The organism is Bradyrhizobium sp. BR2003 (assembly GCF_009720285.1).
Lineage (GTDB): Bacteria > Pseudomonadota > Alphaproteobacteria > Rhizobiales > Xanthobacteraceae > Bradyrhizobium > Bradyrhizobium elkanii.
In genome coordinates, this window is sequence record NZ_SMYJ01000043.1 from 1 (window position 1) to 57,671 (window position 57,671).

Sequence of the window (57,671 nt, forward strand, 5' to 3'; positions counted from 1 at the left end):
CGCGAGCATCCCGAACTGGTGCAGAAATATCTCGGCACCGTGGTGCCGACCTCGGACAATTACTTTGCGACATTGAATTCGGCTGTCTTCTCCGACGGCTCGTTCGTCTACGTGCCGCCGGGCGTGCGCTGCCCGATGGAGCTGTCGACCTATTTCCGCATCAATGAGCGCAACACCGGCCAGTTCGAGCGCACGCTGATCATCGCCGACAAGGGCTCCTACGTCTCCTATCTCGAAGGCTGCACCGCGCCGCAGCGCGACGAGAACCAGCTGCACGCCGCCGTGGTCGAACTCGTCACGCTCGACGACGCCGAGATCAAGTATTCGACGGTGCAGAACTGGTACCCGGGCAATTCGGAAGGCAAGGGCGGCATCTACAATTTCGTCACCAAGCGTGGCGACTGCCGCGGCAAGAACTCCAAGATCTCCTGGACCCAGGTCGAGACTGGTTCGGCGATCACCTGGAAATATCCGAGCTGCATCCTGCGCGGCGACAATTCGAGCGGCGAGTTCTACTCGATCGCAATCTCGAACGGTTTCCAGCAGGTCGATAGCGGCACCAAGATGATCCATCTCGGCAAGAACACGTCGAGCCGGATCATCTCCAAGGGCATCGCCGCCGGCAAGTCGCAGAACACCTATCGCGGTCTGGTCAGCGCCCATCGCAAGGCCACCGGCGCGCGCAACTACACCGCCTGCGACTCGCTTCTGATCGGCGACAAATGCGGCGCGCACACCGTGCCCTATGTCGAGGCCAAGAATTCCTCGGCGACGTTCGAGCATGAAGCGACGACGTCGAAGATTTCCGAGGACGTGCTGTTCTATTGCGTGCAGAGAGGCTTGAGCGAGCAACAGGCCATTGGCCTCGTCGTCAACGGTTTTGCGAAAGACGTGCTGCAAAAGTTGCCGATGGAATTTGCGGTGGAGGCGCAGAAGTTGATCTCTATCTCGCTCGAAGGATCCGTCGGGTAACTAAACGTTTCCGCGAGCCCTTGCTATTGCGGCTTGCGTTCTGGATGACTCATTTCAGGGACAGGTTAAAATGGCGCTACTCGAAGTCCGAGATTTGCATGTTGGCATCGATGGCTGCGAAATTCTTCGCGGCCTCGATCTTACAGTCAATGCGGGTGAGGTGCATGCGATCATGGGGCCGAACGGCTCCGGAAAGTCCACACTCAGTCACGTGATCTCCGGCAAGCCCGGCTATCAAGTGAGCGCTGGCGAAATCCTATTCAACGGTGAGGACCTGCTCGCGATGGAAGCAAACGAGCGCGCCACCAGGGGCGTATTTCTTGCCTTCCAATACCCGGTGGAAATTCCCGGGGCGACCACCATGAACTTCCTGCGCGCGGCGCTGAACGCCCAGCGCAAGGCGCGAGCGCAAACGGAATTCTCCACCCCCGATTTTATAAAACGCGTTCGCGAGGTTGCTAAGTCGCTCGACATACCGCAAGGCATGCTCAAGCGCGGCCTCAATGTCGGATTTTCCGGCGGCGAGAAGAAACGCAACGAGATATTGCAGATGGCGCTGCTCGAACCGAGCCTGTGCATCCTGGATGAGATAGATTCCGGCCTCGACATTGACGCGCTGCGGATTGTCGCGGGTGGCATCAACGCTCTGCGTTCGCCGGAACGCGCGATGGTTGTAATCACCCATTATCGGCGACTTCTCGACTACATCGTGCCGGACGTTGTCCACGTGATGTCGAAAGGGCAGGTAAGAAAGAGCGGCGGAAAAGAACTCGCGCTGGAGCTTGAGGCTTGCGGCTACGCCCAATTCGAAGACGCGGCGTGACCGCGCACGAGATTTCCCGATGAAGCAGGTTGTGACCAAAGCCGCCGCCGGGCGCGCAACGGACAATGTCTTTGCCGCAGCGCACGGACGGTTGCCTGGCTCCGGGCTCGTCGCTCATATCCGTGCGAGGGCGTTCGAAGCCTACGAGCGTGCCGGCCTCCCGCATCGGCGCATCGAGGCTTGGAAATACACCGATCTGCGCACCCTGATTGGCGCGATCCTGCCACTCGCTCCGCGACCCGATGCGGCTGCGCTGGTGCGCGCAGCGGCGTCGGTTAAGCAAGCAGCAGTCGATCGGGCGGTCAAGCTCGTCTTGGTGGATGGCATATTCGCACCGGATCTTTCCGATGTGGACAGTCTGCAAGACGGGGTCGTTGTGCGGTCGCTCCGGGAGGTCCTGGAAGATACGACCGACAGCGCGATGGCCGGCTTGGTGCTGTCGACGACGACTGATGCGGTGATCTCGCTCAATGCGGCAATGGCGACCGATGGCTTGGTGATTACGATCGCTGAGGGCGAAGCGGTGAGGCGTCCGATTCAGATCGTTCACGTCGCGACCGGATCGTTGGTGTCCAACTTCACGCGCTCCTATCTGCAGCTCGGTCAAGGTGCGGATGCGGCCGTAGTGGAGAGCTTCGTCTCGGCTGAAGGCGCGAACGGCTATCAGACCATCGATGCGACAATCGCCTTGGTTGGTGACGAGGCGAGCCTTTCGCATATCCGACTGGCGGCCGACGCCGCTGACGCGATGAATATCTCATCGGGCATCATCGCGGTCGGCGCAAAAGCGAAGCTCGATCTCTTCAGCATGACCTGCAGCGGCTCCGTCAGTCGTTACCAGGGATTCGTGACGCTGGCTGGCGAGGGATCCAAGCTCTCGGCGAACGCCGTCAATCTCATCAGGCACAAGCAGCATGTCGACACGACAATGGTCGTCGATCACGCTATGCCACATTGCACCAGTCGGAAGAAGTTCCGTGCGGTCATCGACGAATGCGGCCGTTCAGTGTTCCAAGGCCAGATTGTCGTTCGTCCTGGCGCGCAGAAGACGGATGCCACGCTGACGACGCGAGCGCTGCTTCTGTCCGACGAGGCCCGGGCCGACACCAAGCCCGAACTCGAAATCTCGGCCGACGACGTGAGTTGCGGCCATGGATCGACGTCAGGTGCGCTGGACAGTGCTCTCGTATTTTATCTGCGTGCTCGCGGTCTATCCGAGAAGGACGCGCAGGCGTTGCTAATTGGAGCATTCCTGGGCGAGGCCATTGAGGATATCGCCCCCGAGAGCCTGCGCGATTTTGTGACCGCGCAAACTGAACACTGGATGCAGGCGCGGAGATGAGCGTGCATCCCGCGATGAGCAATGGCAGGTACGAGGTCAACTGTCTGCGTGCGGACTTTCCTGCGCTGAGCATGACGGTCTATGGCAAGCCGCTGGTCTATCTCGACAATGCCGCCTCGGCTCAGAAGCCGAGGGCGGTACTTGACCGCATGATGCAGGTCTACTCAAGCGAATATGCCAACGTGCATCGCGGTTTGCACTACCTCGCTAACGCTGCGACCGAGGCGTATGAAGGCGCGCGTGCCAAGCTGGCGCGATTTGTGAACGCCCGTCTAAACGAAGAGATCATCTTCACCCGCAGCGCTACCGAGGCAATCAATCTGGTCGCCCAGACCTTCGGCCGTGAACGCGTCACCCCGGGGGATGAGATCGTTCTCTCGATGATGGAACATCATTCCAACATCGTGCCATGGCATTTTCTCAGGGAGCGCCACGGTGCGGTGATCAAATGGGCACCAGTGGATGATGACGGCAACTTCCTGCTGGATGCCTTTGAGCAGCTCCTGACCCGGCGCACCAAGATAGTTGCGATCACACAAATGTCGAATGCTCTCGGGACCGTCTTGCCGGTAAAGGAGGTGGTGAAGATCGCTCACGCTCGCGGTATCCCGGTGTTGATCGATGGTTCGCAAGGATGCGTCCATCTGAACGCCGACGTCTGCGACATCGATTGCGATTTCTACGTGATGACGGGCCACAAACTCTATGGTCCGACCGGCATCGGCGTGCTTTATGGCAAATCTGAGCATCTGGCATTGATGCCACCCTTCAATGGAGGGGGCGAAATGATCCGTGAGGTCTCCCGTACCGGCGTCATCTATGGTGATCCGCCGCACCGCTTCGAGGCTGGTACGCCGCCGATCGTTGAGGCGGTCGGTCTGGGGGCGGCTGTGGACTACATCAATTCAATAGGCAAGAAGCAGATCTGCGAGCACGAAAGCGCACTGCTTGCTTACGCTCAGCAGCAGCTGGCGGACATCAACTCCGTGCGCTTGATCGGGACACCAGCCGAGAAGGGGCCGATCATCTCCTTTGATATGAAGGGTGCGCATGCGCATGATATTGCCACCGTCATCGACCGCGCAGGTGTGGCGGTGCGGGCAGGGGCCCATTGCGCGATGCCGCTGCTCAAGCGGTTCGGTGTTCTGGCGACATGTCGTGCGTCCTTCGGGCTCTACAACACACGTGAAGAGATCGATACGCTCGTCGGTGCGCTCATCAAGGCGCGGCAGCTGCTCTCGTAAGACGGCGAGCGTGCCGCGTCTAAGTGGCTAGGGCGCTTGCATCGACCCCGGCGGGCGATGACGTCATGCATAAGACCATCATCGTCTTGGCTGAAGGCAAGCATCCGTCGTGCCCGGCAGCATAGTGGTATCGGCAAGCCGGAGCCGCCAGACAGCCGCTTGTCCATGCTAGCGGCCATCCCGCCGAGCGCGATCGCAAAATCTTGCAATCGGCGGCAGCTTCGCGTCTTCGATAACTGCGCGGCGCAATTTCTCGCATAGCCGGCACTTGTTCCATTTCGAACAGGGGCAACGAAGAAGTCTCCGCGCAAGGCGCGATGTCGCGTTCGCAACAACAACCAGCCTCATCGGACGAGCCGCGCTAACTTTATCTATTTGTTCTGGTTTTTGCGCTCCCGATGGACTGGCATGCTCGTTGCAAAAGTCTTGGTCAGCAAGAAGCTCTTCCAACCGCTAACCCTTGAAGGACATCAGCATGAGTCTCGCCACGACCCAGAGCATTGCAGAAATCAGGGCTCGTAACAAACAGCTGATCGACGAGGTGCTGAAGGTCTATCCAGAGAAGACCGCGAAGCGGCGTGCCAAGCATCTCAACGTCCACCAGGCCGGTAAGTCCGATTGCGGAGTCAAGTCCAACATCAAATCCATACCTGGCGTGATGACAATCAGAGGCTGCGCCTATGCAGGATCCAAGGGGGTGGTCTGGGGGCCGATCAAGGACATGGTCCATATCAGCCACGGCCCGGTTGGCTGTGGCCAGTATTCGTGGGGCTCGCGTCGCAACTATTACGTTGGCACGACGGGCGTCGACAGTTTTGTGACCCTGCAATTCACCTCCGATTTCCAGGAGAAGGACATCGTATTCGGTGGCGACAAGAAGCTGGTCAAGGTCCTTGACGAAATCCAGGAGCTTTTCCCGCTCAACCACGGCATGACCATCCAATCGGAATGCCCGATCGGATTGATCGGGGACGACATCGAGGCCGTGTCAAGGTCGAAATCCAAGGAATATGGCGGCAAGACCATCGTGCCTGTCCGCTGTGAGGGCTTTCGCGGCGTGTCGCAGTCGCTTGGCCACCACATCGCCAACGACGCGGTGCGCGATTGGATTTTCGACAAGCTCGACCCCGACGGCAAACCAAAGTTCGAGCCGACGCCCTACGATGTTGCGATCATTGGTGACTACAATATCGGCGGCGACGCTTGGTCATCGCGAATTCTGCTGGAGGAAATGGGCCTGCGGGTGATTGCACAGTGGTCCGGCGACGGTTCACTCGCCGAGCTCGAAGCGACACCGAAGGCAAAGCTCAACATTCTGCATTGCTACCGTTCCATGAACTACATCTCGCGTCATATGGAGGAGAAGTTCGGTATCCCCTGGTGCGAGTACAACTTCTTCGGATCTTCGAAGATCGCAGAATCGCTGCGCAAGATTGCCGGCTATTTCGACGACAAGATCAAGGAGGGCGCCGAGAGGGTGATCGAAAAGTACCAGCCGCTGGTGAACGCCGTGATCGCAAAATATCGCCCGCGTCTGCAGGGCAAGACGGTGATGCTGTACGTCGGCGGGCTTCGTCCGCGTCATGTGATTGGCGCCTACGAGGACCTCGGCATGGAAGTCGTGGGAACCGGATACGAGTTCGGTCATAACGACGACTATCAGCGCACCGCCCAGCATTATGTAAAGGACAGCACGCTCATCTACGACGACGTCAACGGTTATGAGTTCGAGCGCTTCGTCGAAAAGCTCCAGCCTGATCTGGTCGGCTCGGGCATCAAGGAGAAGTACGTTTTCCAAAAGATGGGTGTGCCGTTCCGGCAGATGCATTCCTGGGACTATTCGGGCCCATATCACGGCTATGACGGCTTTGCGATCTTTGCTCGCGACATGGACATGGCTGTCAACTCGCCGATCTGGAAGAAGATGAAGGCACCTTGGAAGGAAGCCTCGAAAGCCAAGCTCTTGGCTGCAGAATAACAAGCACTTGGTTCCACAATAGAGCAACCGATCCCGCTCTCTGCGGAGAGTTGGGCGATATCAATTTCGATAGTGAAGGATCCTAACATGACGCAGAGTGCAGAACATGTGCTCGATCATCTCGAACTGTTCCGCGGTCCAGAATACCAACAAATGCTGGCCGACAAGAAGTTGTTCGAAAATCCCCGCGATCCTGCCGAGGTCGAACGTATCAAGGAATGGACGAAAACGCCCGAATATCGCGAGAAGAATTTCGCGCGGGAGGCGCTTGCGGTAAATCCGGCCAAAGCCTGCCAGCCGCTTGGCGCCGTTTTCGTCTCAGTCGGTTTTGAGGGCACGCTGCCCTTCGTCCATGGCTCGCAAGGCTGCGTGGCCTATTACCGCAGCCATCTGTCGCGACACTTTAAGGAGCCGAGTTCCTGCGTGTCTTCGTCGATGACGGAAGACGCCGCTGTGTTCGGTGGGCTGAACAATATGATCGACGGCCTCGCCAACAGCTACAACATGTACAAACCCAAGATGATTGCGGTCTCGACGACCTGCATGGCTGAGGTAATCGGCGATGACCTCAACGCCTTCATCAAGACGTCGAAGGAAAAGGGCTCGGTTCCGGCAGAGTTCGATGTGCCGTTCGCACATACGCCGGCGTTCGTCGGCAGTCACGTCACGGGCTACGACAATGCACTCAAGGGCATTCTCGAGCATTTTTGGGACGGCAAGGCCGGGACGGCGCCGAAGCTGGAACGTAAGCCAAATGAGGCAATCAACATCATCGGCGGCTTTGATGGCAATACCGTTGGAAACCTTCGCGAGATCAAGCGAATCCTGGCATTGATGGGCATCGAGCATACGGTTCTCGCCGATAACTCTGAAGTCTTCGATACCCCGACCGATGGCGAGTTCCGGATGTATGACGGCGGCACCACGCTGGAAGAAGCCGCGAACGCGATTCACGCCAGGGCGACAATCTCCATGCAGCAATGGTGTACGGAAAAAACGCTGCCGTTCGTGTCCGAGCATGGCCAGGACGTCGTGTCTTTCAATTACCCGGTAGGTGTGTCCGCAACGGATGATTTTCTCGTGGCGTTATCACGCATCAGCGGCAAGGAGATTCCGGAGGAGCTCGCGCGAGAGCGTGGCCGCTTGGTTGATGCCATCGCGGACTCCAGCGCGCATATCCATGGCAAGAAGTTCGCGATCTATGGCGATCCGGATCTCTGCTATGGGTTGGCTGCCTTTCTGCTCGAACTCGGCGCCGAACCGACCCATGTGCTGTCCACCAATGGCAACAAGGCGTGGCAGGAAAAAATGCAGGCGCTGTTTGCAAGCTCGCCATTTGGTCAGGCCTGCCAAGCCTATCCGGGGCGGGACCTCTGGCACATGCGCTCGCTCCTGTTCACGGAGCCGGTTGACTTTCTGATTGGCAATACACACGGCAAGTATCTGGAACGGGACACTGGAACGCCACTGATCCGAATCGGGTTTCCAATTTTTGATCGGCATCACCATCACCGCTCCCCCGTGTGGGGCTATCAGGGCGGCCTGAATGTACTGGTGAAGATCCTCGATAAGATCTTCGATGAAATCGACAAGAAGACCAATGTTCTTGGCAAGACCGACTATAGCTTCGACATCATTCGTTGATGGCGGAGAGTGCGCGTGCCATCGCCGGAACACTCGCCGATGGCACGCGCGCAAGATGGTCGGCAGAGAGTTGCTTTCGTTGAGAGGAAAAAGCTGATGAGTTCGCTAGTGGCCACGGTCCAGGATATCTTCAGCGAGCCGGGCTGCGCCAAGAATGGCAGTAAGTCGGAGGCTGAGCGCAAGAAGGGTTGCACCAAGCAACTGCAGCCGGGCAGCGCTGCGGGCGGGTGTGCCTTCGACGGCGCCAAGATTGCGCTGCAGCCCTTTACCGACGTTGCTCACCTCGTGCATGGTCCGATCGCATGCGAAGGCAATTCTTGGGACAATCGCGGCGCGGCGTCCTCCGGCTCTAGTCTGTGGCGCACGGCATTCACAACCGATATGAGCGAAACCGATATCGTATTTGGGGGCGAGAAGCGGCTCTGCAAAGCGATCAAGGAGATCATCGACAAGCACGACCCGCCCGCAATCTTCGTCTATCAGACCTGCATCCCGGCCATGATCGGCGACGATATCAGCGCGGTCTGCAAGGCGGCGTCTCAAAGGTTCGGCAAGCCGGTGATTCCGATCAATTCCCCGGGGTTCGTTGGTTCCAAGAACCTCGGTAACAAGCTCGCCGGCGAAGCCTTGCTCGACTATGTAATCGGAACGCAGGAACCGGACTACGCCACACCGTACGATGTCAACCTGATCGGAGAATTTAATCTCTCGGGAGAGCTCTGGCAGGTAAAGCCGTTGTTCGAAGAGCTTGGCATCCGGATTCTGTCTTGCATCTCGGGCGATGGCAAATATCGCGAGGTTGCTTCATCCCATCGCGCACGGGCGGCGATGCTGGTGTGCTCGAAGGCCATGGTCAACGTCGCACGCAAGATGGAGGAACGCTATGGGATCCCGTTCTTCGAAGGGTCGTTCTACGGTATTCAGGATTCGAGCGATTCGCTGCGCCAGATTGCCCGCCTATTGGTTGAACGTGGCGCGCCGCAAGAGCTGCTCGGGCGCACCGAAGCGGTGATCGCACGCGAGGAGGCGAGAGCGTGGGCTGCGATCGAGCCGTACAAGCCACGATTCAAAGGCAAGAAGGCTTTATTGATTACCGGCGGTGTCAAGTCATGGTCGGTCGTTGCGGCGCTACAGGAAGCCGGCCTCGAAATGGTCGGAACCAGTGTGAAGAAGTCGACGAGGGAGGACAAGGAACGCATCAAGCTGCTCATGGGGCAAGATGCCCACATGATCGAGGATATGACGCCGCGCGAAATGTACAGAATGCTGAAGGACGCCAAGGCGGACATCATGCTCTCGGGCGGCAAATCGCAGTTCGTTGCACTGAAGGCGGCGATGCCCTGGCTCGATGTCAACCAGGAGCGTTGCCACGCCTTTATGGGCTATGTCGGAATGGTCAAGCTGGTGGAGGAGATCGATAAGTCGCTCTCTAACCCGATGTGGGACCAGCTACGTCGACCGGCGCCATGGGAGGCTTTGGCCAAGGCGATGGTGCATATGCAATCGCCGGTGGCGGCGATCGCGCGCGATCCGGCGCTAGCCGAAGCGGCGCGGCGCGCGAGAAAGATCTGCTCCTGCAACACGGTCGATCTCGGCACGATCGAAGATGCGATCTACGCGCATGGCCTGAAGAGCGTCGAGGCAGTCAGAAATCACACCAATGCCGTCGGTGGCTGCTGCAAGCGACGCATCGAGGACGTCCTGGCGTCCGCGCCGCCCGCCGGGCTGCAGGCCGCAGAATAGGAAGGTGTCATGGCCATCGCGACGTTGCCGACAAAAGCATGCGCGGTTAACCCGTTGAAGATGAGCCAGCCGATCGGCGGCGCATTTGCGTTCATGGGGCTAAGCGGGGCGATGCCGCTTTTGCACGGCTCACAAGGTTGCACCTCCTTTGGGCTCACCCTCTTCGTGCGGCATTTCAAGGAGGCTGTACCGCTGCAGACCACTGCGATGAGCGAGGTCGCGACCGTGCTCGGCGGCTATGACAATCTCGAGCAGGCGATAATCAATATCTACAATCGTACCAAGCCAAAGATCATCGGAATCTGCTCGACCGGTGTCACCGAGACCAATGGAGACGATGTCGATGCCTACCTCAAGCTGATCCGGGGCAAGCATCCGCAGCTTGCGAAATTACCGCTGGTCTATGTTTCGACGCCTGATTTCAAGGGGGCGTTCCAGGACGGCTGGGAGAAAGCCGTGGCGAGCATTGTGGAGTTGCTGGTGGAAGGGCCAAACGTCAATGGCCTGCGCGATCCATCGAGGGTGAATGTTCTTCCAGGATGCCACCTCACGCCGGGTGATCTTGATGAACTCCGTGCCATCCTGGAGGATTTTGGGTTGCGGCCGTCCTTCCTGCCTGATCTGGCGGGGTCGCTCGATGGACATATCCCTGATGACTTTACCCCAACGACCATCGGCGGCATCAGCGTGGACGAAATCGCAAGCATGGGCCGCGCAGGGTGGACTATCGCAATAGGTGGGCAGATGCGGCGAGCAGCAGAGGTCATGCAGGCCAGGACAGGCGTGCCATTTCGACTGTTCGAACGGCTATGCGGTCTCGGCCCGAACGACGAATTCATGACTTTTCTGAGCGAGATCAGCGGTCGCCCCGTGCCATCGAAATATCGGCGCCAGCGCGGCCAGCTCACCGACGCAATGCTAGACGCGCACTTCCATATTGGCGGTCGCAAACTTGCAATCGCAGCCGAGCCAGATCTGCTGTTCGACCTGTCCAGTACGCTGCACGAGATGGGTGCGCAGGTGAGCGCGGCCGTGACGACCACGCAGTCGGCGGTGATCGAGCGGGTAAAGACCGAGGAGGTGCTGATCGGCGATCTTGAGGATCTGGAAGAGCTAGCCAGAACAAAGCATTGCGACCTGCTGATTACGCATTCGCATGGCAGGCAGGCGGCGGCTCGGCTGAAAATCCCGTTCTATCGAGCCGGTTTTCCGATGTTCGATCGGCTTGGTGCAGGGCACCAACTATCCGTCGGTTATCGGGGTACGCGCGATCTGATCTTTGATATCGCCAATCTTGTGATCGCGGACCGCGAGGAGAATCATCAGCCGACGCCCGATAGATGGAGGCCTTCGGCGGCACTGCCGCTAATGTCGGGCCACCGTAGTGCAGCTGAGAGGTCGACTGCATGAAGGTCGCATTCGCCACGCAAGACCTAAGACGCGTCGACGCCCATTTTGGTTGGGCAAAGAATATCGCTATCTACGATGTCGCGCCAAGCGGGCACGTGTTTCTCAAAGCGGTTGAGTTCGAGGGAGATCTCAAGGAAGACGGCAACGACGACAAGCTGGCGCCGAAGATCGAGGCGATCAAGGATTGCGCAATCCTGTACGTTGCCGCCATCGGCGGTGCCGGCGCTGCGCGCGTGGTGGCCAACAACATCCATCCTATCAAGGTGAACAAGCCAGAAAACATCCTAGAGCTGCTCGAAAAGCTCGAGCGCGTATTGAAGGGCACGCCGCCGCCGTGGCTACGCAAGGCCTTGGCGAAGGACCAAAGGCGCACATTCGAGTTCGACGAATGAGGTGAGATGACCGAGGCCGTAGAAATGGCGCAGCAGGGCGAGGCCCCCGATTCCCCGTTCCTCAAGGAGCTGGTCAAGATATGGCGCGCTCAGGATACCAACGGAGCCTGGGAGGCCAAGAGCGATGTCGCGCTGCTTGAATCCTATATCTTGGGCAAGGAGAAGCGACGGGCACTGCCGATTGTCGGAGATCCTGATCCCGACACGCTGTGGCGGCTGGAGCTGTTCTTCAATGCAGTCGCACTCTCGATCGAGAGGGCCACCGGCGTGATGATCCAGCCGATGCTGAAGATGCATCATGAGGGCTTTGGCCGCATCGTGCTGATCGGGGGTCGGCTGATCGCCGTGAACAAGCAGCTGCGCGATGTGCATCGCTTCGGCTTCGATAACCTCGCAAAGCTCGCGCAGGAGGGTGACAAATATGTCAGGGGCGGAATCGACTTGATTCGGAAATTTCCGGATGTGGCAAACTATTGAGGTCATTCATGAGCGATCGTGAACTACTGAAAGCGGAGCTAAAGAAACTTTCGGCCAAAGCGCTCCAAGCCAAAATGGATCTGCACGACCTTTCGGAAGAACTTCCCATCAACTGGACATCGATCATGGTGGTGGCGCAGAAGGCGTATGATGCCTATGCCGCACTCGAACGCAAGAGCCATGACTTGAAAGCGCTGGAAGTTAACTAGAGGAGGCCGATTCATGTCATTTGCAACGCGTGATGGCCGCGACTGGACGCCGGACTACTTGATCTCGATAGATGCCAACAAGTGCATCGGCTGTGGCCGGTGTTTCAAGGTGTGCGGTCGAGATGTCATGACGTTGAGGGGGATCAACGAAAGTGGCGAACTTGTCGACCTCGACAATGACGATGACGATGAAATAGAAAAGAAGATCATGGTTTTGAATGATCAGGGTGCCTGCATCGGCTGCGGCGCCTGCACCAGGGTTTGTCCCGCCAATTGCCAGACCCACGGATCAGCCGCAGCCGAAGCTGCGTGAGCCGAAGGACCGGCCTCTGCCAGCGGAGGCGTGATGCATGTAGCGGGCGAGAGCCATCGCTGATCGCGTACAATCCGGACCGGGCGATTAGGCCGGCCTGCGCTGATAGTCTCGATGGCTTAGACGACCTGACGCGGCCCGATGATGCCGCTGGACCGGACGGCGGGGAGCGCAACAGCGCGTCACGAAATGGTCGACATCGGCAGCACGCGACTAAAAGCACAGAACCGGAAAATGAAAGCGTAAGGCCGGGCCGGCCCTCGATAGACGTGTGCGAGTGTCTGGTCAAACCCACGGTCTGCAAGTGCTCTGATGATCGGCGATGGTGCGTGTGGCGATGGGCGGCCAGTCCTTGAGGGATGGACCATCGTCAATAGACGGAACGCACGCTCACCGAATGCAGTGAGTAGCGCGTGCGGCGAATGCGCGCAGAGCGCCTGGTCGTAGCGTGCGAGGCGGACAGAGGCTTTGCGCAATCGGGGTCAGCTTGCGGTAAGCTAGGCTGTGTATTCTAATCGGCAGAGCTTGCGCGGCACGAGCTCGACAGCGTGCAAATTTGCCGATAGGAGAGCGATCTGATGTATAGCAGAATCGTTGGCTCATCGAGCCCGTCCACAGGCGCCAGCCAAGCTGATGAGGCCGGAGAGGCGGGGGAGAGCTCGCATTTTGCGGAAACGGTTGCAGGCGTCGGTTCAAGTGGGGCGTCGCCGGCGCGATACTCTCTGGAATCCGATCCGCCCATTTCCGAGATCAATCGCTCTGCCTTCAATGCCGGACTGAGGAGATTTCTGGGTTCGGATATCCAGAGCATCGCAAGTGGCCGGGAAGAGTACTCGGATTTCGTATCTAAGAAAGCTGAGCGCGCAGCAACGGTCGCTGGAAGCTATCTCCATACCTACGATGATCCGTCCAAACCAGCGAAATTTTTCAGCTATAAATTGGGTGAGGAAACGGTCGGCCTCTTAAGAATGGGAGGTCCGGTTCGGATCAAAGGAGATGCCTTCCGGAACCAGTTTGGCCGCAACGATCTGACGTCTGTGGTAGACCTTCGGGTGACACATCCCCTGGTCGAGAATGCGGGCGATATTCTGCTGGAACATCAACTGAGAATCGATGCGCGCAACGGCGCTGACCCGTTGATCTTGTCGAAGCCGGCCTTAGGCGGAATGGAACCCCGCCTGGCGGAAATGGGCTTTGTTCACGTGGGGCGAGACCATTGGGTGCTTGATCCTCACCAGCATCCGGAAGTGTGGACCAAGAATGAGAACGACGAGTGGCAGCGAGTAGGCAAGCCTACGAAGTACCTCACCAAGGCAGGGGATGGTGATAGCGCTACCCGAGCGGCTCACCAGTTCGACTCTTCTGACGAAGATGACTGCGCAGAATACTACTTGGAGCGCGCCCTTGCGGGGCTGCACACAGAGTAGAGTAGCCGCAAGTCGCGGTAGCCGGCAGGAAATGGTTGGCGTTTCGTGGATTGCGTGCGCCAGCGAAGGCCCTGGCTTGAGGAGGCGCACGATCCCGGTGTGCGCCTAAGGATGAATTTTGCGGTGACCCGGGTTACCGCCAACAGCGAGCACGCCGACTTTTGGGCGTGTCTCGCTGCCATCTATTAGATCGGACCGCAGCAACGAGGCACGCTGCGTTGTTACATCGATTTTGGTGTATGCCGCCGAGGGGCAACGCCGCCTTATCAAGGCGATCCTGCGACCAGGTAGGCGGTGGACCCACCTAGAGGTGAACATTTGCATCGTCGCCCTCGATTTAGCTGGCGGTCAGTGAGGCGTCCTGCGCAGCATTCAGCAGTTCCTGCATTTTCTCCGGTCTTGGTTGGAATGCATCATTCTCATCAGTCAAGCTGCGCGGGCCCCGCAAACGCGAGCACATCTATGCGCATGCGAAGATCGAGAATGCAAAGAGACGGTGTGCTTCGTCACATACCGTAGACAGCCGCACCATTCCGCAGTGCGATGCGACTCATCTGGCTTTGGCGAAAGTGCAACCGTCGAAAGGCGGAGAGACTCAATGCTTGCGCGGGATTCGTCTCATCATACATCAACGCGAGCGAGTTGTTGTACAGGCAAGCTTGTGCGTGTTGATTGCTACAATGCGGAGCCGATCTGGCGCGCTCCTACGGTTCTTGCATGATTGACGCACGGCGATACGAAGCGTGTCGCGTAATCGACGAGCAATGAATGCAGTCAGCCGCCATTTACGCGATTTGCAGTCTTAGCGACATTCCAAGCCGCCGGGCCATGGGATTTCGTCCTAGATCGTCGATCACGATGGCAATCACCGGCCGTGGTCTATCGTTGTGGTGCGCTGGGGCAAGACGGTGCTCGGTTATCTCAATAGATGCCCGCACAACGGCGTTAATTTGGACTGGGAGCCGAACGAGTTCGTCGATCCGTACGGCGCCCGGATGATGTGCGGTAAACACGGATCGACCTTCGAACTTGGCACTGGCCGGTGCGTCGAAGGTCCGTGCAAGGCAGAGCGCTCACGCCGATCGCCTTGACAGTTCGGGATGGTGATATCTGTGTCGCCGGCGTGCGTCTTGTTGAAGACGATGCGCTCTTTGATGAACGACGCCTGCGCTCAGACCGGCCGATTTTCGTTGCGATTCTTCACGGGTTCCATCCTCTTTAGCCCATCTTCATACGAGATCTCGTCATAGGACAGCTCCAGATTCTTTGCCGCATCGAGCAGGTAATCCAGCTTGCCACCTGGATCGAGCTTCTTGATGTCGTCCTTGTTGATCCCGACCAGGTCCATCATCTCCTTCCAAACTGTGGACTCGTCGCACGGCAGGACGTGGAAAGTGGCGTCGCCAAGCCTGACTCGGTATTTCGCAAGTAAATCTATGTTGTTGCAGAACATGAAGTAGCTGCCGTCGGGACTTAACGCGCCGTCCAGCACGCCTGCAACGTCGGCAAGATACGCGAACGAATGCAGATAGCCGGCCAGCACCGGAATGGTTCGATCGCCGTCCTGCGCGATCGTTAAGACTTGTTCGATCGAATAGTCCGGTGGCCGCTTTTCGTCCGCGACCTGGGTTTGGAATTTCAATGCGACGTCGCCGCGAAAGCCGAACCGGCCAGGTTTAATGGTCCCGCCTTTGAATACGGCATTGAGCAGCCGTCCCTCCTTCTCAAGTCTGCCGAGTGCGGTGTTCTCGATTGCGGTCATTAAAGTTGTCCTCGATCTAAGCGTTTCACCGACGCTCTGGCCGGTGCGAGATGCAATGCAAATTGCTTGCCGCCCCTGCGCAGCGGTCTGCGGCGTAGCTCGGAAGGAAACCGTAAATCGGCTCCGACTGGCTCAAGCAGCTTTGTCGGGAATTCGACACGAGTTCCAAAGCAAACAGGCACGATCCGAAAAGGCTAGCATCATCAACCCCCTGAACGCTGGCACATGACTTGCCATAAGCGGACAGTCCTAAGCAGATGAAGGATTAGCCATGATCAACCTGACGGACAGCGCGGTGAACGCGGTCAAGAGTGCGATTTCATCATCGACCCAGCCAGCAAGCGGCCTGCGTATTATGGTCGAAGCAGGCGGCTGCAACGGGTTCAAATACACGATGGGACTGGCCGAGGAACCGAAGCCCGACGACAAAGTGATCGAGTGCGGTGACCTGAAGGTGTTTGTCGACAACAGGAGCCATCAACATCTGGTCGGAACAACCATCGACTTCGTGATGGCGCTGGAGAGCCCAGGCTTTACCTTTCACAACCCGAACGCCACCTCGAGCTGCTCCTGCGGAAAATCGTTCACCTGATATGGAAGAGACATCAAGCATGCTGGCCGAATCAGAGCAACTCAGGCGATTGCAGGCCGTCGCGCAAGGCCGAGAGCTGCGCATTCGCGCCGTGCTCGAGGAGATCCGACCCATTCTGCAACGCGGCGGCAGCAGTCGACTGATCGGGATCGGTGGCAGCAGGATCATGGTCAGCCTTGGTGCCCGCGCATTGTGCGAGCTTTCGAGCGGGGTGCTGGAAGGCATTCAGGCGTGGCTTGTCGAGAGGCTCGGCGGATTCGTCCGCTTCGTCCCGGCTGCTGCCGCAGCCAAGGCATGAGATTGAGGGGGGCAGGTGCCGATTTATCTCGATAACAACGCCACGACGCGGACCGATCCGTCCGTCGTGCAAGCAATGTTGCCTTACTTCACCGAGCGATTCGGCAATGCCTCATCCGGCCACGCCTTTGGCGGCGAGGCCGCAATCGCGCTGAAGCAGGCGCGCCGTAGCTTGCAGGATCTGTTGGGGAATGCGCACGATCATGAGATCGTTTTTACCTCCGGTGGGACCGAAGCAAATAATGCCGCCATCCTCTCGGCGCTTGCGAGCCAGGAAGGCCGTGACGAGATCGTCACCACCTCGGTTGAGCACTCCGCCATCCTTTCGCTGATCGAGCAATTGGCGCCGAAAGGCGTCAAGATACATATTGTGCCGGTAGATTCCCGCGGCCGGCTCGACATCCAGGCGTTTCGCTGCGCGCTCGGGCCCCGCACGGCGATCGTCTCGACGATGTGGGCCAATAACGAGACCGGTACGATTTTTCCTGTGGAGTTTCTGGCCGGCCTGACCCGTGAGGCAGGCGCGCTGTTTCACACAGATGCGGTCCAGGCCGTCGGTAAGGTACGCGTCGACCTGAAGGACAGTGCGATCGATATGCTGTCGCTTTCAGCGCACAAGCTGCATGGCCCAAAAGGGATTGGCGCGCTCTATCTGCGCAAAGGGACAAAATTCCGGCCGCTGATCTGGGGTGGATCACAGGAACGTCGGCGCCGCGGCGGTACTGAGAATATCCCCGGCATCGTTGGTCTTGGAAAAGCTGCGGAGCTGGCGGTGGAGCGGCTCGAGCCGGAGCGTGTTCGCATTGCAGCGTTGCGCGACCGCCTGGAGCAGGGGATTTTGCACAATGGCGAGTGCGCGGTGCTCGGCGATGCTGGCAACCGGCTATCGAACACGGCCAATATCGTGTTCGATGATCTTGAAGGCGAAGCAATCGTCCATCATCTCAATCGTGCGGGTATTGCCGTGTCGCTGGGGGCAGCCTGCAGGTCCGGCTCAATGGAGCCATCGCATGTTCTACGCGCCATGCAGGTGCCGGCGCGGAGCATACGCGGCGCGGTGCGCTTTTCTCTGTCGCGTGAAACCTCTGTTGAGGAGGTCGATGAGGTCGTGTGCGTACTATCGGACATCGTGGCTCGCCTGCGCGCCAATTTGCGGGGATCGGCCAGTCTGGCCAGCTATGCGCGGCAGTCGACGGAGTCGAGCTCGTGAAGATCATGATCCGCCGCGCTCCGGACGCGGGCCTATCGATCTATGTGCCGAAAAAGGATCTTGAAGAGCCGATCGTGGAATCCGAGCACGAGACGCTATGGGGCGGCTGGATAAAAATAGCCAATGGCTGGGTGCTCGATTTGCCGCAGATGGCGAGCGATACGCGCTTGCCGGTAACAATCAATGCCAAGAAACGAGGCGAAAACGGTGACGACCCGTGAATGCGCCCGTGCAGATCGATTTTGTCAACGCGACCGATGCTAAGGCCATTCTCGCGGACGTCGCTGCCGGGCTGAGGGCCGCTAGCATTGTTCCCTATATCGGTCCTGGCCTTGCCGAACTGTCCAGACCCGATGTGCCGACGACACCCGAGGCGTTATCTGCTTTCTTCGCCAGCAAGGTTGCACTGCCGCGGCGGGCCAAGGGCAATGCATGGGCCGCGGCGCAGCACATCGAAATCAGCAAACATCGCTCCACCGTGACGGCATTGATGGCGCAGGCCTTCGCTCGGCCGGTTGAGCCGACGGCCTTGCACGATCATCTTGCGTCTCTGTCGCTGCCCATCATAGTCGACACATGGTATGATAGCGCGATGCGCGGGGCGTTGGAAAAGTGCGAGGGATGGGGCGAAGTTCAGGGTATCACCCGCGCCAGCATTGGCGAGAATCGTTGGTATCGTTTTTACGACCCGGTTGGCCGCCAGGTCGACGGTGTCGTGGCGGACGGCTGGGCGACGGTGCTGTACAAGCCGCATGGCGGTGTGCAGCCGGCAAAGAACTTCCTGATCTCCGACGCTGACTATGTCGAGGTGCTGACCGAAATCGATATCCAGACACCGATTCCGGACATCATCAAGGAAAGGCGGATCGGACAGAGCTTTCTCTTCATCGGCTGTCGGTTCAACGACCAGCTGTTGCGTAGCTACGCCCGGCAAATCATCAAGCGTTCAGCCGGAAACCACTATGCGATCGTTGATCTAGATGCCCTCTCACGCAATGAGTTTCGCTTTCTGCGCGAGCAGGGCCTGACGCCGCTTGCGATTGGATTGCCTCGCGCAGTCGAGATACTACTCACCCATTAGCACGTTGCAAAGCCGCATCGCCAGCTTGCATCGGCCTATTGTGAGATGCCGCATCGCATCAGGGCCGACGCGCATGCTTGGAGTTTGAATGAATGCACCGCCGTGGAGCTCGGCGGCAGAAATACGACGTAATTGTTGCCTTTCAAACACGCGCATCGTTGCTGTTCTTGCATCCGTTAGCGTTGATGTTCTAGCTAACCGTTTGGCGCATGCTGCAATTGCGTCGACCTACCATGGCATGTGAGTTGCTACTGCTCTTGCTGAGGCTCTCTCGGGGCTGGTCCTGGGAAGTCGATGATTGCCTGCAGGGAGACATGGGAGATGAACGCGGTCGTCGGGCGCGGAAAATGTGCCAAAGCTGCGGTAGGTGCCAGCAAGATTGTGCAGCCGGCCGCTGAGCATAAGGGCTGCCGCACCTCGTCCAACTCCGGGCAGGCGAGTTGCGGCTCGCGGGCGGGGCGAGACGATCTGCCGACCGAGATCTGGGAAAAAGTGAAGAACCATCCCTGCTACAGCGAAGAGGCGCATCATCATTACGCCCGCATGCACGTCGCAGTAGCGCCAGCCTGCAACATCCAGTGCAACTACTGCAACCGCAAATACGACTGCGCCAACGAATCACGTCCGGGCGTGGTGAGCGAGAAGCTCACGCCGGAGCAGGCGGTGAAGAGAGCGCTTGCGGTCGCGGCCACTATCCCCCAGATGACCGTGCTTGGCATCGCCGGTCCCGGCGATCCGCTGGCCAATCCTGAAAAGACGTTCAAGACGTTCGAACTTGTCGCCAAAGCGGTTCCGGACATCAAGCTGTGTCTATCAACCAATGGGCTGAGCCTGCCAGATTATGTTGACGTCATCGCCAAGTCCAAGATTGCCCATGTCACGATCACCATCAACATGATCGATCCCGAAATCGGCGCCAAGATCTATCCCTGGGTCTTCTTCAACCACAGGCGCTATACCGGCCTCGACGCGGCAAGGGTACTTGCCGATCGTCAGCTGCTAGGCCTGGAGATGCTTAGCGAACGGGGGATACTGTGTAAGGTCAACTCTGTGATGATCCCGCATATCAACGACGATCACTTGGTCGAAGTAAACAAGGCGGTGAAGTCGCGCGGCGCCTTCCTCCACAATATCATGCCGCTGATCTCTGCACCCGAATACGGCACAGTGTTCGGCCTCAATGGTCAGCGCGGGCCGACAGCGCAGGAATTGAAGGCGCTGCAAGATGCTTGCGAAGGGGAGATAAACATGATGCGTCACTGCCGTCAGTGCCGTGCCGATGCCGTGGGTCTACTCGGAGAAGATCGCAGCGCAGAGTTTACGACCGACCAAGTCATGAAGATGGACGTCAAATACGACCTCAAGATGCGCAAGGCTTACCAGGACCGGGTAGAGGATGAGCGTGCAGCCAAGGCTGCGGCCAGCAAAGAGGAGCTCGGTGAATTGGCCGGAGAGGTGAGCGAGATCACGCTTCTGGTGGCAGTCGCAACCAAAGGCGCCGGGCTGATCAACGAGCACTTTGGACATGCGAGGGAATTCCAAGTCTACGAACTTTCCACATCCGGCGCAAAATTCGTCGGCCACCGCCGCGTGGACGTCTACTGCCAAGGTGGTGATGGGGATGAGGATAGGCTTTCGACCATCGTTCGCGGCATCAATGACTGCCATGCGGTGTTCGTGGCCAAAATCGGCGGCAGTCCGAAAAGCAATCTGATCAAGGCCGGAATCGAGCCGGTTGATCAATACGCGCATGAGTTGTTCGAGAAGTCGGCGATCTCCTGGTTCCGGTCCTATCTCGGCCGGGTGAAAAGCGGTGAGATCCAGCACGCGAAGCGCGGCGACGCGTCGATTCGGCAGGGAGCCGTGATCTCTGCGGCGTAGGAGGGGATGTGCCATTCAAGATCATTGCTTCGCGGTGTACGAGCTGCTCAGCCTGTGAACCCTTGTGCCCGAACGTTGCAATTTCTGAGAAGGCGGGGAGCTTCATCATTGAGCCGGCAAAATGTACCGAATGCATTGGCTATTTCGACGAGCCACAATGTGTCGCCGCCTGTCCGGTCGACAATACCTGCGTCGTTGACACATCCTTGGCGCGCTACCAGGCGCCAGCCTAAAGGGTGAGCCCCGTGAACGGATTGCCGCCGCTTGATGATGCGAACCGTGCTCAGGAATGCGCCCACGCGCCTGCGACTGCGAAGCGAGCCCCATCGCAGCCTCGCCGTCTGGGCCCGGATCTTCGCTTGTGGCGAGGGAACGACGCCGATGCTGGCCGGCCAGGACAATGAAGTTGATCGCGCCGTTGCGCGCCGCAGTTTATCGACCGATTGTTGAGCGATGCGGAGGTCGAGTGCCGCCACATTTTGGCAAGAGTGTCCACAATGAGTGGCCGTTAGCCATGGTGAACAACCCGAACGCCTCCGCGCGGTTCGAGAATATGCAGGGACTGTTGCCGAGGGTACTAACTGCTCCGCAGCGCGGTCTTGACCGGCATGTCCGCCTTGAAATGGCGTGCGGAATTGCCGCTGGTGAATCGATCAGATGTCTTTGAGAACGAGGACAAATCGATGCAGGACCTCGCTTGCGCTGGTACAGCAGCGGCCCTGCGTGTCCATGAGGGAGCGCTGCATGAATAAAATCGTTCGCGATAGCGACGTCGTCGAGCTCAGCGGGCCGCCTGTCTTCAGCTTTAGCGAAAAGGTGCGTGCCAATCGCACAATCCGTAATGATGGAACCTTTCCCGGCAAAGAGATTGGTGAGGTTTTGGTCAGGAAGGGAGAGGTGGGTTACGTCGTTTCGATCGGAACGTTCCTGCAGCAATTCTACATCTACGGCGTCGAGTTTATCGAACGTGGCTACCGCGTTGGCATGAAGCGAAAGGAGCTTGAGTCGGTGGACGCGTACGAGGAGATCGATGAGTTGCCATTGCCGGAAGAGGCTGTGTCATGACTGAGGGCCGCTTTCCGAAATATCGGCGGGGCCAACGCGTTAAAGCGGCGGTCGACCTCATCAACGATGGCTCTTTTCCCAATACGGAACCCGACGGGATCGTGCTCGGCGCCGGAGCAGCCGGCGAGATCGTCAGGGTCGCTATCCATACCGAAGCCGACGTGCCGATCTATACGGTCGATTTTGGTGTGCAACGGCTCATTGGCTGTTTTGAAGAAGAAATCACGGTGCTCTGAAGGGGGGCTTTCGCGATGACTGCCGCGCTGATGAGGAAGGTAAAGACCGGGTTGGTTCCTCACCCAAACGAGCTCGATCGCAAGCGAATCGAGCGCGGATTGAGCTCGCGCAAGCGATATCTGTATGTCTCGCCGAACGTGACGCCAGTGAGGGGTGGCTATCTGGTCGAGAGTCCCTGTTGCTCGCGCAATATCGACCAGGATGGTGGTCTCATTGATGTCGCGCTGATTCTTTACGACGCCGTGAGTGGCGTCTGGAAGCTGTTTTGCAAGAACCACGTGCAAGGGATCTGGGAATTTTACAGCCTTTACCACCGCTTGACTTCAGCAATCGATGAGTTGAACTCGGACCCGGAGCGCCTGTTCTGGCAATGACGACCACCTTGGGGAGTCCTAGAGGAGCCATGATGGCGCTTACTGCGGAGGAATTGATTGAAATCGAACGGCTGCTTGCTGTCGATGGCGCGGACACGGGCCCCCTTGTCGAGCTGCGGCGCCGCTTTCCGCAGCTTGCATGCGTTCGCTGCGATGCGTCGGATGTGACGGATCAGCCGTTCAGGCGGTTTCCTCGTTTCGACCTGCATTTGCTCGACGGGTCGGATCACTGCGTGCAGATTACGGCCGATCCGAAGCGGGCGATCGGCATCGTGTTGGCAAGAAGGAATGTTGCGCGGTGAGCAAGATTGAACTGGCAGCGCATCGGCTTGATGGTGCGGACAGGATGGAGGCAAATACGTCCTTCATTCCATTGTCCGATCCCGATATCACCTTCGCCGAGCTCTCCGCCGTGGAAACGGTTCTGTGCTCGCCGCAGATCTCCAATGGGTGGGCCACTGAGGCGTTCGAGCACGCTTTTGCAGCCTATCTTGGCCGCAAATATGCCGTTGCGGTCTCGAGCGGCACCATGGGGCTGCTGCTTGCGCTCAAGGCGCTCGGCATCGGGCCAGGGCAGGAAGTCATCGCTTCGCCCTATTCCCTCCGCGAGACGATCCATGCGATCGGTCTTGCGGGCGCACGGGCGGTATTTGCCGACATCGACTATTGGTCGGGAACTTTGGTCCCAGATAAAGCCGAAGAGCGCATCACGGCCCACACGCGGGCGATTGTCGCCGGCAATCCCAACGGCCATCCCGCGCCGTGGTCGGAACTGCGGGCGATCGCGCAGCGCCATCATCTGGCGCTTCTAGAGGATTCCACCGAAGCAATCGGATCGCGCTACAAGGGCGAGCTCGTCGGCCGGTTTGGCGACCTGGCGGTCTTCGACTTTGCCCAGCCCTTGGCCCTAAGTTGTGGCGAAGGCGCAATGGTGGTAACGGACGATATCGACGTCGCGGTTGGCTTGCGTCGCTATCGCGCCCACCGCCTGGACGAACGCTCCTCCGTTATCGTCGGTGCCGCAGCACCATACCAAGCCGGCATGAGCGATCTCACGGCAGCCTTGGGGCTGGTGCAGCTCAAGCGTCTCGATGAAATCCTGGAGCGTCGTCGGCTGGTGGAGCAGCTCTACAACGCGCATATGCAATCATTTGAGGGCATCAAGCCGCCTTATGTTGGTCCCCATGTGACCGAGGTGAATTGGTTGCTCTATCTCGTCCATCTCGGAACACGCTTCACGCGGTCCGGCCGCGATGCCATCGTCGATGATCTGCGCGTTGCCCAAATTGAAGCCGTCGCCTATAGCCATCCGCTGCACTTGCAACGCCACTACTTCGAGCTCGGCTATCGACGCGGCGATTTCCTGGTTTCCGAAAAGATCGCCGATCGCGCCCTGGCGCTGCCGTTTCACACCCATCTCACGAACGACAAGATCGAGTTCATTGTCGAGGCCGTGAAAGATGCATCGATCAACGTGGGCGCAGGGGCAGCGATCTACTGAGATGCGCGTCATCCACCACATCGAAAGACGACGATTGAATGGCGATGATTCTACTTTGCGACGTCGCGCGAGATGAGCGGGGCGACCGAGGGGGGCCGTGAGCACGAAGAAGACCTGCTCGAAAGTAGCGAGCCGCGGTTCGAGGCCACGCCAAACTGCCGGAAACAGAGCATGTCACAACAGAGATCCTCAGTTTCGGCTCGGGTCATTAAAGTCGGCCAAATAGGGGTTACCATGACTTCCCAACAGGTCATCATTCACGTCCGCTTCGCTCCGAACGGGAGAGTGATCCAAATCAGCGAGCGCCCGGCGAAGCTCACGCCGAACCAATGGTTTGATGTCCTCAATACCCATGCCGGCTCGACCTATCGGCCGCTCGCTCGTGGTCGCGGCGTTTTTCGGCTGGCCCGGGCTTCTGTCGAAGCTTTCAAGCAGAAAGCTGCGAGGCCTGGATAAGCAAAGGGATAGTCGGCCCGATGTGTGATCAGATCGAGGTGTTCGCCGTCTGTCCGGCCGATGCCATCGAGCGCTGTGGCGCCAGGGCCTTTAGCTTGTCGCAGGTAGACGACAGCGGCGAGAGCCGGCCGTTTCCAATTGTTGTGGTTCGCACTTTTGACGACGACTATCTAGGGTACGTCAATCGTTGTCCGCATGACAGCTTATGGCTCAACATCGGCTCCGGTGAGTTCTTCTCCTCCGATCGCTCCTTTCTCAGATGCGCACGGCACGGTGCGAGATTTGAGATCGACACTGGGCTGTGCATCGATGGTCCCTGCACTGGACAAACACTTGAGCCGGTCGCACTCGCCGTCCTCGAAGGTGACGTCTGCCTGTGTGGCATCAAGCTACTTGAGGATGACCGGTTTTCCGACCCGTTCGAGGACAGCGACGAAACCATGGACATAACGATCCATCCCGATTAACGGGCGTCTCACTTTGGCTGTTGCTCAAGTTGTCTCCGGCGCGTTATCGCCGAATAATTCCATCGCGCCAGTGAGTGCTGATGCGGACGCGCGTCAATGCTTATGAAGTTGAGAGGCGAACAGACGAGCCTCGTGCGACCGCGACCTTCGCGGCACCTAAGAGCTGCTTTGGCGCTAGCGCACCAAATCGAGCCAGCAGGCCATTGCCGCTGCTGGATACGATGTCTTTAAGAAGGAAAATGCCCTCGGCGGTTACGCCGAGGGCATCGTCTGGGCTGGTTGAAATGGGGGGACCCAGACTGACAGGACCGTTTGGTCTGGAGGAATGACGATCCTGTGTCACAATTCTTGGACGACCGCCGAGGCGGGCGTAGCAATTGCAATGCCAAGCTTCCGTTCATGCGATGCCCTTAGCGAGTGCCGCACCATAGTCAGCCGGTGGCGGCGGCCAAGGTCGAATGCGCGAACTGGCGCGTTGGCGTGGTCCGGCTATTGTGCGTACGAACTGCGCAACGCGAAATGCTGAAGCGGGAGAGTGTCAAACGCGATGCGCCATATGTCACGAAGGGAACAGGGGAGGGCGACATTGTTGCGACCTCGGCATAATTGTCAGTCGCGCCGGAGCGAAGAATGAGATCGCTGACGAAATGAGCGCTACGCATCTGGTGCGGAACTTGCTTGGAGAAGTTGGATGGTTGCGCAAGTAATGCGGAAGGAGACACCCGCGAGGTTGAAACTGATCAAGGAGGCTATTCTAGATGCCGAGTATCGCTGATCGTCAGCGATCATCGTCGGTATGTTGCCCCGCTTTCGCAAGCTGGAGTAAGAATTAACAGGATCAATTGGTCGATGCGGCGTTCGACTGAAGAGCAGGTTGTTCGGGACGGATGCGCTCGGATCTTGTCTCTTTTCAGACGATGGAGGCCGTTGATATCAGGATAGGCGCATGCACGCAGAAACCGAATTCGAGCTTCCTCAACTCTATAGGCATCATGTCTTTGCCTGCAACACGCAGCGTCCGCAAAATCATCCACACGGCAGTTGCGGCGCCTCTGGGGCGCAGGCCCTCTGGGATCGGATGGGCAAGGCGATCGAAGCGCAAGGCCTCACTGATGTCGGCTTCACGGTGACGGGCTGCCTTGGCTTTTGTAACTCCGGTCCTTTGATGGTCGTCTATCCAGACGGAATCTGGTATCGCGCCACCACGCCCGAGGACGTTGATGAAATCGTAGACTCTCATCTCAAGCAGGGCAAACGTGTCGATCGCCTGGTGATGGTGCTGAGGCGAAGCTAAAGGTGTCGCTTGAGCGCCGCTCGCCCTTTGTATCAAACATCGATGGCCTATCCGCCAAATAGCTGGCATCCCGGAACGTTCGACAATGACCGGGTGCCCTAATGCTTCCAGTACGCACCCAACACAGGGCTGCTTACTTGTCGCTATGGCTTCGGTTTCAAGAACATGCGCTGAGAGGTAAGCCTTGATCGGATTCTACTCATGATGGGGGCCGATGAGCCCCGAGCTCAAGTCTCTTGCAAGCGCGGTCGTTCTCACACAGGCGGCGACCGCCTTGAATTCTAAGCTCCGATAAGCAGGCGGCCGCTTCTGCTACTTCTGCCGAGAAACACGAGCAGGAGACCTGTTGATCGCTAGTGGCTCGGTTTTCTTGTTTTCCACCACTTACCGACACATCCGTGACGGACAGCGAACGCAATGCTGGGAATGGCTCCTGGTCACCGGCGAGACGATGTGTCTTTACACATCATCTCGCTCGCGTTTGCACTGTACTATAACGGAGAGACGCGTCCGACGACCCGGCGCGTCCGGGAAGTTCATTGAAGCGTGTGTCCAGCCTCAGAACTTGTAGGTGATGCCACCGCTGACGAGCCATGGGTCGATATTGGCGCGGCCGGTGACGGCAATCGCATTGTTCACGGTCGCCGAATAATCCGGCCGCAACCACAACTTCTTCACGTCGAAGTTGAGGCCCCAATGGCGGTCAAGCATATAATCGAAGCCGAATTGGACTGCGGCGCCGAACTGGTTGGCGATGTGCAAATCCGTCACGGCAAGGCCGGCGAGCGACTTATTGGCAGCCGATTGGTTGAAGAATACGGTGTAGTTGATGCCCGCGCCGATGTAAGGCTTGAGTGGGCCAAAATCGGTGAAGTGATATTGCAGAGTCAGCGTTGGCGGCAACAGCCAAGCCTTGCCGATATCTAGTCCATTTAGCGTACCTGTGCCGCTGATGTGATGGCGGCTCGCACCGAGAATGAGTTCGGCGGCAACGTTTCTTGTGAAGAAGTAGGTGATATCGAGCTCCGGTACCGCTTGGTCGCTGATCGATAGCCCAGAAGCGGGCGAGGATAGCGGCGGCGCCCCGGCGACGTTGACGGAGCTGCCAGCGGTATCCGGCAAAACGCCAAGAACGCGCAGGCGGATCATCCAGGGATTGAAGGGTTCGATTGGGGGGGCTTTGTAGTAGATAGGGGCCTGCGCCAGGTCAGCGGCCTGAACCGACATGCTGGCCAACGAGCTCGCGAGTGCGAGCAGCGATGTCGTCGTCAGAATTGTTTTGATCCTCATCGAATTCTCCATTCCAAAGTCCGCGCGAAGAGTCGCGCGAGATCTCTGTCACACATGGGAGACGGCGAATGATTTGATGCTGATCAAATTGGCAGCGCACGTAGCGCAATTATGCAGCCACGTTGCATAAGGATCACGACCGCGAAGCTCCGTGGTTCTGTTTGGACCGTTTATTCAGTTCAATGTTCTGTCTGAGCCGAATCTATTCGATAACCGTGTCTCGGCTCAAAGCTCTGATCAAATCCAGGCTGCAGGAATCTTGTGCGACAAACGCGATCGAACTGCGGTGGTTTCCTACACCGCAGGCGACGAACATGTCTTAAACCGAGCAATCTGAGCGCCGCTGGTTACGAAGAGCCACGCACGTTGGTGTTCTCGCCGAACATGCCGTCGCCCATCCTGACAAAGCCGGCAAGGGAGGATCATTGTCCGCATTGGTTGGCAGCCGCAGTCGTATGATCGATCGTATCCTCACATCTGGGGGCAGTGCGTGCCCTGTTGTTCATGCGAGCATCCCTCAAGGTCATCTTGCGTGTCCAGGCCAAGCAACGACAGCACGGCTTCATGATCGAATCCGGCGCATCTTGCACCATCGACGGCGATCAGCGGACGTCTGATCAGGAGCGGATCTGCCAGCATCAACGCAAGTGCACTCGCCGCGTCGATTGCGTCAGGATTAACTTCGCCTGACTTGATACGAGGCGCGGCTCGGTTGAACCAGGATGCGATCGGCGTCTTGCCGAAGAAGTGTCGCAATTCCTCCGCAGCCCACGGCTCCTTCAATATATCCTTGGCTATCACGTCATGGCCAGCGGCTTTCAGCGCCAGCATCTGACGTGCATTGGTGACGCAGCCGGGCTTTTGATAAAAGAGGATTGTCGCCATGGTATGCCTATGTGGGTACGCTGAGCTGAACGATCGGCGGCGGTTCCGCTATGTCGAAGAGCGCATTTGACGCTCGTGCAAACGATCACACATCAGCGCTTGAGCACCGTACCGTGCTTGCGCCCCGCCTTGACGCTTCGTTGGACAACTAACTCATCGACGAGAATTGGCCTTCATGTCTCGCAAACGAAGCGCGGAGCAGGACCGCAGCTAGTTTCGATCCGAGGCACCCCTTGTATGGCGCTTCTTGCTGCCTTTAGGCTCAGGCGCGGCGTTCTGATCAGTTGGATCAATTGGTAGGTCAGCCGCAAAATTGACCGCGCATCATCGACCACGAACCCCATCGCCGGCCACGTGCCTTAGAGATGCCGACCTCGACCTCTCATCTCGCTCTGCCCAAATTGCCGACCACCGGCTTGCAAGAAGAGGAGCAAGTCCCGTTCCAGTTGAGAGCATTGGATCTGGTCATGCCAAGCTGCCGTTTTCCAGCATGATGGGTTAGGGCCGGTGTTCGTTTTCTGACAGCCGAGCGGATCCTGTCCGGTGCAAAACACTTCGAGGTTATTCAACGGCTTGTTGGCTTTATAGAATGCAATCAGAAGCTTAATGAGCGCGGACAGTGTTGGCATGACGGTTGCTATTAAGCGGCAGCAACACTGAGTGAGGGCTGAGTGCACGCCGACGCGTAAGACGAGCGATGCGCTCCTTCCCTTGAACCCGTGTGCCCCGTTTCTGAGAGAGAAACAAGCTCGCGTGCAGGAAGCGCGGCAAACTTTTGGCAAATCGGTTGATGGAGAACAACATGTCTTCACTGAGACAAATCGCGTTCTACGGAAAGGGCGGCATCGGCAAGTCGACCACTTCCCAGAATACGTTGGCGGCACTGGCCGAGATGGGTCAGAAAATCCTGATCGTGGGATGCGATCCTAAAGCGGACTCGACCCGCCTGATCCTGCACGCCAAGGCGCAGGACACGATTTTGAGCCTTGCTGCGAGCGCCGGCAGCGTCGAGGACCTCGAACTCGAGGACGTGATGAAGGTTGGCTACAAGGACATCCGCTGCGTTGAGTCCGGCGGTCCTGAGCCGGGTGTCGGCTGCGCCGGCCGCGGCGTCATCACCTCGATCAATTTCCTGGAGGAGAACGGCGCCTATGAGGACATTGACTATGTCTCCTACGACGTGCTCGGCGACGTCGTTTGCGGTGGCTTTGCGATGCCAATCCGGGAAAACAAGGCGCAGGAGATCTATATCGTCATGTCTGGAGAAATGATGGCAATGTATGCCGCAAATAATATCTCCAAAGGCATCCTGAAATACGCCAATTCTGGTGGCGTGCGGCTGGGCGGCCTGATCTGCAACGAGCGGCAGACCGACAAAGAGCTGGAATTGGCGGAGGCGCTGGCCAAGAAGCTGGGCACTCAGCTGATCTACTTTGTGCCGCGCGACAATGTGGTGCAGCATGCCGAGTTGCGCCGCATGACGGTGCTGGAGTACGCGCCCGAGTCGAAGCAGGCCGATCACTATCGCAATCTTGCGACCAAGGTTCACAACAATGGCGGCAAAGGCATCATTCCGACCCCGATCTCCATGGACGAGCTCGAGGACATGCTGATGGAGCATGGCATAATGAAGCCCGTCGACGAATCCATCATCGGCAAGACCGCCGCCGAGCTCGCGGCCTCTTAAGGTCGCGGGTCGCGGCCTTGTGAAGGCGCGCGACGGATGCCGGTCTCCCTCACCCCCCATCCGGGGAGACCGGCATTCTGACAATCACCCGGTCAGCTGGAATGGGACGGTGCCAACGTGATCGCTGAAAAGGGATTCATGCTCGAAGCGAACTTCCATCCGTTTAGGGCTGCTTGCGCCGACGCGGGCAGCGAGGTGCAAAGAGGAATTGCGACCTACCGAGCGCTCACTGGTGTGCCTCCTGAAGAGGCCGACATTACGACCGACAGCAATTTCGATTGCCATGTCCTTGCGTCAATTCTGGCGGCCGCCTCGATGGATGGTGGCCCGCTTCCCGAGAAGGCTGGCCTGTCCGGCCACGAGCTGTCGGCCCTGCTAGAGAACTATTTTCCATCTGTCGGGGTCAAGATTTCGGAGCAGCTCCTGGCTTTCAAGTGCGATGAGAACGACGAAATCGCAATGGTGCGCGATCTCTTGCTCAAGCACCGCTCAACGGAAGGACGTATCGGGGGTTGGCTGGCCGCGATGATTGCACGCCGCGCCATAGAGCCAGACCACTTGTGGGAAGATCTCGGATTACGCAATCGTGACGAACTCTCTCGGCTGCTAAGCCGCCACTTCGCGCTGCTCGCCGCGCGCAACAACAACAATATGCGCTGGAAGCGCTTCTTCTACCGCTCGCTCTGCGAGGATGAAGGCCTCGTCATGTGCACAACGCCCGTTTGCACGCAATGTAACGACTTCAATCTCTGCTTCGGCGAAGAAAGCGGCGAGAGCCGGATGGCAGAACGGCGGCGCGACGTTCTGTTGCAGGCGGCTCGCCCGGTCAGCGGCGTCGACTGGCCCATTTAAGCTGTTGCAAGGCTCGATCGCTCAAGTCAGCTAGGACCCCGCGTGGGCTTTGGCGAGTTCGCCAGGAGCTGGAGGGCGCGGCTAACGCCGTCTCGATGCGCGCGCGACCATGGGTCTAAGGCGGTGCCGGGCCACAGGTGCACGGCGACAATCCTGCCCCCGGCGTTCGGCGATCAAGCTAACATTTGAGCTCGGCGTTGCAAGAGGCAAGCTGAGGCGTCCGCTTCATAAGCCTGTCGCGTTTGCGACAATCCATTTGCGAAGGGAAGCTGGCCGAGGAAGAGAGCGTATCTTTTTCAACGGGTTGCCAAAGATGGCGGGCTGGCATGGGGGTTGCTGAAGCGTATCGGGTCGAAAGCAATAGGGAGCCCTTTCATGATGGCCGCCACCAAGACCGCCAAACCGGCTTGGTCCGAGCAAGCGAGCGCCAAGCCGACCGTGCTCAACGACACGACGTTACGCGACGGCGAGCAGGCGCCTGGCGTTGCGTTCACCACAGGGGAAAAGCTGGCGATCGCGCAGGCGCTGGCGCGGGCCGGCGTGACGGAGATCGAGGCGGGAACGCCCGCGATGGGCAACGAGGAGATCATCGCCATCCGCGCAATCGTCGAAGCAGAACTTCCGCTGACCACCATAGGCTGGTGCCGGATGCGCGAAGCCGACATCGACGCGGCGATCGAAGCGAAGGTGTCCATGGTCAATGTGTCGATCCCGAGTTCTGATATCCAGGTCGCGGCCAAGCTTGGCGGTCGCCGCGATCTGGCGCTGGAACAAGTCAAGCGAGTGGTAGGTTATGCACGTGAGCGGGGACTTGAGGTTGCCGTCGGCGGCGAGGACTCCTCCCGCGCCGACATCGACTTCCTCATAAGACTGATAGCCGCGGCAAAAACGGCGGGAGCGCGTCGCTTCCGTATTGCGGATACGCTCAGTGTGCTCGACCCGGACACAACCTCCGCGCTGGTCGGAAATTTGCGGGCGACCACAGATCTCGAACTCGAGTTTCATGGTCACGACGATCTCGGCCTCGCAACCGCCAACACGCTCTCCGCAATCAAGGCCGGCGCGAGCCACGCCTCGGTAACCGTTATCGGCCTCGGCGAGCGGGCTGGAAATGCACCGCTCGAGGAAGTCGCGGTCGCGCTCAAGCAGCTCTACAGGCACGAGACCGGCATCATACTGCCGGAGCTCAAGAACGTCGCCGCAGTGGTTGCAGCGGCAGCCGCACGTGCAATTCCTCTGAACAAAGCCATCGTCGGAAAGCATGTTTTTACGCATGAATCGGGCATTCATGTGGATGGCCTTTTAAAGGATCAACGTACCTACCAGTCGCTTGATCCGGTTCTGCTTGGACGCCGCAACAGTTTTGTGATCGGCAAGCATTCCGGCCTCTCGGCGATCACCGCGTTGCTTAACGAATTGCAGCTCGACGCCAGCGCCGACCAAGCCAGACAGATCCTGAAGCAAGTCCGCAAGCATGCCATAGAGCACAAGGAGCCGGTCGAGCGCGAAACAGTAGCGGCGATCTGGCGCGATGTGTGCGGATACTTGTCGTCCCAGCCCGCGTGAAGAGGCGTGCCCAGCAAGGTCTGGACAGGCCATTCGAAAACCAAGCGCCGCGAGGACGGTATCGGGCATCGTTCATCGGCGGCCACGACGGCCTGCCTCAGCATGGTCGCGCGAGGTTGGCTGCAGCAGGATCACCAGGCGATGCCGCGTTCTCGCCGACCGTCCACGTGCCAATTCAAAGGGAGTTTTCGATGAGTAACTCGCACCCAGCAGCCGGTATCCTGGATCGGCTCAACAAAGCCTCGTCCGCGGAAGAGTTTTTTTCACTGCTAGGCGTCGAGTACGACCCCGGAATCGTCAATATCGCGCGCCTTCACATCCTAAAGCGCATGGGACAATATCTTGCCAAAGAGCAATTCGCCGGTGCCGCAGAGCCGGACATCAGAGATCGTTGCAAAGCGATACTGGAGCAGGCCTATGCCGACTTCGCGGCATCGTCGCCAATCGACCAGCGGGTATTCAAGGTTTTGAAGGATGCCGTCGCAAACCATGACAGGCCGACGGCCTTTGTCCCGTTGAGCGAGCTGAAGTGATCTCGCGCTCCTGAGGTTTGTCACCGAGTGTGGCGTGGTGATGACCCCTCGTGCAGCCTTCGTCTTCTTCCAGATCAACTCTCCGCAGCCATGGCTCGCGCAGCGCTGTCGTATTCCCGACCCATGTCCGGAGTGGTCGTGTCCTGGGGATTAGCAGCCCTTCCAAGCGTCCCCTAAGTCATTGCGTTCGCCTGATCTTCCTTGTTTTTTGCAACTGGTACGACACTTGCTGTTGTTGGGTCGATCCGGTCATCGATGCAGACAAATGGTAGCCGTTCGAGATGAGATTTGAAGGAAAGCCTTTCATGTTACGTCTACTGCCGGCCGAGTTGTGCGGCATCATCTCCTGGCTCACGCTCGTGCAGTGCCACCCCAAATGGCTTTTGACGCGATTGAAACTGCCATCGAGCCCGCGATGGGGGGCAATGGGTAACTCGCCAGTCAGCGCCACAACCGCGAAACGTATGCACATCATCGTCCGAATCAGGCGGGTGCCCACTTACGCACAGATCAACCGCCACCGCAGAGCCGATAGCAACATGCGCCAGGAAGAGAGGCAAACGCCCCCTGCGGGTCGGCGGCGCTGGCGGCCAAGCACTCATCGCATGAAAGTGCGGTGGCAAGATCGACCGAGTCGTCGTGGCCGATGCGGAGCGCTGGGCCGAAAGCAAGGTGCAGCTATTGCGCAGCAAGCGGACCGGCGTACTCAGCCATGGAGAGAGTCAATTAGAGTGACCGCAGCGGCCAGGCGGCTCCGCTGGCGCTTGTCGAATAGCGCGCGCAAGAAACCCGTCTCGGGGCCATCTCGGAACTTGGCCCGCCCGGTACGTTCACCCTGTGCGACGCCTCTCGCCGCGCGGTCGCGCTGCGCCGAGCAAGCGAAACCACCGAGCAGCCAGCCATCTGCTGATCAAAAGTGATCTCCAGCCAACCGAAGTAGTAACCAATCCTGTGGCGCGGGCGCGCGCATCTTGAGGGGATTTAAAGCATGAGCAATGTCACCAAAACAGCCGCGCCGGCGGCCGGCCGCGCGGCGGCCAAAAAGGAACTGCCGGAGCACTTTAAGGCCTACAAGCATGTCTGGGTTTTCGTCGAGCAGGAACGTGGCCAGGTGCATCCGGTCTCCTGGGAACTCATGGGAGCAGGGCGCAGGCTTGCCGACAGGCTGAAGGTGAATCTCGCCGCGGTCGTTATCGGTCCGGAGGGGCAGCCAACGCGTAACGCCGCGCTGGAGTCATTTTGCTATGGCGCCGATCTGGCTTACCTCGTGAGCGATAATGTATTGTCGGATTACCGCAACGAATCATATACCAAAGCGCTAACCGAACTCGTCAACACCTACAAGCCTGAGATCCTGTTGTTAGGCGCGACCACACTCGGTCGCGATCTTGCAGGTTCGGTGGCGACCACCTTGTCGACGGGACTCACAGCCGACTGCACTGCGCTCGACGTCGACGCCGACGGTTCGCTTGCGGCGACGCGTCCGACCTTTGGCGGCTCGCTGCTGTGCACGATCTATACCTTGAACTATCGTCCACAGATGGCAACCGTCCGCCCGCGCGTCATGCCGATGCCGGAGCGCGTCGTGCGCGATGCCGCTCGTATCATCATCCATCCGCTTGGCCTTGTTGAAGACGAGATCGTCACGAAGGTGCTGACGTTCATTCCCGACCGCGATTCCGAAACGTCAAATCTAGCCTATGCCGATGTCGTAGTCGCCGGCGGCTTAGGACTGGGATCGCCCGAGAATTTTCGGCTCGTGCGCGAGCTGGCAATTCTGCTTGGCGCCGAGTATGGCTGCTCGCGTCCCCTGGTGCAGAAGGGATGGGTGACGTCTGACCGGCAGATCGGCCAGACCGGCAAGACCATTCGGCCAAAGCTCTATATTGCGGCCGGCATTTCCGGCGCGATCCAGCACAGGGTCGGCGTGGAGGGGGCGGACCTGATCGTCGCCATCAATACCGACAAAAACGCGCCGATCTTCGACTTCGCCCATGTCGCGATCGTCAGCGATGCCATGCAGTTGCTCCCGTCGCTGACGGCCGCATTTCGCGCCCGGCTTTTGCCGGATTCGCGCGCCCGGCTCGCGGTCTAGAGGAGATGCTGTGATGATCGAAGAGAGGTTCGATGCGATCGTGGTCGGAGCCGGTATGGCCGGAAACGCAGCGGCGTTGACCATGGCCAAGCGCGGTATGAAGGTGCTGCAGCTCGAGCGAGGCGAATATCCGGGATCGAAGAATGTGCAGGGCGCAATTCTCTATGCCGACATGATGGAAAAGCTGATCCCCGAGTTTCGCGAGGAGGCGCCGCTCGAGCGCCATCTGGTCGAACAGCGGTTCTGGATTATGGACGATCGCTCCCATGTCGGCATGCACTACCGCTCGGATGAGTTCAACGAGGAGCGGCCGAACAGATACACGATCATACGCGCGCAGTTTGACAAATGGTTCTCCTCGAAGGTGCGGGAGGCCGGCGCGACCGTGCTGTGCGAGACGACGGTCACCGAGCTCGTGCGGGACGACCGTGAGAGGATCCTCGGGGTTCGTACAGATCGCCGCGACGGCGAAATACACGCCGACGTCGTCGTGCTGGCCGAGGGTGTCAATGGCCTGCTCGGGACGCGCGCGGGCCTGCGGTCGCGGCCCAAACCCGACAATGTGGCACTCGCGGTGAAGGAAATGCACTTTTTGCCTCGCGAGACTATCGAGGCGCGTTTCAACCTCAAGGACGACGAAGGCGTTGTGATCGAGGCGGCCGGTACGATTTCCCGCGGCATGACCGGAATGGGTTTCATCTACGCCAACAAGGAGTGCATTTCGCTCGGCATAGGCTGTCTCGTCGCTGATTTCCAGCGCACCGCCCAGACGCCCTACGGTATGCTCGATCACTTCAAGCAGCATCCGTCCGTGGCGCCGCTCATCGCAGGTTCCGAAGTCAAGGAATATGCGGCGCATCTCATTCCTGAAGGCGGCTACAAGGCAATCCCGCAGCTCTACGGCGAGGGCTGGGTGGTGGTGGGGGACGCGGCACAGCTCAACAATGCCATTCATCGCGAAGGTTCCAATCTTGCGATGACCTCAGGCCGCATCGCGGCCGAAGCAATCGCCCAGGTCAAATCGCGCCGCGAGCCGATGACCGCGACAAATCTGTCGCTCTACAAGAAGATGCTGGACGAGTCCTTTGTCATCAAAGATCTCAAGAAGTACAAGGACATGCCGATGCTAATGCACACCCATTCGCAAAACTTCTTCCTTACCTATCCGCAGCTTATTTCCAAGGCGCTGCAGAACTTCGTACGTGTCGACGGAACGCCGAAGGTTGAGAAGGAGAAGGCGACCTTGAAATCCTTCGTCAAGGCGCGGTCATGGACAGGTCTGTTCGGCGATGCGTGTCGTTTTACCCGGGCCTGGCGCTGACCGGCAACAGTGTGAAGTCCAGCAACGGAAGACCAAATCATGAATGTCGAGCCTACAGTACGCGTCGAAGACAAGCTGTACTACAACCGCTATCTTGTCGACGTCGGTCGCCCTCACGTCACGGTGCGCGCGCACACGACGCCGTCGCCACAGCTACTTGCGCTTTTGAACGCCTGCCCCGCGCGATGCTACGAACTCAACGACAACGGCCAAGTTGAGATAACCGTCGATGGCTGCATTGAGTGCGGCACCTGCCGTGTGATCGCCGAACCCACCGGTGACATCAAGTGGAGTTATCCGCGCGGCGGTTACGGCGTGCTGTTCAAGTTTGGGTGAAGTGCAACAAAGGGCCGCGGTGTGATCGCCATGAAGACGGGGGATTTCACCGCCTTTGTTGGCATTCTGGCTCATCTGCACTGCAGGTGGATTCGAACGAGGCGCGCAGCCATGGGGGACGCCCGGCAAGGCACAGCTTGAGGATCTTACACCCGCTCTGGACCGGCGAAGGATTGGTTGTGGCACGATTGAGTGGTGCCACAAACGGCGTCGATTCGACGGCGCAAAGGATATTCAGCCCATCGCCGTGGAAGGAGCCGGGCCGGCGGCCTCGATCGCAACCGCCACTGATTGCACAATCGCAGCAAAGCGCACGGCAGTCTGGATCACCCCGGAACTGACGCCCTCAGCCCGCAGCGTCTTCTCGTGAGCGTCGACACAGGCACCGCAGCCGTTTATGGCCGAGACCGCCAGCGACCACAGCTCGAAATCGGACTTATCCACGCCGGGATTGCCGATCACGTTCATGCGCAGCCGTGGCGGCATGGTCTTGTATTCCGGGTTGGATACCAGATGAACGAATCGGTAGTAGACATTGTTCATCGCCATCACAGAGGCTGCAGATTTCGCTGCGGCGATCGCCGCAGGCGTCATCACGGCGGCGGCTGCCGCTTCGATCGCGGCGATCAGGGCTGCATTGCGAGTGGCAATCGCGCTCGCCAGCAGCAGGCCGTATTGTCGCTGCGGCGACAGCGTATCATCGGCCAGCAAGGACGCCAGGTTAAGCTTGACGTCCTTGGCGAAATTGGGAATCGTCTCATTCAACTGCTCAATCGACGACATGCCGCCTCACGCAACCTTCAGTGTTTCGCCGCCGACTTCGCGGTTACAGGGACAAAGTTCGTCGGTTTGTAGCGCGTCCAGAACGCGGAGCGTGTCCTTGGGGCTACGCCCGACATTGAGATTGGTCGCATAGATGTGTTGGATTGTGTTCTCGGGATCGACGATAAAGGTGTAGCGATAGGCGACGCCCTCGGGCGAACGCACGCCAAGGCCATCGACTAAGGTCCCTTTTGTGTCGGCAAACTGCCAAATCGGTAAATTGTGCAGGTCTGCATGCGAGCGCCGCCAGGCAAGCTTGCAGAACTCATTGTCAGTCGAACCACCCATTACGACAGCATCGCGATCGGCGAATTCCTTGGATAGCCGGCCGAACTCGGCGATCTCGGTCGGACAGACGAACGTGAAATCTTTGGGATAGAAAAAGATGATCTTCCATTTTTCGGGGAAACTCGTTTCGGTCAGCGTCTCGAACGCGCTGTGTCCTTCTTCTTCCTGCGCCTGAAAGCCGGGCTTCACGCCAGTGATTTCGAACGGCGGCAACTGACTTCCAATTCCGAGCATGCTGACCTCACAAGTTTGCTTTGCGTTTGTGCCGTCACTGGTGAAGCAAGCTATATGCCATCCGTTCTCAAGATCGGATTGTCGCAACGAGGCTAACCAGTGGCCCGAGCGCAGGCATCTGATCGTGAGGTCCGATGGCTCTCACATCCGCCTCCATTGCGCCGCGTGGAAACGCGATGCTCGATCGCTTGGAACCGTCGGTGAGCGCGTGCGTATATCACGAGTGAGGTACCGCAGTTAAAAGTCGCAGCCAGGTTCCTCGACCAGCGATTGAACCTCTGGTCGAAACGGCTACTTGCCTACCGAGAATGGACCCTGGGGGCTGGCGGCACAGCATCCGGATGTCTCACGGTGTGAAACGGCTGCGAAGCTAGGGTTGTTTTCGTAGGCCGCGAAGGAGCGCAACCGGCGAGTCCGGATCCGACCTTGGCATTATTCTCGCAGCGGTCATCAAGCTGTCCGGTATCATGGTCCCCAAATAGCTCCAGCTGGGATTGAAAGCGCGGCATCGCGCCGGGCGTGTGGCGACGTCGCGCCACCATTCCTCTACGGCTTGACGATCGCAAGGTAGCAGCATGCCAACATCACCCGTAAAAGCGCTCCAGTCGGCAAGACATCTTCTTGGAACAGCTGTCAGGAGCGGCACACCCCGAGTGATCGCGTCAACAAATTCAGCGCGCAGGCCGCGGCCAATCGCTTCTTGTTTGGCGAATTTGCTGATCACGAGGAGATCGACTTGGTCGCGAAGCGCTCGGGAAATGACAACTGCAGCCTCTGCTAGTCCGTTTGTATCGAGCTGACAGGACGCTGCCCCGCTGCCGAGTAGCTGGGAAATCGAGATCTCTCGCCCTGTCGCAACGTCGACGGCGAGCATAACGTGCGTGCCGTTTGCATTTCTAAAGTTTCGCTGGACGATGCCGCCGACGCGTACGTCATGCCGCGCGAGATCCTGGACGAAACCGGCAAGCAGCTTATCGGCGTCGTCGTCCGGCTGGTAGAGGATCGCCGCCACGGCTGTCGAATCGATGTTGTCAAAATCGTCGATCATGCCCGTGATCCGATTTGTGTTCGTTTCGGGTGTGAGCGCGCCGCTTTAGAGCATCTTCGAGTGGTATCGCGGGCATTATGAGCAACCGCTCGAGGGTTGAGACCGGCAAGGCTCGCGCGACCTCGGCGAATACGTCCATTCCGTCGCTGAGCCCTAGCGCATCATAGGAGCGGCGTGTGATGCGGGCCAAAAGCGGCACGCCCGAACGGCCAGTTTCGAGCGCTAGAACCAACGTGATCTCCGATTCGTCGAACGGAAGGGAGGCTTTGATGCGTGCCGGAAAGACGTTCAGGAAGGAGCTTGCGCGTGGAGCCTCGCGCACGATGCTGACATCGGCGGCTGCGATGCGTAGCCGTAGCTTCGCGCCAGGTCTGAGCGGCGGCCCAGGTATTAGCAGACGCGCGCCTCTGAGGCGGACGATGATGAGTCCATAGCGCCCGTCGTAGCCGCCGACCACGGTATCAACGCAAACCGCTGCTTCGCCACGCGCGGCAAGCGCTGGATCACTCTGAACGACTTGAAGCGGTCCGGCCGCAGTCACCATACCATCTTTCATCATGACAAGATGATCGGCAAAGCGCTCGATGTCAGTCATGTCATGGCAGATATAGATCATCGGCAACCTGAGCTCTTCACGAATGCGCTCGATAAATGGCAGAATCTCGCGCTTGGCGGGACGGTCGAGCACAATGAGCGGGTCGTCCAGCAAAAGTAGCCGCGGTTGGGCTAGTAGCGCGCTGCCTAGGGCAAGTCGCTGTCGCTCGGCGCCAGAAAGATGTGACGGAGAACAGTCAAGCAGTGACGCCAAGTCGAGCAACTTAACCGCACCATCAAAGTCGACCAGTGTCGCCCTCGATTTCGATGCGTTGTACAGAAGGGTGCGCTTGACAGACAAATGAGAAAAAAGAATGGGTCGCTGAAATACATATGCGACAGGACGTAGATGAGGCGGCCGAAACGTCGTCTCGTTCTGCCAAATTTCGCCGTCGACGCCACAGAATCCACTCGGTAGATGCTGGATGCCGGCGATGCAACGCGCGAGCGTGGTCTTTCCGCACCCCGGAGGACCGAAAATTGCCGTGACACCTTTCGCCGGTACGATGAATTGCGCATCCAGCGGGATGCTCGCGGGAGCACCGTTGAAGGCAACTTCGATATAGCCCGGTCTTGCTTCTCTCACCTGTCCGCGCCTATGCTGTATCTTGCAATCAAATCACGAGGAGAATGGCCGCAAAGGCGATGATCACCATGCCGCCGACGATCCAACCTGCTTAGCTCCAGCGCGGCGTCTCCGCCCCGAGGAAGCCAAAAGGCGCGGGGGCGGCACTGCAGATCGACGGTGTTACGACGCCCGGCATCTTGAGCGTCTCCGCGCCGTCGAGGATCGTGGCAATCGAACGCTGCCCGGCGCGCCTACCATCACACACGCAAGGCGGGAATTTAGTACCGCTGAATCCTCAGCCAGTTTGGCTGGACGCCGGTTGTCCGCTGGCTGAACTGGCAAGGCTTGCGTCGTTTGGTTGTAGAGGTGTCGGCTATCGCGAGAGCTTGATGCCACCCCGGGGCCGGCAATCGGCTTGAAAGGCGCCACAGCCTTGGTGACTAATGTGAAGTGTGCGCCGGTGCCCACATTTATGGCTTCCGCAACGTCAGGCGCAAGCAGCATCAAAGCCAGATCGAATAGGATCAACCGGATAAACCTCATTGGGACCCCGAAGATGGACCGCCACGACTGCTTTCGTCGCGGCAGCTCCTTGCTCCTCACCCAGCAATCTGCGTGCCGGTTCAAAAAATGGCGCACGGCCCGCTTGGCTCATGGTGAAACTCTGATATGTCCCACCCAGCGTGTGGAATGGCCGCATCGTGTCGTTGGGTTTCAGACGTTCGCGTCGCCAACCGGCCACGCAGGACCGACAAGATAGATACTGAAGATGATGCCGTTGGCTCTGGCGTCGAGAACGATGTTGCAGGCGTCGCCACAATTTGTCGTCCGTCTGATCTGCGCCGACAAAAGGGGTGCTCATCGGCTGCATTTGGACCATTTAGCAAGAAGTCTAGTGATATCTTGGAAGACATTTCGAAAATCCGCCTTACCCTGAGCTTATCAGCATCACGATCTAGCTCTCGTCCACCCCCTAGCGCGATCTCCCTTGCAACCCTCAGGACGACGCCTCACGCGCGAACTCACGAATGATCTCCTGATCTCATCACCAGCACGCAGGTGGTTTCGCCTGCGCACAATCGCTTGCGCCCGCTGCCTGGACCGCTCTCGCGTCCTGCTGCGGGCGCATAGGAGAACGCAAGAAGCCATGACTATCGCCCGACTTCGCATTAGCGCTCCGCAGTCACCGTATCGAGTGTGCGACATCGCAGTCCTGGAGACGGACCCGACGACGCCCACTAGGGTCATCTGTACCGATGCCGACACTGAGTTGATCGTGGAAGCCCCTCAATTGCGGCGGGCCGCCGCGCTAGTCAACGAAGTGTCAACTGAGGTGAAATGATCCGTCTGGTCAGAGACACCTACCGCCTGGTCTCGATAGCCGTTGAGATGGGAGCACGCGATCCGGCGAGGCAGAGCCGCTCGGATATCTAATGAATTACGGCCACACCGGCGCTTGTGGAAGAAGCGGCGAACGTCGCGTTGTTAGGTCGTACGGCACATTCATTTTGACATGCGGTACTCGCTGGCGGACTGGCCGCGCGAGCAGCGGCGCGGTTAGAGGCGTTCAGAAAAGTCCTCACACTTGACGCCGATAAGTGCCCGATTTGCTTCGGGCTGTGCCAAGTGCGCGCGTTAGTTCGTCAGAATTGGCCTCGAAAGCCTGCAATATATACTACGATATCGCCACATGCCAGAAGCTCTCAGCGCGTTCATTTCGTCGGCGGCCGGCGGCCAAGGTGTCGAGGATGATCTGCGATGGATTGCCGCGAATGTCTCCACGGCTCATCGCGTGAGTTTTCGTCGGATTGACCCCGCGTCGATCTATAGCCCGGCGCGGTCCACGTTGCCCGAAGTCCCAGGGGCTACTTATTCGAGTGGTTTGCCAAGGCGGGACAAATAGCTCCCCACGCAATGGCGTTCCTTGGAGTCATTCGCCACAGGTGACCACGCGCAGCATGCGTGTTTTGTTTGGTCTCAAACTCCCACCTCGTTTCGCAAAAATCGGCAAACTTGTGCGCAGAGGAAGCCGCAGCGATATACATCAGTTGGCATAGATTCTGCTCAGCATAAGGAGCACGGAAATAATGCGACAATGTTGGCGCTGCAGCGCTCGTTGCAAATGGCGCGCGGCGTTTGATCATGTTGCTGTGTGAGGATTGTTGGCGGCACTTGCGGCTGCTGGCGAGCCGTCGCTTAAAATAGCAAGAAGGCCAGCCGCACCGAAGAGCCGCGCATCAATCGCGAAGTGACCTCGCTCTGGGTCCGCGCACTAAGAGGGGACGCGAATCATAATGTACAGATTGGTTGCCTTAATGCTTGCGCTGTTGGCTCAGCAGGAGTGCAAAGCAGCGCAGGCGCACGCGGCGGAGGACGTCGTGAGTGCGCCCCTCGCGCGGTCGGATTACGAGCGTGCACTGACGACCGCAGACCGATATGGCCGGCTTACCGTCAATGTCCCCGACGTGCCGTTTTGGCTCGGCGAGCGCGAGGCGTTCATCTATCGGCGGACGACCAAGGGCAAGCACCGGTTTATCCTGGTTGATGCCGAGAAAGGCGTAAAGGAGCCCGCTTTTGATCAAGCCGGACTTGCGGCTGCTCTGAACAGAGCGAGCCACAAGAACTATCAGCCCGAGAATCTTCCCTTCGACCATTTCGAGTTGACCGACAAGGGTGGCAGGATGAGCTTCGACCTCGAGCATACGCGTTGGAGCTGCGAGCTTGCAAGCTATGCCTGCACCGGCAATGCAATGCACTCGGGCGCCAATCAGCAGAGCCCCTATGACGACACGCCGCCGGCAGACAACGATCCAAACAAGACAAGCGCATCACCTGATGGCACATGGCTGGCCTACATTCGAAACGACAATCTCTTCCTGCGCAGCCAAGACGGTTTCCAGGACATCCAGTTGACCTGGGACGGAGCTGAGAGTGACTATTATGCTCTCTCGACACTAAGATGGTCTCCAGCCTCAACTCACCTGGCCGTCTACCGGATCCGTCCAGCCCACCAACGGGAAGTCCATTACCTCGAATCGTCGCCGGCGCACCAGCGTCAACCCAGACATCTGACCATGGTGTATCCAAAACCCGGTGATGCCTTGGCATTGCTCCAACCCGTGCTGTTTGAAGTCAGCAGCCGACGCGCGGTCACAATCGATAATGCCGCGTTCCAGAATCCTTACGGCCTTTCGGCGATCCGATGGTGGAAGGACGGACGGGGCTTTACCTTCGAATACAATCAGCGTGGCCATCAGCTCTATCGCCTGGTGGAGGTCGACGCCGCCACGGGCAAAGCGCGCGCGTTGATTGATGAGGCAAGCAAGACCTTCGTCGACTACCAGCCATTGGTGATGAAGCAGCTGAATAGTGGAAAAACGTTTCGCTATGACGTCGATGATGGAAAGGAGATCATCTGGGCCTCGGAGCGCGATGGTTACGAGCATCTCTATTTGTTCGACGGCCGAACAGGCGAGCTCAAGAACCAGATCACCAAAGGAGATTGGGTGGTCCGTGCGGTGTATTGTGTCGATCCGGTGAAGCGTGAGATTTGGTTTGGCGCCAGCGGAACGAACCCTGATGAGGATCCCTATTTCGTCCATGCCTATCGCATTGGCTTTGGTGGAAAAGGACTCACGCCGCTGACGCCCGAGCCAGCCAATCATCACATCGAGTTCTCGCCTAGCGGTCGCTACTATGTCGACCTGTGGTCACGCATCGGCGTCCCGCCCCGCATGGTGCTGTATCGTGCCAGTGATAATGCCGAACTGATGCAGGTTGAGAGCGCGGAGATCTCCGAGCTCATAGCCGCTGGCTGGCAGCCGCCGCTCAGCTTCAACGCCAAGGGACGCGACGGCAAGACGGACATATGGGGTGTCATTCACTTGCCGGCTAATTTCGATCAGCGCAAGAGATATCCAGTGGTGGAACACATCTATGCAGGCCCCACCGGTTCCTTCGTTCCCAAGTCCTTCTCAGCTTCAATCGAGCCGCTCACACAACTCGGCTTTATCGTTGTTCAGATTGATGGAATGGGTACCAACCATCGCTCGCGCGCGTTCCACGACATTGCCTGGAAAAATCTGAGGGACGCCGGCTTTCCGGACCGGATCCTATGGCACAAGGCGGCGAGTGCGAAGTACTCCTGGTATGATATATCCAACGTCGGTATCTTTGGCACTTCCGCCGGTGGGCAAAACGTGGTGAGCGCGTTACTTTTCCATCCCGATTTCTATAAGGTCGCGGTCGCGAACAGTGGCTGCTACGACAACCGGCTGGACAAGATCTGGTGGAACGAACAGTGGATGGGGTGGCCGGTCGGCGTCGAATATTCGCAATCGTCCGCCATCGACAATGCGGCCAAACTGCAAGGTAGATTACTTCTCGTAGTCGGCGAAATGGACCGCAACGTCGATCCTTCCGCCACGTTCCAGCTTGCCGATCGGCTCATCAAGGCGGGAAAATACTTCGACATGCTGTATGTGCCAGGCGCACATCACGGAACACCGGGCAGTTATGCACAGCTCAAGGTCCTGGAGTTCTTGGTCCGTAACGTTCTCGAGCTAACACAGCCAAACTGGAACACCGGCTCAATGGAACTGCCGAAGAGCAAATCAGGCCATGATGGCTGACAATCCATCGGGATCCAGGCCCGGTGCGTGGCGCTCCACGATCGCGTTCTCGAAATTGAGAAATGCTCGTTGCCATTTACGAGGTCACTCGCACATGCTGTCATGCGTACCTCCATCCTGATCGGCGCACGCAGCTGCTGATGCCGACAACGGCTTCATCAATTGGCCCAAAATCAGGGCGCGAATGCTGCGCGCGGCGGTCGGCTGCGAAGCCCGCGACGTCGCTCCCGATCCTCGCTCCAAGTGAGAGTCGAGAAGCGGGGGCGCTCAAGCAAGCCGGAAGAACTCAGTGCCGGATTCGCTTCATTGTGAGCTCCAGCTTGACACGGTGCACTTTGACGTCGCTGCGGGAGGCTTTGGTGCTCGCACCATCTTCCGTTGGCAAGTTGACGAGCCTGGCTCTGTAAGCCGGCAGCCTATTTCTCTATAGAGGGCTTTGGCGTTGTGTCGGTGCGCGCGGGTAATATCGGATAATCGATCTTAGGCAGCTGCCCGGTAAGTGAGTTTAGAAACGCGACGATGTCGTCTTTTTCTCTATCGTTGAGCTTCACGCCGAGTTGTATCTCACTCATCACGCCAACAGCTTGCTTGAGGCTCCAAACTTGGCCCGAATGGAAGTAGGGAGGACGCAATGCGACGTTGCGCAACGGCGCGGAGCGGAAAACATACTCGTCGTTGGGTACCTTGGTGACGGCGAAACGGCCCTTGTCGTCCCTCGGCAGCAGGCTTGCAGTTGGCCGTTCCGTCACGCCGAACGGGAAGTAGTCTTGGCCGCCGACGTTGATACCATTGTGGCAAGATGAGCATCCCTTTTCTATGAACAGCTTTAATCCTGCTTTCTGCTGAGCACTGAGAGCATACGCATCGCCCTCGAGGTATTGATCGAAGGGAGCGGCGGGCGTGATCAAGGTCGCCTCGAAAGCCTCGATGGCCTTGGCGAAGTTGTCAACGGTAATGGGCGTCGCGTCGTTAGGAAACGCCTTGCTGAACATGACGATATAATCGGTCATTGAATTCAACGTATTGAGAAGGCGAGCGGGCGTCGCATTCATTTCCGCGCTGGCCTGGACGGGGCCTACGGCTTGCGCCTTGAGGTCAGCCGCGCGCCCGTCCCAGAACTGTGCCACATTGAAGACTGCGTTATAGACCGTTGGCGCTCGACGTGAACCTAGCTGCCAGCGATGACCAACCGACCTCGGGCCGGCATCTGCTCCGCCGGTCCCAAGATTGTGACATGTATTGCAGCTAATGATCCCGCTCGCCGATAGCCTCGGATCGAAGAACAGGATCTTGCCGAGTGTAACCTTTTCGTGGGTAATAGGGTTGTCCCTGACCGCCGGTACGATAGAGGGGATCGGCTTGAAAATCTGCCTCGCTGCACTCATCAAATCATCGTCGGCACCTGCTGTTGACGAAGCCAGGATCCCAGCGGCCAGAACACTTGACTTGGCTGCGATGTAAAGCGTTCGTGCCGCTGATTTCCTCATCCTTGGCTTGCCTTTGTCGTAGTTCGTGAAAGCCGCGAACAGAGTGCGAGGTCGCAGCTAGCCTGCCTATCATCGAAATGACTCCCAGCGATCAAAGACGAGCGACATTCATCGGGGTACTCATCCAGGTCTGATCCGCTGTTGCCGCGTAGTAGCAACCGCCGTGCCAATGGAGTTCAGGGGGGCCGTTGATTTGGTCTTGAACAATTGCAGGACTGCCAGCAGTCGGCTCGAACCTTTGGGATCAACCGGCGTCCCACACGCGCCGATGGCCATGCTGACGAAGTGCATTTCGGCCTACTATCTCAACCGATAGGCAAGCCATAAAGCTGTCGGTTTCACGATTTTAGACGCGCAGGCTTACAACTAGGTCGGACGTTGAGCAAAAACGCGGAGCATCGACGCAATTTGTCGCGTCATTGACGCGACGAAATCGTGTGGCCTTGCGAATCCGTCAACTATGCGTTGCGTTCCAGCGTGGCCGAGCAGTTATCGGCCGTCGTTGGATAAGGCTTCGTATGCGTTGCGTCCAGTGAAGCGTGCAATTGCCGAAGAACTCTCCTTGCGAGCTCCCGTCGAGATATGGATATGCCTATCTTGGAGCGTATTGACACTTGTTCGACGATCAAAGTGCTTGAATCGACCGTAACGTCAGGTTGTAGGCAGTGCCATGCAGGATCGGTCGCCTTTGCAGAAATGTCATGTTGGGAACTAACATCGCGAATGTCACAAGCCTAGACACAATACCCGCGTCCGCTGCATGTAGCCAGCCTGCGTTGCGCTTTGATCTTGGCAACAAGGTCTGGCGCGATGCAACGATGATTCGGACCGCAACTGCGCCGGCCGCTCCTGCCGACGCGGCGACCTGCTTTCCTAGACAAACGATACTTGCGAGGCAAAGAACAATAGTGAAAATTGTGCAACTTAAGAGAGTTCTGTTGAGCCAAAAGCGACGAACCGGTTGGGCTTACCGCGCGCCTCGCCATGTCACCGCACTCGTTGCGATCGCAGCTACGTGGTTCACGGGATACGCTAGCGCGCGAGAACGTAGATCGGAAGAGATCTTGACGTCTTGCAGACCAGACGTGATGCGATTCTGTGACCGTTTTACAGGGCGTGGCGATATGGACGCGGCCATGTTTTGCCTTAGGGACAATTTCAAAGGCTTGCGCGTCGAATGTCGCCGCGTGATGCCAACCGCGGCGGAGAGAAACGGTGGGTCGAAAAGACGAGGCGTCAAAAACGTTCCGATCCTGCATCGAGAGTGAGGCACCGGAGCGGGGGGATTCTTAAGCACCGGAATGCTCACATTAGCCTCCGATCGAGGCCCGGAAGGAACCGGTTGACGCCGTTGCGGCGTTCTCAACGAGCTTTTCAGTGGATTCACTTGAACCGATGGGACTGCTTTTGGTTGAGTTCGCCGAAGGGCTCAAGACCAGAGGAAACGCGGTCGTCAGGAGCCGCTCAAAGGCTGCAAGCTGTTCAAGCAGACGCTTCTCAACGGCAGCACTCTCCTCGCGAGGCAGTTCCGTCTTAAGCAATCGACGACAGCGCCAGATCTCGTTTCTCACCCATCTGATCTCACTTAAACTATCATCAATCGAAGTCATCACAAATGCAGGTTCACTTGGGCATTGAGGGTGCAACGCGTACGCTTCAGCACTGCGTAGTCCCTCCGTCCGCATTCATGGCGATGGAGTTCGTCGCCATTGCTCGGCGGATGTGGCGAGCGGTTCGATGTATTCACGACTGCTATCAAGCGATATCACCTTACGCTGGGCGTGCGAGCGGAATTTTCTGCGGATTGCTGCGGGTTTTCGGCGCTACGATCATCTGGGTTGAGGAATTCCTGCGCTCCACAGGGGCGATCGGCGCGCAGTCACGCGCAAACGCAGGGCAGCAGCTCACGACTGGAAAACGGAGCGATGTGTTCCCCTGACGATGGTCAGTGTTGCCGTCGGACCATCACATTCGTTTCCCGATGGGCATGTCCATGAGTAAGGTGCGCGCGCTCACCAACATCCTGGAAAGGCATGGCGGCAGTGTTTTCCCCTATAGATAAAAACGAGCGTTATCGCGATATCCCGGGCGTGACCCGATCGAACGAGCGCAGGAGCGAGCCTAGGACCTCCCTGGGTGAATGTCACTCGAAATCGTGTCGAACTGAATGGAAGCCCCATTGGTAGCCGCTGCGATAGTTGGCTGTGCAACGCCACGGTTCGATACCAATTTAGTAGCTTGAACCCCACGCTGCGTCAGGTTGTAGTCTCGCAAAGACAAAGGCAGGCGGGACGGGCGTCGAATGGTTCAGCATGATCGGACAGGGATGGCTTCCTAATTGCCGACATTGTCGCTTGCGGGCCATGGGCAAGACCTTTGGTCCATCGGCGGAGGCTGCTGCGCTGGCCGTTGTCAATTGCGCTGCAACAACCGGAGTCGTTATATGTCATGAGGTGATGGAGTGATGCGCGCAGCAGGATGTCGCTGACAACTGCTTTAATCGCGTTCCTCGCTGTGCAGTGAGGGCCCGCCGAGTGAACACAGCCGGCCCTCGCAATAGATGCTTCAACTGCGTAGGCGGTTAACATTCAGCCGTAAGCGGTGACTGGTCGCATTGAGCTTGTGGCTGGACAAGGCGCCGCGGTGAAAGCTCGGAAGATCCCATGTCTACTCAAGCCAATCTGACGACGGCGCTAAGCGAGATCGATTGTGCTCGCGACATCGTTCAATTCTCAACTGTGGTGGTTGCGCGCGACAAGCAGCTGCGCAAGACGGACCATCCGGTCTTTCTGCAAAAGGCTGCGCTTGAGTTTCAATCTAGATTCCTGCCGAATTTCGAGGAAAGCATCCGTGCCGGGAGATCGTGGGGATATGCCACGACATGCAATGCGGTGAGCCGGAAGGCCGGAGGTCAGGTCGGCCGAGACGTTTGCGAAAGAATAGCTTCTCGCGTGTCGCTGCTTGATCATGCGCTGATTGGAAAAATCGGGATAAGAGCCCTTTCCATATTCGCCGCATCATTCGGTCGGCATTCCAATAGAGCAGAATGTCGCAAAGGGGCGATCAGAATAGCTAAGTTTTGTCGCGAGGAAAGCAGGCCGCTTCAAGAGTTGAACAATCTGAGCCTGGCGGCGCTGATAAACGGCTTCAGCAAATGGCCGGAAGAAGCAGACTTTCGCCAGGCGGCGGTTGCAATTGCGGGCGATGTCATTCGGCGCGCTGGCCGTCATCACCAACTCTCCGACTTTACACAGCAAGGATTGGTGAGCCTGGTCAACGGGTTCAGCAAGTGGCCGGATGAGGCGGCTTCGCGCCAGGCAGCCGCCGCGCTTGCACTCGAAATTCTGCATCGTTGCGGCAGGCTCTGCGAGCTTCCTCAGCAGGGATTGGCCATCCTGGTGAACGGTTTCAGCAAGTGGCCGGAAGAGCTGGCGTGTGGTCAAGTCACGATTGCGATCGCAGGCGAAGTTCTTCGTCGGGTCGCCCGGTTTCATGAGTTTAGCGAGCAGGATCTGGCAAATTTGGTGAATGGCTTTAGTAAATGGCCGGATGAGGCAGTCTCTCGTCAAGCCACAATCGCGATCGCAAGTGAGCTCCTGCACCGTGCTGACCAACTTCCTCACTATAGCCAACAAGGACTGGCAAACTTGGTGAACGGGTTTTGCAAATGGCCTGAAGATGCGACCTGTCGTAAAGCTGCAATTGCGATCGCTGGTGAGGTACTTTGGCGTGCTGTCCAGCTTCCCGATCTTACCCAACAGGGCCTGGCGAACCTGGTGAATGGCTTTAGCAAGTGGCCGGAAGAGCCGGCGTTTCGCCGAGCAGCGATCGCACTCGCTCGTGAGGTTCTGCGGCGTGCCAATCAGCTCTACGATTTTTCACAGCAGGGACTCGCGAACTTAGTGAATGGCTTCAGCAATTGGCCGAAGGAGGTGCCGTGTGGTCAAGTGACCGTTGTGCTCGCGGACGAGGTCCTTCGCCGTGCCGGCCGCAGGACGGGACTCTCAGACTTCACTGCCCAGGATCTCAGGGGCCTGGTGATCGGTTTCAACAGATGGCCGCTGGAGAGCGCCGCTCGCCAAGCCACGATCGCGATCGTCAATGAGGTCCTAGGCCGCGGTGTCCGGTTCTTTGACTTTACCAAACCGGAATCGGAGAGTCTGATGGATGGCTTCAATAGATGGCCGCAAGGCGAAGCAGGGCATGAGGCGATAGCGAAGATCATCGGGGAGCTGCAACTCATACAAGGTGGAGCCACTCAGCTCCGGCCAGGGGAGAAGTGGTCCCACCAAACAAGGCAATCGGCCAAAGAAGCCTCTTCCTAGCGGTGTTCATGCGTAGTATGCGGCGAGGTCACAACACGACAATCCCACGCAGCGACCCTCTTGGGATACAGTCGGAGGCGTGCACAGCCACAGAATTGAGTGAACAATCGGAAGGACGCAGTTGTTGATCCAGGCTGAGAAGGATGTCGTCGAGCAGATGCTCTCATCATTGGCGATCAGCTTGTTGCAGAATCGTGTTGCGCCCTCCTACGAACAGGTGATGCATCATTTCGGATTAGCCTGCGAAAGAGCGGGGCTGATCGCGACGGAAGAGGTGGCAGTTCGGATATTGAAGCGCGTTTCAAGCGAAATCAACGAGGCGCAGTCGGTGCTCGAGTTTATCGGACGCGGGGCGGATCTATTGCATTGATCTCGAAGTTAAGAAACTTCCATCGAATCAGTGTCAGATGCAGCCGGGCGCGCGTTGTTCGACTGAGAAAGCGCCCCGGCAAGGGCCGAGTCGTCCGCTTTTGCTGGCCGAAACCTGCGGCAGTCTGAACCGATCTGGCAAGATCGATCCTTGCCGCCGATGTCAGAATAGGTGGGAACTCGCTATCCAGGAGGTTATCAGCCAACCTTTGCCGATCGCGCCGGGGCGTACCGCCTCGCAGTGAAGCGTGAGCGGTGCTACATGGGATCGCGGGCTTTCAAGCTAGCGTCCCAACGTGGCCATCTGAATGAGCAGGGGGCGGTTTGTTGCCTCGGGAGTAAAGGAGCCGCAACTCGCCGGCTATCAGCGCCGCGCCGCCGAGGCGCCGTAAACAGCGAGCATTTTGCCAAGCTTAAAACTCGGTTGATCCTCGTCTGCTTTTCGTCGGTCCGCTATCTACGCCTAAGCTTCGGGAGAGGCTGATGGCCAGCCGTCCGTCCATTGTTCGTCGCTCCGAAGGCCGTCAGCTTATCGACAGCTACGTCTCGTAGCAGGAACGTCTTTACAGGCTGGCTGGTCCGGCTTGATGTGCTCAGATCCGGCAAGAGAATTGGATGGTATCCATCAAGCGATCTACCACCGAGGCTTTGGTTGTGCTGCGGTGAGCTGCAGTTGCTCGTCTGCAGGCCGGCAGGTGTTCGCGCTAGCCGTGGGCGGTGATTGCGCGGTATGACCGCCGCTTTGTCATCAGCCGATCAGCGCGCAAACCTGGTGAGGTCTGACGGCTTAAAAGTGCGACTGCGGACGCGCTTGATTTGGATACGGAGAGACGGCGATGAATACAGAGCAGCTTGGCTCAGGCAGTCCTTCCGGAACTTCCGATTCGGAAACCTCCGAGCCGGCATCCCCGGCTGCAACGCAGTGGGGCGAAGCCCTGACGGGTGCGCTAGCGTCCACCGGCGAGGCCTCTAGCTTGCAGCTCGAGGTCTGGACGAACTGGGCTGCCGAAGACGGGCAGGGGCAACACGAGGGCCGTCGAGAAGCGGTAAGTCGTACGAGGGCTTGGCAGGACACAGGCGATGTCAATGAGGCGCTGGATCTGTCGTCCCTGTCCCTGACCGGCTTGCCTGCGCCGATCCCGGCCGTCCTGCGTCGCCTGAATGTCGACGACAATCAGCTGAACAGCCTTCCTGGGGACCTTCCGGCCAGTCTCCAGTGGCTCTCTGCCAGCAATAATCGGCTGACCGGCCTGCCCGAGCTTCCAAATGGCCTGCTGCAGCTCGATGTCATCAGCAACGGGCTCACCAATCTGCCCGCACGGCTACCGCCCGGATTGCTGCGGCTGAGGGTCGATAACAATCAGCTAACCAGTCTGCCTGATCGCCTTCCGGCGACGCTTGAGGAACTGGACGCCAGCGGCAACCGCTTGACCAATCTGCCCGACCTTCCAGCCCGACTCCAGCGCCTCAACGTCGACCACAATCAGCTGACGGACTTGCCCGAGCCTCTTCCGGGCGGGCTCCAATGGCTCAGCGCTAGCCATAACGAACTGACCAGTCTGCCCGAAACGGCGCTTCCCGACCTAATTTGGCTCGGCGCCAGCGACAACCAGCTGACCAGCGTACCCGAGACCCTGCTGACACAGCTAAGCGGTTATTCTAGCGTTAATCTGGAGAATAATCCGCTCCCCGATTTGGTGCAGGCTGGCCTGACGGCAGCGATACATGCAGCAGGCTATGCGGGCCCGCAGGTCTTTTTATCGACGGTCGAAGGCGCGCTGGAAGTCCAGCCGCGCTCCCTGCAAGAGGTTGTGGCGCACTGGCTCGAGGCCGAGCCGTCGGTAATGGCCACCTGGCAGGGCTTCGCCCAAGAACCGGGTGCGCAAGACTATGCACGCTTCCTCGACCGGCTCCGGGGTACCGTGAACTATGGCAACGAAGCGTTCCGGCAGGCGGTCGTCGAGGATCTGCGGCAAGCAGCCGTCAGGCCGAGTTTGCGTGAACAGTTTTTCCAGCTGGCGTCGGGAGCGAGCGAGCGCTGCGAAGATCGGGTTACCTTGACCTGGAACGGCATGCAGAGCGCACGGCTGAACGCTGACGTTGAAGACGGCGTCTATGACGGCCGGTTGGCCGAGCTGCTCCAGCAGGGCCGGGTCCTGTTTCGTCTGGAGGCGCTGGACGGGATCGCACGCGAGACGGTCAATTCGCTTCGTCGTGCCGATCCTGACGCCGACGTCGACGAGATCGAGGTCTACCTTGCCTACCAGACCCAGCTGCGCAACCCGCTGCAGCTGCTGCACATCGCCCCGGACATGCGCTTCTTGAATGTCTCTAACGTGACCGAGGACGATATTGTCAGAGCCGAGGCGTCGGTGCGCAATCAGGAGGCAGCGGAATTTCCGGACTACCTGGCAACGCGCTGGCACCCATGGGAGAGCGTGTTGAGGCGCATCGCACCCGAAGACCATGCTGCAATGGAGAGGCAACTCGTCGACGCGATGGGCGATGAATTCCAAACCCGCTTGGATCGGCGACTGGCCGAAAATGGTCTGACGGGCGATGCCGATGCAGAGCGAGTGCTTGGCGCCCAGATTCGCAAAGAGATCGCCCTCGAGATTAAAGGCCCGGTTATGCACCAGGTCCTCGAAAGATTCGGCCTTGAGCTATGAAGCGCCCTCGAGCGGGACCCGTCGATCGATCCGGGCAGCCGCGCGCAATCTCAGGCGGCTATCGATCCTTACGAGGAGCGAATCTGGAAGATTCGTCGAGCGAATGAGTTGCCGGCAGGTCTCGGTCGCTTGGTGCGTGCGGACGATCACGAGAAATACTTCCCTCGGCTGCTCGACCAGGCGAGCATTCTATATCGAATCTCACTCGTTCATCTCTGATAGCGAAATGGATAGTGAGCCGGTCCCTCAGTCGCTCTTGTGCCTCGTAGGCTCTCGATATTCGTCGCGCGAGATCGATAGGACCCTCGCTGCATCACGCTCGACTCCAAATCACGAAACATGGTGTAGTTTCGTCGGATCCATTGATGCAGTTCGGTGGTCCAGTCCTTTTCGTCGCGCAGATACCCGGTGAAGGAAAAGCTCAGTCGATCGACATATCTCTTTAGAAACAACGGCAGCGCGGAAATCCGGAGCACTCGCTCACAATCCATCGCTTCAGGTAGTCCTCCGCGCAGCACGAATTCATTGTGGACGGTGACCAGCGCCGCCGGTGGAATCTGCCGCCGCAGCATTTCGTAACCACGGAAGGAATGGCGGTCAGCGCCCGCGACGAAGAGGATGACAGGAGCGACACAGCAGCGTGCTGTTTCCTTGATGAAGCCGATCTCCTCGCACATCTTGAAGAACTCGTCGAAGGCGTGGAAGCCGAGGTCGATCACCTTGGCTACCCGATCGTGTATGATCAGTGGGTCCATCAGCTGCATCTTACCGTAAGTGTCAATTACATCAGCTGTCTCTGTGATGTTGGGGAGATAATCGAGCAATGACGGCTCCTTCAGATTTACATCGAAGGAGAGCGCCGTACCATTTTTCAGCAGCAAGTACTCGCTCACGAGGCGAGCGACGAGAGTTTTGCCGACCTGCGGGCTAGGAGAGCAGATGATGTAGATAGGAGTCGCTAACATAGCCAGCAGATCAATCTCGCTTCGTCCCTGGGCTCAACCCGTCGCTCGCCGATAATGCGACTAGTTCTCGCCGCTCCGAGTCGCTGACTTGGCGCCGGCCAATTCCGTCAAGTTGATGCGATCAAACTCGCTCCAGACATTTGCCAGCCAGTGCCGTACATAGCCGCGCAGAACGAAGGAATTGTTCGCCGGCTCATCGTTCCGCCCCTTGTTTGCGACAAAATCTACGAATGGGACAGAAGCGACTTCGACCTGCTCATAGGCCATCTCGTTGAGCTTCGGGATGGTCAACTCGGTCGCATGCTTGATGCGGTGAAAATAGGAATTATAGGTCGATTGGTCCCATTGGAAGAATTGAGTGTCGTTGATGAAGTTCTTCACCAGATAATACTTTGCGCCGGCCATGAAGGTCGCGGTCTCGGCGATCTCGTCCAGCGAAGCGATGGATGATCCCAGAATATGGAATACGGCAAAAGTGATCTGGCCGGATCGCGCCGAATCCAAAAAGCCGATGTCGCGCAAGGAGGCCAGTGCTGTGGATAGTAAGCCGGCGCGAGCATCGATAACAGTGACGGATAGCCCTGAGTTCAGGGTATCGAAGATCTTCATCTGGTCCGCCGTCGTCGTCATATCGACGATCTCGGTGATTGCGGGATAGAAGCGCTTCAACGTTCCCCGCGGCGACTCCGTGTCGAATGCGCGTGTTTGCACGTTATTGACGTTGAAGTAGTCGAGAAGCGTCCGTGACACGGTCGTCTTGCCGACGCCTCCTTTGTCCGCGCCCACCACAATCACAACCGGCTTCACCATGGAATTCTCCTGAGACACTCGCTATTGCCGCGCGCGACGTGCGCAATCGGCGTGTCTTTGCTTTGGATGCGAACATGGCAGAAAGAAGGGGCTATTGAATCTTCGATGCGGGTGCGGTGCGATCGGTGAGGTTTTCCAATGCCGAGCCATCAGAGTTCTTTGATTGCAACGACGATGCAATTCGATGACAGCAACTAATCTCTCGTGATCGCGTTTCACGTGAGGTTTGCGATGAGCTGAAGGAACAATTCTTCGAGCAGTCGACCGTACGCGCCGATGATCGCGATCACCATCATGACGCCGAATGACGCCGGATCAAATCGCTCTCGCTTGTCACTGTCTCGTTCTAGGCCGGGAGTGGCTTGGCGATGTTTCTCATGGTCGCGAGGCGAGCGCTGGCGAGAAGCTCCTTGGAGTACGCTGTGCCGAAGTAGTCGAGGACGAACGTGCCAGAGTAGCGTAGATTACCGAACGCGCGGATTAGGCTATCGAGCATTGCGCCGACTTGCCCAATGCGGTCGCGATAGAGCGCGCGAATGACATTAACGGCGTTCATCGAATGAACCGCCTCATCGGCAATTACCTCTCGCAGCCAGTGATGAAACGTATTGTTGCCAAGAGCGTCGTAAAACGGCTTTTCTGCCGCGTAGGCGCGGCAAGTACACATTTCGTCAAACGCAATCATAACCAGCAAGGAGAATTCGTCCTTCAGGTAGTCGGTGATCGGACCAAAGTCATGCGATCGAGCGCCCAATCTCTCGCGAAGATCCTTTTCGGATCCGTTCGCGACAAGTTCAATGATGCGGATGAAGCCATTGGTGTGGCGCTCTTCATCAATCGCCCAGGCGTTGAGAAATGCCGCAGCTTCATCGGTCGCGATGAGATTTCTGGCGGCAAGTTCGTGTTTCAAATACCGGGCGTCATATTCCGTGTATAGGTCAGGCCACAATTTATCCCAACGTGCGCGTATGGCTGATGGTTCGGCGCAGAACATCGCAGGTGTAAGAGCGCTGAACAATTCGTTTGGATTCCAGTCCCGTCGAACCGGCGTGATCATCCCTGTCCCCTAGCCGCGAGCGCTCGGGCGAACGTTTCTATTTTTGTCTGCCAGAGCCCTGGCAAATATTAGCTGCATACGAAACGGCCGTCGCCTCTTAGTTTTGGCGGGTAAATTCCGGGTCGTGCCGCTCTCGGCCAATCGAAGGTCCCGGTTAATGCCAGCGAAAGTTTATCGCGGTGAGAAGCAAGTCAAGAATGAGCCGAATACACGCGATTACCGCTCCTTGGGTCGAACGTCACTCCCTAAGCCGACTGGTTACGTCGTACTGATCGGCACGCATAGTTCGTCAGCCTACCATCGACCAGTTGCTCGGACTGCACGACAACATGGCCGCCACCGTATGCTGCCGCGGAGCGTCGAGCGATGGGACGTACGCCAAGCAACGTGCTGTGCGAGAGCGCCAGTTAAGCAGACTCAGAGCGTTGGAGTGGTTGGTAATGCTCCCCGATCCGCCTTCGTCGCTGTTTAGCACAAACTGCTATTGCCCTTTATTCCTGTCGCACTCTGTCCTGTCCGGTGTAATACTTACCTGTCCAGAGTCCGACACCGCGGATTTTAGCTGCGGGAGCACTGTATCAAGCACATGGTTTTCCTGTTCGGGGACGGCAACCCCTCACGATCGTTTGTGGCACGACACTTGCTCGGTCGGAAAGTAAAAATAGTGGCGTCACAATTGTAAGCTGGTGTGCAGACGCGCCAACTAGGGATCATGGGAGACATGCTGGAGTTCTGCTCAGGTGTCGTCTCGTCTATATACAACCACACAGGAGATGGTGATGACGAAAGAAGCCGGGATCAACGATGACATCGGCATTGCAGCCGGCGCATTTCAAGACTTCACGAAGCGAGCCATCGGAGCGCAAAGCGAGTTTGTGAAAAAGTACTCAGAGGCCTATTGGCACTGGCATGAGCGCATTCAAATCGAATCGACACAGTTGACGGAGTTTTTCAAGGATGTCTCCTCGACGTCGTCAGCGCCCGACCAGATCGGCATTCTTCAGGGGTGGATGAAAGGTGCCAAGCAGCGGTTCACGGAGGATGTTGT

At 58.2% G+C, this 57,671-nt stretch carries 51 protein-coding genes and 1 pseudogene (1 of these 52 running past the window's edge); 41 read left to right on the forward strand and 11 right to left on the reverse strand.

What is annotated here, in order from left to right:
• The 14 genes and pseudogenes from sufB to E2I15_RS33960 all read left to right on the forward strand — a co-directional run.
• A partial coding sequence (gene sufB, locus E2I15_RS33895; protein ID WP_155262722.1) for a Fe-S cluster assembly protein SufB occupies window positions 1–972 on the forward strand: 972 nt, incomplete at its 5' end.
• Window positions 973–1,042: 70 nt separating this feature from the next.
• The gene (gene sufC, locus E2I15_RS33900) at window positions 1,043–1,795 is read left to right on the forward strand and encodes a Fe-S cluster assembly ATPase SufC (protein ID WP_137479536.1); all 753 of its coding nucleotides are present in this window, start codon (window positions 1,043–1,045) and stop codon (window positions 1,793–1,795) included.
• Between the two features lie 19 nt (window positions 1,796–1,814).
• A complete protein-coding gene (gene sufD, locus E2I15_RS33905) occupies window positions 1,815–3,137 on the forward strand; it encodes a Fe-S cluster assembly protein SufD (protein ID WP_137479535.1) in 1,323 nt (440 codons plus the stop codon).
• Complete coding sequence (locus tag E2I15_RS33910; protein ID WP_137479534.1) at window positions 3,134–4,381, forward strand: cysteine desulfurase; 1,248 nt, start codon at window positions 3,134–3,136, stop codon at window positions 4,379–4,381. Before sufD ends, E2I15_RS33910 begins: the two co-directional genes overlap by 4 nt.
• A gap of 475 nt (window positions 4,382–4,856) precedes the next feature.
• Window positions 4,857–6,359, forward strand: coding sequence for a nitrogenase molybdenum-iron protein alpha chain (nifD, locus tag E2I15_RS33915; RefSeq protein WP_137479533.1), 1,503 nt, complete (start codon window positions 4,857–4,859; stop codon window positions 6,357–6,359).
• Window positions 6,360–6,446: 87 nt separating this feature from the next.
• Window positions 6,447–8,003, forward strand: a complete 1,557-nt coding sequence (nifK, locus tag E2I15_RS33920) for a nitrogenase molybdenum-iron protein subunit beta (protein WP_137479532.1) — start codon at window positions 6,447–6,449, stop codon at window positions 8,001–8,003.
• A 96-nt stretch (window positions 8,004–8,099) separates the two neighbouring features.
• Entirely contained in the window at window positions 8,100–9,746 is a 1,647-nt protein-coding gene (gene nifE / locus E2I15_RS33925) for a nitrogenase iron-molybdenum cofactor biosynthesis protein NifE (RefSeq protein WP_137479531.1), read from the forward strand.
• A 9-nt stretch (window positions 9,747–9,755) separates the two neighbouring features.
• Entirely contained in the window at window positions 9,756–11,156 is a 1,401-nt protein-coding gene (gene nifN, locus E2I15_RS33930) for a nitrogenase iron-molybdenum cofactor biosynthesis protein NifN (RefSeq protein ID WP_137479530.1), read from the forward strand.
• Window positions 11,153–11,548: a nitrogen fixation protein NifX gene (nifX, locus tag E2I15_RS33935; protein ID WP_137479529.1), complete on the forward strand. Its 396-nt coding sequence runs from the start codon at window positions 11,153–11,155 to the stop codon at window positions 11,546–11,548. The genes nifN and nifX overlap by 4 nt, the downstream gene beginning before the upstream one ends.
• 6 nt (window positions 11,549–11,554) lie before the next feature.
• On the forward strand, window positions 11,555–12,025 hold the full coding sequence (locus tag E2I15_RS33940; RefSeq protein ID WP_137479528.1) for a NifX-associated nitrogen fixation protein: 471 nt from the start codon (window positions 11,555–11,557) through the stop codon (window positions 12,023–12,025).
• Window positions 12,026–12,033: 8 nt separating this feature from the next.
• Window positions 12,034–12,234 (forward strand): CCE_0567 family metalloprotein, encoded by a 201-nt coding sequence (locus E2I15_RS33945; RefSeq protein WP_137479527.1) that lies wholly within the window; start codon window positions 12,034–12,036, stop codon window positions 12,232–12,234.
• A gap of 13 nt (window positions 12,235–12,247) precedes the next feature.
• Window positions 12,248–12,547 (forward strand): ferredoxin III, nif-specific, encoded by a 300-nt coding sequence (gene fdxB, locus E2I15_RS33950; protein ID WP_137479526.1) that lies wholly within the window; start codon window positions 12,248–12,250, stop codon window positions 12,545–12,547.
• Window positions 12,548–13,125: 578 nt separating this feature from the next.
• The gene (locus E2I15_RS33955; protein WP_246668139.1) at window positions 13,126–13,974 is read left to right on the forward strand and encodes a host specificity protein; all 849 of its coding nucleotides are present in this window, start codon (window positions 13,126–13,128) and stop codon (window positions 13,972–13,974) included.
• 768 nt (window positions 13,975–14,742) lie between these two features.
• Window positions 14,743–15,196, forward strand: a pseudogene (locus E2I15_RS33960) (Rieske (2Fe-2S) protein).
• Here E2I15_RS33960 and E2I15_RS33965 read toward each other — a convergent pair.
• On the reverse strand, window positions 15,146–15,736 hold the full coding sequence (locus tag E2I15_RS33965; RefSeq protein ID WP_137479525.1) for a hypothetical protein: 591 nt from the start codon (window positions 15,734–15,736) through the stop codon (window positions 15,146–15,148). The pseudogene E2I15_RS33960 and the gene E2I15_RS33965 overlap by 51 nt on opposite strands.
• Before the next feature lie 271 nt (window positions 15,737–16,007).
• Between E2I15_RS33965 and E2I15_RS33970 the strand changes: the two genes are divergently transcribed.
• The 15 genes from E2I15_RS33970 to E2I15_RS34040 all read left to right on the forward strand — a co-directional run bounded on the left by E2I15_RS33970 (window position 16,008) and on the right by E2I15_RS34040 (window position 26,191).
• The gene (locus tag E2I15_RS33970) at window positions 16,008–16,328 is read left to right on the forward strand and encodes a HesB/IscA family protein (RefSeq protein ID WP_137479524.1); all 321 of its coding nucleotides are present in this window, start codon (window positions 16,008–16,010) and stop codon (window positions 16,326–16,328) included.
• A 19-nt stretch (window positions 16,329–16,347) separates the two neighbouring features.
• Window positions 16,348–16,626 carry a NifU family protein gene (locus E2I15_RS33975; RefSeq protein WP_137479523.1) on the forward strand — a complete coding sequence of 93 codons (279 nt, stop codon included), beginning with the start codon at window positions 16,348–16,350 and terminating at the stop codon, window positions 16,624–16,626.
• Window positions 16,627–16,641: 15 nt separating this feature from the next.
• The gene (gene nifS / locus E2I15_RS33980; protein WP_137479522.1) at window positions 16,642–17,835 is read left to right on the forward strand and encodes a cysteine desulfurase NifS; all 1,194 of its coding nucleotides are present in this window, start codon (window positions 16,642–16,644) and stop codon (window positions 17,833–17,835) included.
• On the forward strand, window positions 17,832–18,056 hold the full coding sequence (gene nifT, locus E2I15_RS33985) for a putative nitrogen fixation protein NifT (RefSeq protein WP_137479521.1): 225 nt from the start codon (window positions 17,832–17,834) through the stop codon (window positions 18,054–18,056). Before nifS ends, nifT begins: the two co-directional genes overlap by 4 nt.
• Window positions 18,053–18,916, forward strand: a complete 864-nt coding sequence (locus E2I15_RS33990) for an SIR2 family NAD-dependent protein deacylase (protein ID WP_137479520.1) — start codon at window positions 18,053–18,055, stop codon at window positions 18,914–18,916. Before nifT ends, E2I15_RS33990 begins: the two co-directional genes overlap by 4 nt.
• A 321-nt stretch (window positions 18,917–19,237) precedes the next feature.
• The gene (gene nifB / locus E2I15_RS33995; RefSeq protein WP_137479519.1) at window positions 19,238–20,797 is read left to right on the forward strand and encodes a nitrogenase cofactor biosynthesis protein NifB; all 1,560 of its coding nucleotides are present in this window, start codon (window positions 19,238–19,240) and stop codon (window positions 20,795–20,797) included.
• Window positions 20,798–20,805: 8 nt separating this feature from the next.
• Entirely contained in the window at window positions 20,806–21,030 is a 225-nt protein-coding gene (locus tag E2I15_RS34000) for a 4Fe-4S binding protein (RefSeq protein ID WP_137479518.1), read from the forward strand.
• A 511-nt stretch (window positions 21,031–21,541) separates the two neighbouring features.
• Entirely contained in the window at window positions 21,542–21,862 is a 321-nt protein-coding gene (locus tag E2I15_RS34005; RefSeq protein ID WP_137479517.1) for a nitrogen fixation protein NifZ, read from the forward strand.
• Window positions 21,859–22,098, forward strand: coding sequence for a nitrogen fixation protein NifZ (locus tag E2I15_RS34010; RefSeq protein ID WP_137479516.1), 240 nt, complete (start codon window positions 21,859–21,861; stop codon window positions 22,096–22,098). Before E2I15_RS34005 ends, E2I15_RS34010 begins: the two co-directional genes overlap by 4 nt.
• A gap of 15 nt (window positions 22,099–22,113) precedes the next feature.
• Window positions 22,114–22,473, forward strand: a complete 360-nt coding sequence (locus E2I15_RS34015) for a DUF3024 domain-containing protein (RefSeq protein WP_137479515.1) — start codon at window positions 22,114–22,116, stop codon at window positions 22,471–22,473.
• Between the two features lie 32 nt (window positions 22,474–22,505).
• Entirely contained in the window at window positions 22,506–22,775 is a 270-nt protein-coding gene (locus E2I15_RS34020) for a DUF6129 family protein (RefSeq protein WP_137479514.1), read from the forward strand.
• A 44-nt stretch (window positions 22,776–22,819) separates the two neighbouring features.
• Window positions 22,820–23,974, forward strand: a complete 1,155-nt coding sequence (locus tag E2I15_RS34025; RefSeq protein WP_137479562.1) for a DegT/DnrJ/EryC1/StrS family aminotransferase — start codon at window positions 22,820–22,822, stop codon at window positions 23,972–23,974.
• A 234-nt stretch (window positions 23,975–24,208) separates the two neighbouring features.
• On the forward strand, window positions 24,209–24,430 hold the full coding sequence (locus E2I15_RS34030) for a hypothetical protein (protein WP_137479513.1): 222 nt from the start codon (window positions 24,209–24,211) through the stop codon (window positions 24,428–24,430).
• 20 nt (window positions 24,431–24,450) lie between these two features.
• Complete coding sequence (locus tag E2I15_RS34035) at window positions 24,451–24,897, forward strand: Rieske (2Fe-2S) protein (protein WP_137479512.1); 447 nt, start codon at window positions 24,451–24,453, stop codon at window positions 24,895–24,897.
• Between the two features lie 946 nt (window positions 24,898–25,843).
• Window positions 25,844–26,191 (forward strand): (2Fe-2S) ferredoxin domain-containing protein, encoded by a 348-nt coding sequence (locus E2I15_RS34040; protein ID WP_137479511.1) that lies wholly within the window; start codon window positions 25,844–25,846, stop codon window positions 26,189–26,191.
• A gap of 558 nt (window positions 26,192–26,749) precedes the next feature.
• Here the strand turns inward: E2I15_RS34040 and E2I15_RS34045 are convergent.
• Both E2I15_RS34045 and E2I15_RS34050 read right to left on the reverse strand, forming a co-directional pair.
• Entirely contained in the window at window positions 26,750–27,481 is a 732-nt protein-coding gene (locus E2I15_RS34045) for an OmpW/AlkL family protein (RefSeq protein WP_246668138.1), read from the reverse strand.
• Window positions 27,482–27,952: 471 nt separating this feature from the next.
• Window positions 27,953–28,366 (reverse strand): ArsC/Spx/MgsR family protein, encoded by a 414-nt coding sequence (locus E2I15_RS34050; RefSeq protein WP_137479510.1) that lies wholly within the window; start codon window positions 28,364–28,366, stop codon window positions 27,953–27,955.
• Between the two features lie 802 nt (window positions 28,367–29,168).
• On the opposite strand from E2I15_RS34050, the gene nifH reads away from it, so the two are divergent.
• The 7 genes from nifH (at window position 29,169) to E2I15_RS34085 (ending at window position 36,756) form a co-directional block, all read left to right on the forward strand.
• The gene (gene nifH / locus E2I15_RS34055; protein WP_137479509.1) at window positions 29,169–30,053 is read left to right on the forward strand and encodes a nitrogenase iron protein; all 885 of its coding nucleotides are present in this window, start codon (window positions 29,169–29,171) and stop codon (window positions 30,051–30,053) included.
• 138 nt (window positions 30,054–30,191) lie between these two features.
• A complete protein-coding gene (locus E2I15_RS34060; protein WP_155262728.1) occupies window positions 30,192–30,905 on the forward strand; it encodes a nitrogen fixation protein NifQ in 714 nt (237 codons plus the stop codon).
• Window positions 30,906–31,283: 378 nt separating this feature from the next.
• Window positions 31,284–32,471: a homocitrate synthase gene (gene nifV / locus E2I15_RS34065; RefSeq protein ID WP_137479559.1), complete on the forward strand. Its 1,188-nt coding sequence runs from the start codon at window positions 31,284–31,286 to the stop codon at window positions 32,469–32,471.
• Between the two features lie 191 nt (window positions 32,472–32,662).
• Entirely contained in the window at window positions 32,663–33,004 is a 342-nt protein-coding gene (nifW, locus tag E2I15_RS34070; RefSeq protein ID WP_137479508.1) for a nitrogenase stabilizing/protective protein NifW, read from the forward strand.
• Window positions 33,005–33,992: 988 nt separating this feature from the next.
• Window positions 33,993–35,099 carry an electron transfer flavoprotein subunit alpha/FixB family protein gene (locus E2I15_RS34075; protein WP_137479507.1) on the forward strand — a complete coding sequence of 369 codons (1,107 nt, stop codon included), beginning with the start codon at window positions 33,993–33,995 and terminating at the stop codon, window positions 35,097–35,099.
• A gap of 13 nt (window positions 35,100–35,112) precedes the next feature.
• Window positions 35,113–36,420, forward strand: a complete 1,308-nt coding sequence (locus tag E2I15_RS34080) for an FAD-dependent oxidoreductase (RefSeq protein ID WP_137479506.1) — start codon at window positions 35,113–35,115, stop codon at window positions 36,418–36,420.
• Window positions 36,421–36,459: 39 nt separating this feature from the next.
• Complete coding sequence (locus E2I15_RS34085; RefSeq protein ID WP_137479505.1) at window positions 36,460–36,756, forward strand: ferredoxin family protein; 297 nt, start codon at window positions 36,460–36,462, stop codon at window positions 36,754–36,756.
• Between the two features lie 234 nt (window positions 36,757–36,990).
• Here the strand turns inward: E2I15_RS34085 and ahpD are convergent, their stop codons facing one another.
• From ahpD to modC, 4 genes are all read right to left on the reverse strand, one after another.
• Window positions 36,991–37,539 (reverse strand): alkylhydroperoxidase, AhpD family, encoded by a 549-nt coding sequence (gene ahpD, locus E2I15_RS34090; protein ID WP_137479504.1) that lies wholly within the window; start codon window positions 37,537–37,539, stop codon window positions 36,991–36,993.
• A 6-nt stretch (window positions 37,540–37,545) separates the two neighbouring features.
• Window positions 37,546–38,100: a peroxiredoxin gene (locus E2I15_RS34095; protein WP_137479503.1), complete on the reverse strand. Its 555-nt coding sequence runs from the start codon at window positions 38,098–38,100 to the stop codon at window positions 37,546–37,548.
• 370 nt (window positions 38,101–38,470) lie between these two features.
• The gene (locus E2I15_RS34100) at window positions 38,471–39,148 is read right to left on the reverse strand and encodes a DUF2478 domain-containing protein (protein WP_137479502.1); all 678 of its coding nucleotides are present in this window, start codon (window positions 39,146–39,148) and stop codon (window positions 38,471–38,473) included.
• Window positions 39,132–40,328: a molybdenum ABC transporter ATP-binding protein gene (gene modC / locus E2I15_RS34105; protein ID WP_170991567.1), complete on the reverse strand. Its 1,197-nt coding sequence runs from the start codon at window positions 40,326–40,328 to the stop codon at window positions 39,132–39,134. Before modC ends, E2I15_RS34100 begins: the two co-directional genes overlap by 17 nt.
• 2,276 nt (window positions 40,329–42,604) lie before the next feature.
• On the opposite strand from modC, the gene E2I15_RS34110 reads away from it, so the two are divergent.
• Window positions 42,605–44,941, forward strand: coding sequence for a S9 family peptidase (locus tag E2I15_RS34110; RefSeq protein ID WP_137479500.1), 2,337 nt, complete (start codon window positions 42,605–42,607; stop codon window positions 44,939–44,941).
• A 416-nt stretch (window positions 44,942–45,357) separates the two neighbouring features.
• On the opposite strand, the gene E2I15_RS34115 is transcribed toward E2I15_RS34110, so the two are convergent.
• Entirely contained in the window at window positions 45,358–46,428 is a 1,071-nt protein-coding gene (locus E2I15_RS34115) for a cytochrome-c peroxidase (protein ID WP_137479499.1), read from the reverse strand.
• A gap of 2,663 nt (window positions 46,429–49,091) precedes the next feature.
• Here E2I15_RS34115 and E2I15_RS34120 point away from each other — a divergent pair.
• From E2I15_RS34120 to E2I15_RS34130, 3 genes are all read left to right on the forward strand, one after another.
• Window positions 49,092–50,753, forward strand: a complete 1,662-nt coding sequence (locus E2I15_RS34120; protein WP_137479496.1) for a hypothetical protein — start codon at window positions 49,092–49,094, stop codon at window positions 50,751–50,753.
• 124 nt (window positions 50,754–50,877) lie between these two features.
• Window positions 50,878–51,123: a hypothetical protein gene (locus E2I15_RS34125; protein WP_233475201.1), complete on the forward strand. Its 246-nt coding sequence runs from the start codon at window positions 50,878–50,880 to the stop codon at window positions 51,121–51,123.
• An 835-nt stretch (window positions 51,124–51,958) separates the two neighbouring features.
• Entirely contained in the window at window positions 51,959–53,791 is a 1,833-nt protein-coding gene (locus E2I15_RS34130; protein ID WP_137479495.1) for an NEL-type E3 ubiquitin ligase domain-containing protein, read from the forward strand.
• Between the two features lie 209 nt (window positions 53,792–54,000).
• Here E2I15_RS34130 and E2I15_RS34135 read toward each other — a convergent pair whose 3' ends face one another.
• The 3 genes from E2I15_RS34135 to E2I15_RS34145 form a co-directional block, all read right to left on the reverse strand.
• Window positions 54,001–54,756 carry a hypothetical protein gene (locus E2I15_RS34135; RefSeq protein ID WP_137479494.1) on the reverse strand — a complete coding sequence of 252 codons (756 nt, stop codon included), beginning with the start codon at window positions 54,754–54,756 and terminating at the stop codon, window positions 54,001–54,003.
• 60 nt (window positions 54,757–54,816) lie between these two features.
• Entirely contained in the window at window positions 54,817–55,566 is a 750-nt protein-coding gene (locus tag E2I15_RS34140; protein WP_137479493.1) for a P-loop NTPase family protein, read from the reverse strand.
• Window positions 55,567–55,912: 346 nt separating this feature from the next.
• Window positions 55,913–56,623, reverse strand: coding sequence for a hypothetical protein (locus E2I15_RS34145; protein ID WP_246668137.1), 711 nt, complete (start codon window positions 56,621–56,623; stop codon window positions 55,913–55,915).
• A gap of 779 nt (window positions 56,624–57,402) precedes the next feature.
• Between E2I15_RS34145 and E2I15_RS34150 the strand changes: the two genes are divergently transcribed.
• Window positions 57,403–57,671: the 5' portion of a hypothetical protein gene (locus E2I15_RS34150; RefSeq protein ID WP_137479492.1), read on the forward strand. The gene runs 52 nt beyond the window's last position; 269 of the gene's 321 nt are visible here — the first part of the coding sequence; the start codon lies at window positions 57,403–57,405; the stop codon falls past the right edge of the window.

Excerpts from the sequence above, each read along its gene's own strand:
- sufC (WP_137479536.1), top strand. The coding sequence starts at position 1,043 with ATGGCGCTACTCGAAGTCCGAGATTTGCATGTTGGCATCGATGGCTGC.
- sufD (WP_137479535.1), top strand. The coding sequence starts at position 1,815 with ATGAAGCAGGTTGTGACCAAAGCCGCCGCCGGGCGCGCAACGGACAAT.
- E2I15_RS33910 (WP_137479534.1), top strand. The coding sequence starts at position 3,134 with ATGAGCGTGCATCCCGCGATGAGCAATGGCAGGTACGAGGTCAACTGT.
- nifD (WP_137479533.1), top strand. The coding sequence starts at position 4,857 with ATGAGTCTCGCCACGACCCAGAGCATTGCAGAAATCAGGGCTCGTAAC.
- nifK (WP_137479532.1), top strand. The coding sequence starts at position 6,447 with ATGACGCAGAGTGCAGAACATGTGCTCGATCATCTCGAACTGTTCCGC.
- nifE (WP_137479531.1), top strand. The coding sequence starts at position 8,100 with ATGAGTTCGCTAGTGGCCACGGTCCAGGATATCTTCAGCGAGCCGGGC.
- nifN (WP_137479530.1), top strand. The coding sequence starts at position 9,756 with ATGGCCATCGCGACGTTGCCGACAAAAGCATGCGCGGTTAACCCGTTG.
- nifX (WP_137479529.1), top strand. The coding sequence starts at position 11,153 with ATGAAGGTCGCATTCGCCACGCAAGACCTAAGACGCGTCGACGCCCAT.
- E2I15_RS33940 (WP_137479528.1), top strand. The coding sequence starts at position 11,555 with ATGACCGAGGCCGTAGAAATGGCGCAGCAGGGCGAGGCCCCCGATTCC.
- E2I15_RS33945 (WP_137479527.1), top strand. The coding sequence starts at position 12,034 with ATGAGCGATCGTGAACTACTGAAAGCGGAGCTAAAGAAACTTTCGGCC.
- fdxB (WP_137479526.1), top strand. The coding sequence starts at position 12,248 with ATGTCATTTGCAACGCGTGATGGCCGCGACTGGACGCCGGACTACTTG.
- E2I15_RS33955 (WP_246668139.1), top strand. The coding sequence starts at position 13,126 with ATGTATAGCAGAATCGTTGGCTCATCGAGCCCGTCCACAGGCGCCAGC.
- E2I15_RS33965 (WP_137479525.1), bottom strand. The coding sequence starts at position 15,736 with ATGACCGCAATCGAGAACACCGCACTCGGCAGACTTGAGAAGGAGGGA.
- E2I15_RS33970 (WP_137479524.1), top strand. The coding sequence starts at position 16,008 with ATGATCAACCTGACGGACAGCGCGGTGAACGCGGTCAAGAGTGCGATT.
- E2I15_RS33975 (WP_137479523.1), top strand. The coding sequence starts at position 16,348 with ATGCTGGCCGAATCAGAGCAACTCAGGCGATTGCAGGCCGTCGCGCAA.
- nifB (WP_137479519.1), top strand. The coding sequence starts at position 19,238 with ATGAACGCGGTCGTCGGGCGCGGAAAATGTGCCAAAGCTGCGGTAGGT.
- E2I15_RS34005 (WP_137479517.1), top strand. The coding sequence starts at position 21,542 with ATGAATAAAATCGTTCGCGATAGCGACGTCGTCGAGCTCAGCGGGCCG.
- E2I15_RS34010 (WP_137479516.1), top strand. The coding sequence starts at position 21,859 with ATGACTGAGGGCCGCTTTCCGAAATATCGGCGGGGCCAACGCGTTAAA.
- E2I15_RS34015 (WP_137479515.1), top strand. The coding sequence starts at position 22,114 with ATGACTGCCGCGCTGATGAGGAAGGTAAAGACCGGGTTGGTTCCTCAC.
- E2I15_RS34020 (WP_137479514.1), top strand. The coding sequence starts at position 22,506 with ATGGCGCTTACTGCGGAGGAATTGATTGAAATCGAACGGCTGCTTGCT.
- E2I15_RS34025 (WP_137479562.1), top strand. The coding sequence starts at position 22,820 with ATGGAGGCAAATACGTCCTTCATTCCATTGTCCGATCCCGATATCACC.
- E2I15_RS34030 (WP_137479513.1), top strand. The coding sequence starts at position 24,209 with ATGACTTCCCAACAGGTCATCATTCACGTCCGCTTCGCTCCGAACGGG.
- E2I15_RS34035 (WP_137479512.1), top strand. The coding sequence starts at position 24,451 with ATGTGTGATCAGATCGAGGTGTTCGCCGTCTGTCCGGCCGATGCCATC.
- E2I15_RS34040 (WP_137479511.1), top strand. The coding sequence starts at position 25,844 with ATGCACGCAGAAACCGAATTCGAGCTTCCTCAACTCTATAGGCATCAT.
- E2I15_RS34045 (WP_246668138.1), bottom strand. The coding sequence starts at position 27,481 with ATGAGGATCAAAACAATTCTGACGACGACATCGCTGCTCGCACTCGCG.
- E2I15_RS34050 (WP_137479510.1), bottom strand. The coding sequence starts at position 28,366 with ATGGCGACAATCCTCTTTTATCAAAAGCCCGGCTGCGTCACCAATGCA.
- nifH (WP_137479509.1), top strand. The coding sequence starts at position 29,169 with ATGTCTTCACTGAGACAAATCGCGTTCTACGGAAAGGGCGGCATCGGC.
- E2I15_RS34060 (WP_155262728.1), top strand. The coding sequence starts at position 30,192 with ATGCTCGAAGCGAACTTCCATCCGTTTAGGGCTGCTTGCGCCGACGCG.
- nifV (WP_137479559.1), top strand. The coding sequence starts at position 31,284 with ATGGCCGCCACCAAGACCGCCAAACCGGCTTGGTCCGAGCAAGCGAGC.
- nifW (WP_137479508.1), top strand. The coding sequence starts at position 32,663 with ATGAGTAACTCGCACCCAGCAGCCGGTATCCTGGATCGGCTCAACAAA.
- E2I15_RS34075 (WP_137479507.1), top strand. The coding sequence starts at position 33,993 with ATGAGCAATGTCACCAAAACAGCCGCGCCGGCGGCCGGCCGCGCGGCG.
- E2I15_RS34080 (WP_137479506.1), top strand. The coding sequence starts at position 35,113 with ATGATCGAAGAGAGGTTCGATGCGATCGTGGTCGGAGCCGGTATGGCC.
- E2I15_RS34085 (WP_137479505.1), top strand. The coding sequence starts at position 36,460 with ATGAATGTCGAGCCTACAGTACGCGTCGAAGACAAGCTGTACTACAAC.
- ahpD (WP_137479504.1), bottom strand. The coding sequence starts at position 37,539 with ATGTCGTCGATTGAGCAGTTGAATGAGACGATTCCCAATTTCGCCAAG.
- E2I15_RS34095 (WP_137479503.1), bottom strand. The coding sequence starts at position 38,100 with ATGCTCGGAATTGGAAGTCAGTTGCCGCCGTTCGAAATCACTGGCGTG.
- E2I15_RS34100 (WP_137479502.1), bottom strand. The coding sequence starts at position 39,148 with ATGATCGACGATTTTGACAACATCGATTCGACAGCCGTGGCGGCGATC.
- E2I15_RS34110 (WP_137479500.1), top strand. The coding sequence starts at position 42,605 with ATGTACAGATTGGTTGCCTTAATGCTTGCGCTGTTGGCTCAGCAGGAG.
- E2I15_RS34115 (WP_137479499.1), bottom strand. The coding sequence starts at position 46,428 with ATGAGGAAATCAGCGGCACGAACGCTTTACATCGCAGCCAAGTCAAGT.
- E2I15_RS34120 (WP_137479496.1), top strand. The coding sequence starts at position 49,092 with ATGTCTACTCAAGCCAATCTGACGACGGCGCTAAGCGAGATCGATTGT.
- E2I15_RS34130 (WP_137479495.1), top strand. The coding sequence starts at position 51,959 with ATGAATACAGAGCAGCTTGGCTCAGGCAGTCCTTCCGGAACTTCCGAT.
- E2I15_RS34135 (WP_137479494.1), bottom strand. The coding sequence starts at position 54,756 with ATGTTAGCGACTCCTATCTACATCATCTGCTCTCCTAGCCCGCAGGTC.
- E2I15_RS34140 (WP_137479493.1), bottom strand. The coding sequence starts at position 55,566 with ATGGTGAAGCCGGTTGTGATTGTGGTGGGCGCGGACAAAGGAGGCGTC.
- E2I15_RS34145 (WP_246668137.1), bottom strand. The coding sequence starts at position 56,623 with ATGATCACGCCGGTTCGACGGGACTGGAATCCAAACGAATTGTTCAGC.